This window comes from Halonatronomonas betaini, assembly GCF_015666175.1.
Classification (GTDB): Bacteria; Bacillota; Halanaerobiia; order Halanaerobiales; family Halarsenatibacteraceae; genus Halonatronomonas; species Halonatronomonas betaini.
Genome location: NZ_JADPIE010000003.1, coordinates 57,672 through 115,342 on the forward strand (window position 1 = coordinate 57,672; position 57,671 = coordinate 115,342).

Sequence of the window (57,671 nt, forward strand, 5' to 3'; positions counted from 1 at the left end):
TTCATACTCTGAAATTAATCGCTCAATCTTATCTCTTTCATCGCCTTCACCGATTATAAATAATTTCCAGCTCTGATTTAATCTATTTAATTTCTTCATACCGGCCAGTAAAAGATCATGGCCTTTCTCAGGAAAAAGCCGGCCTACATTAACTAAAATCTTATCACTTTCATTGATATTATAATCTTCCCTTAATGAAAACCCTGGCTCAATATTTTCCGGTATCTCAACACCATTGTATATCAACTTAATTTTCTCTTTATTTAAAATACCTTTAAGATTTTTCATTACATTTTCTTTAGTGGATTTGGAATTGGCTATAATATCAGTAAGCACAGTGCCATAAAGCCAGTTCGAGTAAAACCGCTTTTTTAAAGGCCGGTCAACACCCCGGCGATAAATTATCCTCTCTACATCTGCCAGCGCCCCGGTAATAGCTCCAAATTTTCTATCTCTCGATAAATTTAAAAAGAGCACTTCAATATTATTTTCTTCAAGAAAACTTTTAAAACTAAAGATTTTAACTGGATTTAAACAGCTCAAAGTATTATGTAAATTAACTATCTCTGTTCTAAGCCCCTTAGCTTTAGCTCTTTTGATAATTTCACTATCCTGGCGCCCGGCAACCCAGACATTATGCCCTCTATCTGCAAGACCCTTAGCAGTCAGCAAAGTCCAGTTCTCGCCACCACCCCAGCTAAAATGTGTATTCAAAAAAACTATATTTCTGCTCATAGTATAGGATTTCTCCTCCATTATGTATTTAAAACTAAAATTTGAAAATCAAATATTTGAATTAAACTTATTAAAACTATTAAATATTAACAAGTTCAGAATTCTTTTGAATTATCTTATTATGATTCCAGTAATCCAATTTTTCTTTAGCTAATTTTAATATATCCTGAAACTTTTTTTTCTTAAGAGTCTTATTCACCAGCACCCTTTTCTCACTTAAAGAAAGTTCGACCTCATGGACATAAGCCAGGGCCAGTAGTTTGGCTAAATTTTTATCAATTATGCTCTGGGACATAGCTGGAAACTTTTTAATACTATCCATATCAATAAATTTAATCTCACCGACCTCATCCACAAAAAAATTAGAAAAGTTCGGATCACCACTTAACAATTTATTGCTATAGAGTGTATTAAGCAACCTGGACAGATTCTCAATAGCTTTCTCCCTTAGTTTTACATCATCACTATCATCCAGGAAATCAATTAGTTCCTGCCCTGATATCTCCTCAGTAATAAATAGACTTTCTCTATTAATAAAAGAGCCGTATTTAATAGCCCAGCCCTTTTTAATAGTCGGAACACCAATTTCCTGCAGTTTATTTAATAGCTTTAGATACCTTTCGCCCTCTGCAGGCCTGAATAGATTTTTAACCTTCTTTTTAAATTTTAAATTCTCATACTTTTTTATGTAATATGTATTCCCATCCAACTTATACTTAAAGACATCATGGGCTTTATCATCTTTAAATAAAGCAGCCTGATATTCAGCTTTATCATCAATAATAATAAATTTATCTATAATATCTTCTAAAAGCTCAAGCCTGCTCTCAGCCCTATAGCTAGCCAGAACCTCGTATTCTCGGCCCCTATAATTTAATCTCATAAATAACTCCTCCATAGTCTTAGCATCATTTATTATAATACCATACCACCGGTTAATTACCAAGCATATAAACATACCTCAATCACTGGTGTTTTATTAAACCTGTTATTAATTACTCAGTGAAATGAAATTTGGCTTATGGTATAATTAAATCACCCTGTAATAGAGGTTAATTTTTACCTCAAAAATATTTGAAAGCAGGTGCTTTATATGGCTGAAGAAAAAATCTTAAATCTTATCCTCGATAGAATTGATGAAAGGACTGGAGCTATTTTCGAGCAGACTACCGAACTTTCTGAATTCAGAACTGAAGTCAACCTAAAACTAAATAGTTATAAGAAAGACTTTAAGTTTATCGAGGATAAATTGTTAGAACATGAAAAGGAAATTTATAAACTTAAGCATCCAGATGATAATGAAAAAGAGATAAACTGGGGCTAGAATTTTTATAATAATTCCTGTAAATTGTCTTAATTAGAGATACCAGAAGGTCGCAAAGCTTTCTGGTCTTTTTTACCTCATCTTTGAAAGAGAAAATTTTAATTTAAAGAGGGAGGGGATATTTTGGCTGAGATTAATACTCATAAAGTCTGGACCAGGCAGGACGATTCTGTTCTTGAAACTTTAGAAGAGGATGGGGTTTATAGAGTTAAAGAAAAGTATATCAGGGCTAAGATGGGCAATCTCGCTGATATATATATCAATGTCTATAAATGGCTCAGAAATCAAGCTTCAAAACGGATGGATATTCCTGAAGCAGCAAGATATCCGATCTGGCTGACAACCCATGAAGAATTAAAGTTACCAGAAGCAGAAGGTTGTATTAACTTTGAGCTTGAGATCCCGGATAGCAATATTCTAATCTTTGATATGGAAAAGTGGGATTACATTGTTAATTATATGTATCTACCTGAGGACGATCAGGACCGGCAAAGGTTTAAAGATAAACTCGATAAATATAATATCAATGTTGAATCTGATATCTACCTGGAAAACTTTTATCCCCTGCTTAAACAGGAGATGGTCTCCAGCTGGGAGCGGCTATTTGATGATAATATCAGACTTTCAAATCATGATGTCGCCATCTGCTGGGAATTAAAAAAGGAGTGGGTGATTGATTATGAGAGATACCTATGAGTTATGGACTCACCAGAAACCAGAGCTTAAAGACCTTATTTTAAACCAGGGTAGAATTACAGTCAAAAGAAAATATATAAAGGATAAGTATGGAGAACAGGCCGATATATTTCTGACAGCCTATAACTTTTTTGTTCAAAAGTTTAGAGAGTACGTAAGCTGCCCTGGAGGTGCCGAATACCCATTCTGGGCAGCCACTGATAGAGAGGCAGCCTCAACTGGAACAGAGGGCGTATTCCTGCGATTAGAGGTCCCTGCAGACCAGACAGTATTCTTTTCAGCAATCCAGTGGAATCAAATCTTAAATCTTGAATATCTGGCTGACTCCCCTGAAGATAAAAAACACTTCAACAAAAAATTAGATAGCATGGGGCTAAATCCTGAAGCGAAATCAGAGATCCTTATAACACCCCATTATCCCCTATTAAAAGCTGAAATTAAAAAGAGCTGGCATGATAATTTCAAATTGGCCAGAAATCCTGAAAGAATAGAAGACAACAATGTAAAAGCCGCCCTCTGGGAGCTAAAAAGTAATTGGCTGATTTGATATTTCAATAATATCTTATCTAAATTAAATTTCTTCTGATTTACCCTTGACAATTATACAATTTTTTTATATTATATATACAGTGTTAATAACAATTACTGATAAGAGCATTAACGATTAATTAAATTAAATCAGGAGGAGATATTTAATGGAGAATTATGACAACTTACAGACTTATTTATCAAACTTTGCAGTATTAAATGCCAAGCTACACAACTTACACTGGAATGTTGAGGCCAAACAATTTGTTCAGCTTCATGAGTTTACTGAAGAATTATATGATGAGTTCTTTGTGATGTTTGATGACATTGCTGAGCTTATGAAGATGAAAGGTGAAATGCCACTTGTAAAAATGAATGATTATGTTGAGCATGCCACAATTGAAGAACTTCCAGCAAAAACATTTAGCTATGATGAAGTTATAAATGCTGTAGAAGCTGATTTAAAAGAAATGAAATCACTTGCTGTAAAAATCAGAGAAGAAGCCGATGAAGTCGATGATTTTGAAGTCGTTGGCGAAATGGAAGAGCATGTCGCATTCTATAGCAAGAATCTCTGGTTTATCAGAAGCATGAATGTTTAACAAATCTCTTAACTAAATAAAATTTTAGTTTTATATTTAAAGGGGCTGGAAATAATCCAGCCCCTTTAAACTTTTATATTAGATTAAAAAGCCATTCTGTAAACTCCCCAGCCATCCTCATCAGTCTCTATATATTCAATCTGCTCAAAGCCTTTTGTTTCTAAATAATCGACACCTGACGGGTCAGAATGGAAGATTATATCTCCCTCAATATCAACTGGTTTAATTCTCCAGTTATTTTCTCGTTCAGGAGATACAACATCATTTTCAGCAAAGTATTCAACCAGTACATCCTGGTTTTTGACATCACCAGGTGCAGCCTCTAATAGACTCTGAGAACCATCCAATACATCTGTGGCAGTTCCTGAAGCCCGGTGATTATTTGTAGCCATTAAGAATTCCATATCATCTTCTACAGGCTCACCATCATAGGTTAAATCAACTATTCTCTCACCTAATTCCTGAGTCACATCAATTTCATATTCAACACCCATGATTGATTCATAATAGAAGCCCTCAAAATATTCATTAATTAACTGTTGGTCAGCTTCTTCATCTGGATCAATCTGGTTAAAGTTATCTGCGCTTTCTTCTAAAAACTCTCTCAGTTCTTCTCCAGTAACTTTAACCACCTGAAAGATGTTATCATAGATATATATATCGGTAGCATCAGTTATATTTAAACTTCCTGGCTCGATCGAAGTATAATCAGTTGGCCCCTGGCGTCCAAACCTGAGAGGAGCTGCTGTTGAGATGAGTGGCATATCCTGATACTCTTCTTGCTCAGTTAATTCTAATCTTTCTTCAACATACCATTTCTGAGCTTCCTGGACTAGCTTAATTGTTGCTGTATCCTGAACTCTTGAGAAATAGGTTGTTAATTCAGTATCTGTTTCACCGATAGGAGTGTTGACATATTCAATAGTTGCTTCATGTTTTTCTTCAACCATATCCACTATCTCAGGATCTGACTCAACATTTTCATCAACTTCCTTTAATCTAGAAGAACTCTCAACTACGTTCCATTCGCCATCTTCCTGGCTAAGAGTCATATCAATTACTCCAAGATGGCTTCCCCAGGCACCAGGCAATACAGCCGGGACATCATTAACCAGTCCTGCTTCATTATCTATTCCTTCAACATCGTCATATTCACTGCCTCCAGGAAATTCATTGTGTTGATGGCCTAAGACCATAGCATCAATACCATCAATTTTACTCAGATAATAACCTGCATTAACATCAGTATCATCAGGGTCAATTCCAGTATGGGCAGAGACTATTACTATATCAGCTCCGACATCTCTAATTCTTGGAATAAAGCTTTCAGCTTCCTCAATTATATCTTTTCCAACAACTTCACCTTCTAAATGTGCACTTCCCCATTGCACAACTTCAGGAGATACAAAACTTACCACACCAATACTGATTGGTTCTCCATCAATTTCTCTTTCTAAAATAGCATATGGTTCAAAATAATTGATATCAGTAAATTCAGCGTCATATAGGTTAGCATTCAACCATGGGAAATTAGAGCCAACCTCTGCCTGCCTGAAATAATCAATTCCATAATCCTGTAATTCGTGATTACCAATGGCAGCAGCATCATAACCCATATGGTTCATAGCGTCAATAATTACCGGATATTCTCCTTCCTGGAGCGGAGGAACTGGCTGCTCAAGATCACCTGGCAACTGTCCAGCTTCAAGACTGCCTAGTAAACTTCCCTGGATAACATCTCCTGCATCTAGCAGCAGAATATTATCATAATTCTCTCTCTTATCATTAATAAGTGTTGAAACTTTACTTACTCCAATATTTTCATCAACTTCATCGGCCATATAATTATATGGCATCACATATTGATGAAAATCAGTTGTCCCTAAAATTGTCAGTTCATGCAAATCTTCTTCAGCAGTAATCGTTCCAGTTAAAATACCTGTAAAAATCAGCATGAAGGTTAGAGCAAGACTAATTACTGTTAGCTTCTTAAATTTCTTCATTTTAACCCTCCTTAGATTGATTTGTCAATTTAATAAAATTTGCACATTAATTATATCAGTTTTATTAAATAAGTTTCAAGGAAATAACATGGGCATTAAGTTTAATACTTTATTTGATAAAACTAATAACTTGCAAGTTTTTATTTTATAAACTATAATTTTAATTAAGAACATATTTTTCTGTCGAAACAACACTAAATAATGCCAGAGGTGATATTAAAATGATAACCCATATTACAAACAGGGCAGCCTGGGAGCAGGCTAAAGAAAGCGGGGTTTATAAAGCCAGTTCACTTGAAACTGAAGGCTTTATCCACTGCTCAACTATAAAACAGGTTCTCGGAGTAGCTAATAATCTTTATAAAGGGCAAAAAGACCTGGTTCTCCTCATAATTGATGAAAATAAGGTAAATTCAGAAATAAAATACGAAGATTTACATAAATCAGGGCAGGCCTATCCCCATATTTATGGCCATCTCAATACTGATGCCGTTGTTAATGTCTGTGACTTTACATATCATGCCAATTGCAGTTTTAAATTGCCAGATGAACTTAAGCTCTAACATAAAATTTTTACAGCCAAATAAATATGGAGGTGGCCAGAATGATAACTGAATTCAGGATTAAAAAAATTGTATTTGATATTGGTCAGGTTTTATTAACCTTTAACCCTGAGCAGTACTTAAAGGACCAGTTTAACCTCTCGACAGGACAGATAAAAGAGATAGCAAAAGCAACCTTTAGAAGTTCTGTCTGGCTCGATTTAGACAGAGGAAAGATCAGTAAAAATGAAGCTGCTGAAATTTTTTCAAAAAAGCTACCTGAATACAGCCAGGTTTTAGTGGAAGGTGTCTTAAACTGGGAGGAAATCTTAAATCCAATTGAGCCCAATATTGAGCTCTTAAAAGAATTTAGAGCTCATGATGCCTATCAAGTTTATGCTCTATCTAATTTTAATGATGAGAGTTATCAGGTTGCAAAATCTGAATTCCCTTTCTTAAATCTATTCAAAGGTGAGATTATCTCTGGCCAGGTTGGATATATTAAACCTGAACCTGAAATCTATCAGTTATTGCTGGACAGATTTGAGCTAAAGCCTGCAGAAACCTTATTTATTGATGATAGCAAGGAAAATATTGAAGCAGCTAAGGAATTTGGCTTAAGAACGATCCATTACAGGAATCCAGAGCAGCTACAAAAGGAGATAAAGCATTTAAATCTACTGATTTGATAATTGCTTAATATTTTCTAATGATATCTGCCCTGAGATAGATTATAGGAGGAGATTTTATGGCTGTTAAAGAGGTTTTAATGTTAGGTAACCCGGCTTTAAGAGAGAAATCGAAACCAGTTAAAGAATTTACCCAGGAAATATTTGATATTGCAAACGAACTTAAGGCTACTTTAAAAGATCTCCAGAAAGAAAAGGGTCTTGGCAGAGCTTTAGCTGCTCCCCAGATAGGCTATCAGAAAAAGATAATTTATGCCAACCTCTCTGATGAAGAGATTGTAATGATCAACCCGACAATTATAGATAAAAGCGACGAGATGATTGAGCTCTGGGATAGTTGTTTTAGCTTTAATGTTGATTTCTTTGTGAAGGTTAAGCGCCATCGCTGGATAACTGTTAAGTATTTAGATGGTAATAGAAATCAGAATATAAGAAAGTTTAGTGATGATCTCTCTGAGCTTTTTCAGCATGAAATTGACCATTTCTACGGAGTTCTGGCCACTGATAAGATGGTTGATAAAAAATCTATTATTATGCGCTCTGAATGGGAGAAACTCGATAATGATGGCCTTGGTATGTAATTAAAGCACACCATACCATTAAACTAAATAAATAATCATATCTAAAGCCTTAAATTTCGATACTTTAGTCACATATAACTTTAAATCATCAAGAAAATAATATATAATATTATATGAAGTAAAGTTTTACAATAATCATTACTAACAGTTAAGATTATTATTAACTTTACTAATTTTAATGAATTCAGCCGAAATTAAATAATATTTCGGCTTTTTTAATCCAATAATATATTTTATAAGCCTGGAAAGAGGTCTTTTTAATACTGGAGGTTATCTAATGAAAGTATATGTAAATGATACAGAGGTTACAATTTTTGATGGTGCAAAGGTTGAAGATGTTATCAGAAAATACTCTGTGGATAAATATAAAGAGATTAAAGAGGGTAAAATGAATATCTATGATAAATTTGACAATAAAGTTATGTTAGGAGGTGAATTAAGAGCAGGAGCTAAGCTTTATACTAAAGCTGATTAAATCTATTTTTACTTAAATCAAATAAATATTAAATAATATTTCACAAGGGGGAATTTATTAATGCATAAGTCAACAGTTAAAAAGTTAAGTGTAGTTTTTGTCATGGCTGCCATGGTTATGGCTATGTCAGCATTCGGTCTATTTCCAGGAGAATCAGGGGAGTTAATAGTCGAGGCAGATAGTCATTCAGATTATAAGACTGTCGCTATCCTGCATACTAATGATGAACATGGAGTAATTGAGAATTTTGGTAAGATTGCCTGGCAGAGAGAGCAACTTGAGGAAGAGTATGATGATGTTTTCCTTGTCAGTGGTGGCGACGCCTTTAGTGGTAATCCAATAGTCGATGAATATGTAATCGATGATGAAAATCTTCGTGGTAAGCCAATGATTGAAACTATGGGTGCTGCCGGATATGATGCTATGGTTATCGGTAATCATGAATTTGATTATGGCCAGGAGCGTCTCCAGGATAGCATAGATTCCGCCTATTTCCCAATGATTCTTGCAAACATGGAAGTAGATCCAGATGAAGCCGACATGGCCCAACCACAGCCATATGCAATGCTTGAAACAAGTTTTGGAGCAGATTTAACATTCTTAGGCCTGGTTCAGGTTAGTGGAGATTATCCTTCAACCCTGCCAGCAAATCTTTATGGGTTAAATTTCCTTGATCCAATTGAAACAGCTCTAGAATTCACCCACTTAGAAGATACTTCAGATGCCTTTATCGGTTTAACCCATATGGGTCATAGTTGGGAACAGGAATTAGCTGAAGAAATGTCTGAGCTTGATCTAATTATTGGTGGTCACTCCCATACAGTTGTTGAAGAACCTGTATTTGTTAATGATACTCTTGTAACCCAGGCTGGTTCTGATACAGAATATCTCGGTAAAGTGATGGTTACCTTTAATGAAGATAATGAAATAGTCGAAAAGGATTCAAAGCTGATTGCTACAGAAGATATTGAAGGTACCAATGAAGATGTTGAAGATATGATAGCTGGTTTTGAAGCTGAAGTTGAGGAAATCTTCGCCAGAGAGCTCAGTTATCTTGAAGAGCCTATAACCGGTGCTGAAGATTTAGGAGCATTTATGACTGATGCAGTTCTTGAATCTGATCAGATTGCCGATCTTGGTTATGATGTCGATTTTGCATTCCAGAATAGCGGCGGTATCAGGGTCAGTGAATTAGAAGCTGGAGCTCTAACTGTTGGCGATATCTTTGAACTAGAACCATTTGGTAATGATATTATTATCCATCAGATGACAGCCGATGATTTAAGATCACTTATCGGTACAGATTCTGAAAGCAGAGGAGAAGCCGATCTAAGAGTAGCCGGCTTAAATTATGAGGTTATAACTGATGCAGATGGCAATCTTGAAACAGTTAATCTCTATTATCCTGATGGAACAGAGCTAGATGAGGATACTGAATATACTGTAGCATTAAATAGCTATATTGCAAGTGCTTATGAATTTACAGCTCAGGATGATGGCGAGAATACCTATCTCCGTCACAATGATACTATCATCAATTTTGTTGAGAATATCATCTCAGAAGAAGACTTAAATGAAAAATATCATGGCTTAAGTAGAACACATTTTGAGTAAATCTCAGCAAAATTTAACTAAAAACTATATATCAAATATAGTAAAATAGTTAAAGATAAGGTTTAATATAAGAACCCTGATTCTGGTGATTAACCTCCTGGAATCAGGGTTTTATTATTTGAGACTATTTATTTTATCATAATTTTAGAGTTATTAGTATTTTATTCAGCTAATAATTGAGCCATTAATAGATTAGCCATCGGATAAATCCAACCCTGCTCTACATGATAGGGCTCATGATCCTGTAGTTTATACCTTGCAATCATTGGAATTTCAATAGCATTTCCTGTTGGAGGTATCTCGGCAAACTCTCCAATATGGGTTCCCATTACTGTCCATTCTAGAACTGCCTCGCCATTACTGATTATAATATTTCTAATTTCAACTTCTGACTCAAAAGCCACATTATAGAACCAGTAGAGATAATCTTCCAGCTCTTCTCGACTTGTGGCCATTGTGACACCTCCCATTGACATATCATAAAAGGTTACATCCTCGGTAACATAACTCATATCATGGATTTCAGCAGGATCTTCAGGATTAAGATAGGCCATGACAATTTCTTCAGTCCGCTCAATTCCAGGCCCCTCATGTCCATCTGCCATCAGAACACCAGGAAATGTCAATATCAAAGCAACCATAATTGATGAAACGATAACCCCGGTCAAAACTTTTCTGCTCAACATAATAAATCCCCCCTTATTTAATTTGCCCATATATAATAATTATATCACCAGTCTGATATAGATCAGTCATATCCAGGTCATAAACTAGTTAGATCTGGGTCATATCTAATTATTAGTATTTTCAATAATATTAAATAGGTTGCAAAGGATGATTTACAATGTTAGAATTTATTCAGTTCTAATAATTTTAATGGAGGTTTTGTAAATGTCTAAAACAATCAAAGAATATATAATCATATTTTTAGGTACCACAATAGTTGCAGCCGGACTTGCTATATTTCTAATTCCTTCTAATCTAGCTGTAGGTGGTATCTCCGGGCTGGCCATCGTAATAAATAGCCACTTTCCGCAAATCCCAGTCGGCCTAACAATGACTGTTATGAATGTTATTCTACTTTTAATCGCATTTATATTAATTGGCCGCCAATTTGGAGCCAGAACTATCTTTGCCAGTTTCACTCTCTCAGGTACAATCTGGTTGATGGAGCTTATTTTACCGATAGCAGGACCTCCAGTTGAAAATATTTTTCTTAACTTATTTTATGGTATTTTAATGGGAGCCATCGGTATGGCCATTGTTTTTTATTATAATGCATCTACCGGCGGAACAGATATTATTGCCAAAATAATTAATAACTTTTATCAAGTCGATATCGGCAAATCTTTGCTGGCAGCTGACTTTTTAGTTATAATCCTGGCAGCTTTTACCTTTGGAATAGAGCTAGGACTTTTTGCTTTACTGGGAATAATGATAAACTCTTTTACCATTGATTATATTATTGCCGGCTTTAATCTAAAGATACAACTTACAATTATTACATCAAAGCCTGAAAAAATAAAAAGTTATATTAATGAAAATATCGAACGAGGAGCCACAATTTATAAAGCAGAAGGAGCTTTCACCGGCCAGGCTAAAGATGTAATCATAACAGCCATGGATAAAAGGGAGTTCTTTGCCCTTAAATCCTATATAGCCGAGGTAGATGAAAATGCCTTTGTGATGGTTTCCCATGTAAAAGAGGTTCTAGGCGAAGGCTTTAGTTATTAATTTATATTTGAATATTAAATTAAAATCAAATCAAAAAGAAACAACTTACAACATAATACGTTATTATACTACAAATAGCAACTAATTATTACAAAATATTATTTTTAACAAAAAAAGGAGTTTTTTAATCGCCCGTGAATAATATAAATAGGGGTTTTATATAAATTCTATTATATATAGGGCGGTGAACTTAATTGAAAAAGTTTATTAAATTATTTTTTGTTTTCACTTTATCTCTTATTCTTTTAGCTGGTTGCAGTGATTTTGTTAATTTTAATACCAGTAATATTAAAGTTGGTGGCAGGGTAGTTACTGAAAACTCCAATTCTGCAGTTGCTGATGTTGTTGTTACTGATACAAAATCAGGAGAGACAGTTGACACTTGTTCTGAAGGTAAATGGGAGTTAACTATTACTGGCAGACCTGAAGAAGCTGAAATTTATGCAGCAAAGGATGGCTGGAGATTTAATCCGGAAAAACAAGTTGTTAGTTCTGATAATATGGGCATAATATTTGAAGGTACTTATGTTGAAACTGAAGATCAAGATCCTTCTGAACCATCAGACCCATCAGATCCTTCTGATCCATCTGATGATCCTGTTACATTTTCAATCTCTGGTGATATTGTTAATCAAGATGATGAACCTGTTAATGCAGTTAAATTAACATTAACTGATGAAGATGGAGAAGTTGCTTATGATTATTCAGATAGGAATGGAGAATTTGATTTTTCAGATCTTAAAGGTGAAATAACAATTATACCAGAAAAAGATGGTTATATCTTTGAACCTGAATATAGGAAGGCTGAAAAGGATAGAGAAAATATAGATTTTGTAGCTATAAAACAGTTTTATGATATTGAAGGTATAGTTACTGATAAAGAGGGCACTCCAATAAGTAATGTAAAAATTAAATTTAACGATGATCAATATGATTCAGTCATTACAAATATAAATGGAGAATTTACTAAGCGTAATTTAACTGGCCAGGTTGAATTAGAGCCAATAAAAAATGATTATGAATTTTCTCCTGCTACAATAAATTTAAGAGAAGCAAATGATAACATTGAAATTCTTGCAATGAGAGGTAGTTATGATATTGAAGGTTTAGTTTTAGATGAATACGATGAGCCTATAAATGGGGTAGATATTACATTTAAGGATTCAAATGATCAGATTATTGATACAACAGTAACTGGTTTTGAAGGACAATATAGCTATTCTGGATTAAAGGGAGAATTAAGAGTAATACCTGAAAAAGATGGCTATACATTTGATCCTGTTGAAAGAAAAATTTTTGGTGATAGTGATGAGGTAAACTTTAGAGCAGAGGACCAAAGTTATGATATATCAGGAATAATAGTAAATGAAAACAATGAACCAATAAGCGGTGTAAAGATAGAAATTAATAATGGAGAATATGATTCTGTATTTACTAACAATGACGGCGAGTTTAAAGCAAGAAATTTAGTTGGTGATATTAATATAGAACCATCAAAAGAAGACTATATTTTTAAACCAGCTGAAATTAATCTAGATAGTGCTAAAGATGATATAGAGATTATTGCTTACGAAGATGTATATGAGATATTTGGTAGATTAACTGATGAAAATTCTGAAGAGCCTATAACTGATGCAAGGATTAATTTTTCAGGTGATGATATTAGTTCAGTTTACACCGATAGTGAAGGATACTTTAATAAGACTGGTTTGATTGGTAATATAGATGTAACTCCAGAAAAACCTGGTTATGAATTTTCTCCTAAAACTAGGCAAGTTTCAGAGTATAATGATAATGTTAATTTTAAAGGTCATAAGCAAGAGGGTCCATTTGATAAATATTCTGTATCAGGTATTGTTTATAGCAATGGAAAACCAGTTCCTAATATCCAGATCAACTTTGAGGATTTAGAAGGAAATAATATAGGTTCTGCTATAACTGGCTCTAATGGAGAATGGGTTAAAGATAATTTATGGGGTACAGTTGTTATTAAACCTCAAGGAACCCCTGATTCTTTCAGTGAAAATTTCTCTCCTAACGAAATTACAGTAACTGAAGCTGAAGATAATATAGATTTTATTATATATGAAGAGGATTATAATGTTCATGGTAGATTAGTTGATGGAAATAATGTAGGTATTGCAGATGCAAAAATATCTTTTTCATCGATTGCTTCATTTAATAATAGCCATATTAGTTCAGTATACACTGATAACGATGGTTATTTTTCAAAAGTAGGATTAAATGGAATAGTAGAGGTCATTCCAGAAAAAGATGGTTATGAATTCATACCAGAAACAAGAGAGGTTTCTGGTTATAGTGATAGTGTAAACTTTGAAGGTAATTTAATTGATTAATTATTAGAATTTAATAATTAATTATGGGCCAGCGATTAAGTTTGCTGGCCTATCTCTATGCTTATTTGATTTGTATTAACCCACAATAAATAGTATAATAAACCTTGAAGTTTTTTATAGTAAGGTGGGTTAAAATGAATTTACTTAAACGTCTTTATAGCTATGTCGGACCATATAAAAAGAGGTTTATCTTTGCAATTATGAGTATGGTGATCCATGCTGCCCTGACAGTATTTTTTGTCAGAGTTTTTCAGGAGTTACTGGAGACAATTATTGCAGATATATCCGCTGATGAGGGCGGTATTTTTATCCTTTCAATGATTGCCCTGGGCATGATTGCTCTTTATTTTGTTAAGGGCCTGGTTTATTATGCTCAAAAATACTTAAGTAAGTATGTATCCCATAAAGTTATGCGGGATATACGAAATGATCTTTACAGCCATCTCCAGAAACTGCCTTTAAGCTTTTATAATAAGAGTAAAACTGGAGAAATCCTGTCCAGGCTGACAAATGATGTTAAGGTCCTTGAAGGTGCAATAGTTGATAGTTCAGTGAATTTAGTCTATAATTCACTGACTGTTATCGGTGGCTTCATCTACTTATTTTACTTAAATTTTAGGTTAACCCTTTTTCTAATTGTTGTTTTACCCTTGATTGCATTTATTGTTGTAAAGTTTAATAAAAAAATCAGAAATAAAAGTAAAGAAGTTCAGGTAAAAATTGCAGATGTCTCTGATGTTATTCAGGAAACTCTCTCTGCCATCAGGGTTGTTAAATCCTTTGGCCGTGAAGATTATGAGTATGAGAGGTTTCAGGAAGAAAATCAGGCTAATTTCAGGGCTGTCGTTAAAAAATCTCAGTATAAAGCAGCTTTAAGTCCAATGGTTGAATTTTCTGCTGCCCTGGGTTTTACAGCAGTATTATGGTTTGGTGGTCTTGAAGTTATGAACGGAACTATGGGAGCAGCAGAATTAATAGCTTTCTTTACAATGATTATTACAATTGGAAGCCCGCTCCAGTCAGTTACCAAAGTAAATGCAACTATCCAGTCAGCAATGGCCGCAGCTGAAAGAATCTTTGAAACCCTTGATTACGAAGTTGAAATAAAAACTAAAGATAATAATACTGTCCTTGATAAAATAGATGGTGAAGTCGAATTTAAAAATCTATATTTTGCATATGATGAAGAGACTGTCTTAAATAATATCAATTTAAAAGTGGAGCCAGGAAAGTCAGTTGCCCTGGTTGGCCCAAGTGGAGCCGGTAAATCAACTCTGGTTGATATGATTCCTAGATTTTATGATCCGATACAGGGTGAGGTTTCAATCGATGGCCATGATATACGTGATTTAGACGTAGATTTTTTAAGGAGTAAAATTGGCGTTGTTCCCCAGGAGACAATCCTCTTTTCTGGAACAATCAGAGATAATATCAGGTATGGAGATCTTGACGCCTCTGAGGATGAAATAATAGCAGCAGCAAAGGCCAGCAATTCCCATGATTTTATAATCGATTTCACTGATGGCTATGATACCTATCTTGGAGAAAGAGGAATCGGTCTTTCAGGAGGCCAGAAGCAGAGAATTGCAATCGCCAGAGCATTATTAAAAGACCCTGCTATCTTAATTTTTGATGAGGCAACTTCCTCACTTGATACTGAATCTGAAAAACTTGTTCAGGATGCTTTGAATCGCTTAAAAGAAAATCGAACAACCTTTATCATTGCTCACCGCTTGAGCACTGTTATCAATTCTGATAAAATAGTTGTTTTAGAAGACGGAAATATTATTGAACAGGGAGATCACAGTCAGCTGATTGATAGAGAAGGCCTCTATCACAAATTATATCAACACCAGCTGGCTCAATAAAGGTAGTGAATTATGAATACTGATAAAATAATTGATAAATTAATAAGGATTATTTTTGCTCTAGGAGATCTACTTGTAAATATTTTGCCTGAAGCTATTGTTTCCAGGTTAGGCAAAGCTTTAGGATATATTGCATATTATTTAGCCGGCCATGAGAGGCGCCTGGCCTGGAGAAATATAAATAATGTCGATATTGGCCAGTACAATAAAAAAGAAAAAAAAGAGATAATCATTTCAGCATGCAAACATTTCGGCCAGATGATAATGGAGCTTTTTTTAATCAAAAATATTGATCAGAACAATCTTTCCCGGCATTTCGATTATGAAAATCTAAATATTCTAGAAGAAGCTAAAGCTCAAAATAGAGGAATTATTATCTATACTGCCCACTTTGGCAACTGGGAATGGCTGGGCCCTGCTCTGTCCAGAAAAGGTTATCCTACGACAGCAATTGTCGAAAAACAGGATTATGGAGATAAAGCTTTAAATGATATTCGCCGTTCAGGCGGAACAGAGGTTATCTATACCGGTGCAGGAATCCGCAAGGCCTATAAGGCTTTAAAAGACAATAAAATTCTATTCCTTTTAGGAGATCAACATGCCGGTGATGCCGGCCTTGAGGTCGACTTTTTAGGAAGAACCACAAGTACATATAGAGGAATAATTAAACTGGCTGCCAGAACTAATTCAATAATTATACCTGCATATCCTATCCGACAGGGATTTGCCAATTTCAACATACGATTCTTTCCAGCAATTGAGATCAATAAAAATTTAAACGAAAAAGAAGAAAAAGCCCTGCTTAAAAAATTAATCCAGACAACAGAAGAAGTAGTCAGAGAAAACCCTGACCAGTGGAACTGGTTTTATAAACGCTGGAAACAGGCGAAAATTAACGAAAATAAATCTTGATATAAATATTGATTAACAATAGTTCTTATAAATGCATAAAATTATTTGTATAAAAATGTCGAAAATAGATTGTCTCTAAAATTTCTTTGGTATTTTAAGAAAAACTAATTGATTTATCATTTATAAAATGGTATTATTTTAAAAAGACCAATGCTAAAAGGAGATGATCTAACATATGAATGAAAATAACAATATTGAAGAGATGGAAATTGATTTAAAAGAATTATTTATGGTTATCTGGAAGAAAAAGTTTATTCTGATTGCAGTTGTTGCAGTCTCGATGGTTGCAACTTTTTTATTTGCAAACACTTTAGAACCTGAATTTCAGGCTTCCACACAGGTATTAGTCTCTGAAGATGAAGAGCAATTAAGAGAATATATTTCTGAGGGAAGAACTTTAACTTCCTCAAGGAATACAGATTTATACATAGAAATCATGAAAAGCAGCAATTTCTTAGAGAATATGAGAGCTAAATTGGATATTAATCCAGAGCTTAATGAGGAATTAACTCCTAGAAGATTAAGAAATATTATCAATATAAGTAGTGCTTCAATTAATAATCTCCTTGTAATCGAAGTAACTCATAATGACCCAGAATTGGCAACTGATATAGCAAATAAAACTGCAGTCACCCTTGAGGAAACTACATATGACCGTCAGGTTAGTGATTTTGATAGAGCTTTAAATTTTATTTCAGAACAGTTAGAAGAAAATCAGAGAGTGATTTTAGAGCTTGAAGATAAAATAGCAGAAGCTAATGGTGAGAGTACAACATTATTGTCTAATGACATTTCAATTGAAGAAAATGATTATTTAGCCAGCTTTGATACTGGTATTAGTGATATTAATGGTGAGATCTCACTTGCTTTTTTAGAATCTGAAAAAGATATAGCACAAAATACTTATGATATGTTAAGAGAAAGGCAGGAAGAGATCCGCCTGCAAAAGAATATTCAACCAACTGAAATTGAAGTTATTGAAGCAGCAACTATTCCAGAAAATCCTGTAAGTCCAAGAGTTAACTTGATGACATTAATATCGGGTGTTTTAGCTGGAATGCTCGGACTTTTTGTTATCTTTATGTTTGAATTCTTTGATACCAGAATTAAAACTGAAGAACAGTTAGAAAAAGTTAGTGATTTATCTGTTCTTGGGATAATACCTGAGATTGATGTTGATAAACATTCTAAGGAAAACCAGGAAGGTGATAATTAAATGAGGAATTTAATCGGTAAGAAAAATGTAAATAAACAGGAACTAATATATAACCTCAACCCTCATTCGCCTATAGTTGAAGCTTATAGAAATTTAAGAACCAATCTGAATTACCTTAGTCCGGATAAAGAACTTAAAAAAATTTCTTTTACCAGTTCTGAACCAGGAGATGGTAAAAGTTTAACTATTACTAATCTAGCTATTTCTATGGCTAATAATGGACAAAAAGTTATCTTAATTGATGGAGATTTAAGGCGTCCTAAAGTTCATACTCAGCTTAATGTTACCAGTTTTGATGGGGTCAGTGATATTTTATCTGGGAAAATATCCTTTGATGAAGCATTAAGGGATAATGAAGTTGATAACCTCTATGTAATTCCTTCAGGGGCTATACCACCTAATCCATCAGAGTTAATTTCATCTCAGAAAATGAGTGAATTACTTGATAAAGCTGCAGAAAAAGCTGATATTGTTTTAGTTGATGCCCCACCTGTAGGTATTTCTGACTCTGCCATAATAGGTAATAAAGTTGATGGTACAATTATTGTTGTTCATTCCCATAAAACAAAAGAAGAACAGATTAAAGATGCTAAAATGAGATTAAAAAAATCCAATTCTAATATTTTAGGCACTGTTTTGAATATGCATCCTATTGAAGAAAATAATAAATATTATGGTGGTTATTATACTCAATAAATCCTATTGTTTAATGATTATTGTAATGATATAATGTATAATGTCGAAATATATCGTACAATAAAATTATGTACTGGAGTGTCTAAATAAATGATTGATTTACATGCCCATGTTCTGCCTGGTATAGATGATGGACCAGAGCGAGAACAGGATACGATTGAAATTTTAAAAGAATCATCTGAAAAAGGTGTTAAAAGTATTGTCGCAACGCCACATTTTAATAATAATTCAACTTACAATAAAGATTATCTAATTAAAGAAATCAATAGATTTAATAAAATTGCAAGAAATGAAGAAATAGAAATAACTTTATTTCCTGGAGCCGAATATCAAATGAATCGTAATCTTTCAAAGGAGATAAATGATAATGGGGCAATAACCCTTGCCAATTCAAGTTATTTATTAGTTGAATTTCCATTTGACAGTATGCCAGTTGATTCTTTTAATATTTTTCATGATTTAAAACTTCTTGGCTATAAGCCTGTAATAGCCCATCCAGAGAGATGTGCCGATCTAATTAAAAATCCTGAAAAGCTTTATGATTTTGTAGATAGCGGTATTTATGCTCAACTTAACTCAGGGAGTATCTTAGGTAGATATGGTTCAAGAGTGAAAAAGACAGCAGAAATATTTATTAAAAACAATCTGGTACAATTAATTGGTTCTGATCTCCATTCAACTGGTAAAAGAAATCAACTAATGCCAATTGCTATAAAAGAGATTGAAAACATATCGAAAGAAATTACTATTAACTTTTCTGAAAATGCAGTAAGAGTTATCAGTAATAAAAAACTTAAATTATTGAACTATAGAGAACCTTCTAGTAGTGTATTTTCTTTACCAAAATTTATTGCTGATATATTATAATAAATTAATTTCAGAATACTCCGGATAATTTTCAAGCCCTTGCCAAAACCACATTCCTTATGTTAGAATGACTAAAGGCTGAAATAAATAAGCAAAAATCAAAGCTGCCTCCTCGCATTTTGCCGAGAAGGGGCTTTTCTTTATGGATAGATAAATGTAACAATATTTAAAGGAGTGTGGTTTAAATGAAAAATTTAAGAAACAATTTGAAAGATTACTTAATTATTTATCTTGGTGTATTGACTGTGGCAATTGGTACCAGTGTCTTTTTAATCCCTTCAAATTTAGCTGTAGGCGGCATTACAGGGCTGGCTATAGTAGTTAATCATATGGTGCCTCAAATCCCAATAGGACTATTTCTAATCGGAATGAATATAATATTATTAGCTTTAGGCTTCTGGTTAATCGGCAGTAAGTTTGGCTTAAAAACTATTTTTGCGAGCCTTACACTATCCAGTACTATCTGGATTATTGAATCTGCTTTTCCCTTACAACAGCCACTTGTAGATAATATATTCCTAAATCTATTTCATGGCATTTTAACTATTGGTATTGGATTAGCCATTATTTTCTATCATAATGCCTCCACTGGCGGTACTGACATTCTTGCTAAAATCATTAATAAGTATCAGCAAATAGAAATTGGTAAGTCGTTATTGGTGGCTGATTTTCTAGTTACTATTTCGGCTGGAATTACTTTTGGTGTTGAATTAGGTTTATATGCATTACTTGGAGTTATTATGAATTCCTTTATAATAGATTATATTATTGCTGGTTTTAATTTAAAAATTAAGTTGACTATTATCACCTCTAACCCGGAAAAAATCAGGAACTATATCAATAATAATATTCAGAGAGGCGCTACAATTTATAGAGCAGAAGGCGCCTTTACTGGAGAAGATAAAGATGTCTTAATAACAGCAATGAATAGACGTGAGTTTTTAGCTCTTAAATCTTATATTGCTAAAGTGGATGAGGATGCCTTTGTTATGGTTTCAAAGGTTAAAGAGGTATTTGGTGAAGGCTTTAGCTATTAAATTATCATTTAAAAATATTCTGACTTTAATTTTTTAGATTATAATAGTATAATAATATTAGATTTCAATAAGCCGGCATTAGATTGTCGGCTTTTTATTATATTTAAGAGAGAAGGATGAAAAACAATGGAAGTAAAAGAGATTTATCAACATAAATCTAAAGATATAGACAGTAAAATATTTAAACTGGATAATGGCCGTTTAATTATCAAGCATTCCAGTTCACAGACTGAAAAGTTAAATATTAAACAATGGGAAGAGATTAATTATATACCAGATGATTATTATTTAGTTGATAGGGAATTAAATAAGAGTGAGAAACGGGCTATCAAAAGATTTATTTCTAAAATTCCTGATTTAGATAAGGAGAGAAGTCTGCCAGAAAAGTTGATTGATAGGGTTAAAGGTTTATTTAATTTATAGAGGAGGGGATAGTAATGAAAAAGTTAAGATGGGGTATTTTAAGCACAGCCAGTATTGCAAAAAAGCATGTATTGCCAGCTATTAATAATGCTAAAAATGCTGAGCTAAGAGCTATTGCCAGTAGAAATAAAGAAAGGGCAGATGAAATAGCATCTGATTATGAAGATGTTATAACTTATGATAGTTATGAAGAGTTGATAGCTTCTGATATTATAGATGCAGTTTATATTCCTCTGCCAAATAAATTTCATTTTGAATGGACTAAAAAGGTTCTTAAATCAGGCAAAGATGTTCTATGTGAAAAACCATTGACATTATCTAAAAAAGATACAGTAAAGCTTTTTGAGATTGCAGTAGAAACAGGTAATAGATTAGTTGAGGGTTTTATGTATCGCTATCGTGAAATAACTAAAGAGTTGATAAAAGTTGCTAAAAATGAACTTGGACAGATTCATAGAGTTAAAGTGGATTTTTCATATAGAAGTTCCAGACCTAAATCTGATATTAGATTTCAACAGGATCTTGGTGGTGGAGCATTACATGATGTTGGTTGTTATGGGGTAGACTTTATTTTAAAGATTTTGGGCAAACCAGATGCTCTATTTAATAAATTTAGAAAAGTCAGTAATGATGGGGTAGATCTTGATGGTGCAGCTGTCTTTTCATATCCAGAAACCCAAGCTATATTATCTTATAGTATTGCTTCAAATGGGAATAAAGGTGTTGAAATTTCAGCTGAACACGGGAGAATTATTGCCCCGGGTTTTTTCTCATGGGAAAAGACCGGTGAAGAGAGCTTTTATTTATATGGTGGCAAATCTTATCCTGAAGGTAATATAAAAGAGTATACATGTAAAGCTACTGATTTGTATCAGGAGGAAATAGAAGCTGTTTCAAGGGCATTTTTGAATAATATATTGGCACAACCTTATCCTGAAGAATCTATTTTAAATCAGGAAATTATTGATTTAATGTTTGAGTCGAATCGAAAAGGGTTAGAGATGTTTTTTTGATTGATAAGTTTATAAAGCTGGTTGAATAAAAATTATGTTAGTTTTTCTTTTATAAACTCGACTATTCTGCCAGCGGCTTTACCATCGCCATAAGGGTTATTTTTTGCTGCCATTTCATTATATAAGTCTTTATTTGAAATTAAATCTCTGGCAACGTCATAAATAACTCTGTAATCAGTTCCAACCTTCATGACAGTTCCAGCATCTACTGCTTCAGGCCTTTCGGTTTTATCCCTTAATACTAGCACAGGTTTACCCAGAGAAGGAGCTTCCTCCTGAATTCCCCCTGAGTCTGTCATTATCATATATGATTTATTCATTAGATTAGCAAAAGGCTCATAATCCACTGGTTCAATCAGATGAACTCTATCAATATCCTCAAGTAGTTTCTCTGCAACATCCTTAACCTTTGGGTTAAGGTGAACAGGGTAGACAACCTCAATATTATCATCCCCGAGCACTAAATCTCTAACTGCTTTAAATATTTCTTCCAGAGGCTTGCCTAGATTTTCCCGTCTGTGGGCTGTCAGCAATATAATCTTTTTATTATCAAAATCAAGCCCACTTAAAAGCTGGTTTTCAAATTGATAATTATCCTTTACTGTATCTAAAAGGGCATCAATCACTGTATTGCCAGTCACAGTAATTTTATCTGCAGATATATTTTCTTTAAGCAGATTTTTTCTGGCTGTTTCAGTTGGTGCAAAATGAAGATCAGAGAGAACCCCTGTCAGATGGCGATTCATCTCTTCAGGATAAGGCGAATATTTATCACCAGTCCTCAAACCGGCTTCAACATGGCCTATACGAATCTGTTGGTAATAAGCTGCAAGTGAAGCAACAAAGGTTGTTGAAGTATCACCATGGACCAGTATTAAATCTGGCCTTTCTTTAATAAAAACAGCTTCTAACTTCTTTAAGACCCTGGATGTAATTTCACTCAAAGTCTGATTATCTTTCATTATATCCAGGTCATAATCAGGCTTAATATTAAATAAATCAAGCACCTGATCTAACATTTCTCTATGCTGGGCTGTAACAGTAACCACAGTATTTATATTTTGATTATTTTTTAAAGCCCTCACAACTGGAGCCATTTTAATAGCTTCTGGCCGTGTGCCAAAGATCGGCATTACTTTTAATTTATCCATTTTTATTCACCTGCTTAATTATTAAAATATCATCGTTAATCCAAATAATATTAAGATTATTCCACCGATATAATCTGAGTATTTTTCAACTACTTTAAAATTTCTTATATAAAATACTGTTTTAAAAGCTATAAAAGTTAAAGTAGCTGTTATAATTCCAATTATTAATGAATTTAAAAAAAGAGAATTTATTTGCTGATTGTAAAGAGTAGAAAACCCAACCCCTAAAGCATCTATACTCACTCCAACGCCCAGGGCGACATATTTAGCTAAATTTAGATTATAATAAATACATTCTTCTTCTAATTTGCGTCCTTCATTAATTAAATAGAGGCCCAGTATAATTATTATGAGGCCACTAAAAGTTGCTGATATACTAATAATATTTGCGTCAATAAAACTTCCAATTAAAGCTCCTATCATTGCAAATAGAAACTGAAAAAAACCAAATGATATTATAATAGAACTTTCTTCTTTTATATTGAGCTTTGTTCCACACCCGAGTCCGAGAGCAACTCCGAATGCATCCAGTGAAAGTGCAAATCCTAATATAATTATACTAAATCCAAACATTAAATTCTCCTTTTAAAAATTTTATCTTACTATACCATAATATATTAGATAACTTAAAAATTCAATTTTGTCAAATAAATTCGAGCTTTTTCTGGACTAAAGTATATAATATGTTATAATATAATACGATGTTGCTAAGGATTATTGCAAATGGAGGTTGAAAGTATGGAATGGCAGATAAAATCCTTTACTGAATTAGGTAAAGAAGAATTATATGAAATCTTAAAATTAAGGGTAGATGTTTTTGTTGTAGAGCAGGAATGTCCCTATCCGGAGTTAGATGGAAAAGATGATATAGCTTACCATTTGATTGGAAGAAATAATGATGAGATTATCGCATATTCCCGACTTTTTCTGCCAGGGGATTACTTTAAAGAGGCAGCAATTGGCCGGGTAATAGTAAAAGAGGAGTATAGAGAAAAGAAAATTGGAACTGAAATGCTTGAGGTTTCAGTAGATTTTTTAATAGATGAAAAAGGTGCCAGAGATATTAAGCTTTCAGCTCAGAACCATTTAAGAGAGTTTTATGGTAAACATGGTTTTGAACCAGTTTCAGAAGTTTATCTTGAAGATGGAATACCTCATATAGACATTCTTAGAAAATATAGTTAGGAGATTATTTTAATGCAATCAAGAAGAAAAAAAGTAAAGTCCAGAAGAGATATCTCATATTTAAGTTTATTTTTATTTTTCCTGCCTTTAGCTGTTACTCCAACAATAATTGGCCTGAGCCATTCTATTGTTGATGCCGCTCTGGCAAGAATGCCCTCTCCAGAATTAAGTATCGCTATTTTTGCCATCGTTAAAGGCTTTTCAAATATAGTTAAATCACCAATATATACAAGTCGCCAGGTTGTTTCATCAATGGTGGACAGCAAAGAAAGTTATTATTTAGCAATCAAATTTTTAGGAGCTCTCTGTGGCTTCTTTTTATTTATCTTAATATCTATCGGATATACCCCATTAGGTAATTTTGTATTTAGAAATATATATGGTTTAAGAGAAGTTGAACAACTTGAGTTTGCCAGAGCTGCTCTGCGAATAACAGCATTTATGCCTTTAGTAGAATATTTAAGAAACACCCATCAGGGTATAGTGATTTCTCTTAAAAAAACACACTTATTTTTACCTGGAATTATACTTAGATTAATATTTATCTCCAGCTTTTTATACTGGACTGTCCAGACACAGGCAGTTTTAGGTGTTGTTGCAGGTAGTATTACCTGGTTCTTCGGGATAGGCTTAGAGGCTGTATTTATTATTGCAAGTTTATTTTTCTTTTATAAATCTCCAGCTCAGGCAGCAGAATTAATGCCAGTTACAAATAAAAAGGAACTGGAAGTTAAAAGCTTATTTAAATTTTTCTTGCCCCTGGGTCTGATGATGTCTTTCGCCTCATTTGTACAGCCAATAATCCAGGCCGGTCTCGGCAGAACCGAATCACCAACCGAGGCCCTGGCAGTTTTTGGGGTTTCCATGGGTTTAATGTTCGTCTTATCAGGATCGTTAAGTATGCTGCATAATGTCTCCCTTGTACATGCAGAAGATCATAACGATGAAAACTGGCCAAAAATTTTTAAATTCTGTTTATCGGCCGGGCTTATTGTAAGTTCAATCATCTTTATTATATCTGTTACCCCAATTGGTTTCTGGATCTTTAATTCAGTTATCTCAGTTTCAGTTGGAATTACTGAAATAGCAATGAGGGTTATGCTAGTTCTTTCAGTCGTACCTTTATTTAGAGCTATAAGAGAAGCATACTGGGGCCTCTTGATGACAGAAAAGAATACCAGGGCTATTGGTATTTCAAAGCTGATGAATATCATAATGGTTATTATAACCTTAATAATTAGTATTTTATTTATTAATATCCACCCGGCAATAATTGGCGGGCTTGCATATACTCTAGGCGAGGGTGCAGAGACCTTTGCTATCTGGTTCCAGGCAATTACAGATTGGAAAGAAGATAAAAGAGAGTTTGCGTATGAAAATTAGCCCTCTTTTGGAAACCAGGGGATAAATATATTGGTTTTTTCAGCGTATTTCTGATAATTTTCATGATCTTTATACCGTTTTTCTAAGAGAGGTACTCCTGATACAAATCTAACCAGGAAAGTAATTAAAATAGGGCTTAATATTATCAAGAAGCCTCCAACTGTATCCAGGGCAATTAAAAAGATTCCCCACCAGAGTAAGGCTTCCCCAAAGTAATTAGGATGTCTACTGTATTTCCAGAGCCCTGAATCCATGATTTCTTCTTTACTTTCTCTATTTTTAATGAAATTTTTAAGCTGCCAGTCTGAGATAACTTCAAATCCAAACCCGATTAGCCATACCAGAACTCCAATATAACCTAATAGATTCATTGTTTCAACATTATTAGAAATTATTTTTACTGATGGGTAGGCTATGATATATAATAGAAAACCCTGAAGCATAAAGATTCTAAAGAATGATTGAATATAGAAATTATTCCAGTTTTCCCGCATCTGTTGATAACGGAAGTCTTCAGGTTTTCCTATTTTTCTGCTTAAAATATGAATTCCTAGTCTACCGCCCCAGACTGTCACCATTAAGGCAACTAAAATATCAACAGTGGCAGCCTCAGTTCTAATTAAAGTAAATAAAACTGCAACTACATAGCCAAAACCCCAGGCTATATCGACATAGGAATTATCATTTTTAAGCATGCAGAAAAGATAGAAACCTGTAAAATAAATAAATAGAAGAAGTGCAACTTGAATAAAAATATTCATTAATTATCACTCCCAATCCTAGAAATAGATTTAATAAATTTACTTAGAAATTAAGCTTAAAGCCACAGAACCAGGACCTGCATTTAAGGCAGTAACTGAGGAGATGTTCATAATATATTCAGGACCAAATCCTAATAGTTCAGTTATTTCTTCTTTCCATTCAGCAGCGAGTTCATCCGCCTTAGAGTGGATTATACAGTATTTTTCAATAGGTTCCTCATTGTTTATATTGACAACTATATCCTCAATTTTTTTGCTAACACCTTTACGGGTTAATGATTTTCCTTTTATAGTTCCTTTACCAGTCTCATCAAGGGAAACTATTGGTTTAAAGTTTAAGAGATTGGCAACAAAACCCTTCATCGGACTAACTCTGCCGCCTTTTACCATATAATCAAAGGTATTAACATTTACATAAATTTTTGCTTTACCTCTATATTCTTTAATGATTTTCTCTATCTCATCAAGAGATTTACCCTTTTCAATTTCCTCGGCAGCCTTTAAAACTAAAAGCCCCTGAGCTCCTGAATTCAATCTAGAGTCGATATAACTTACAGGCAGGTCTACTTCAGACTGTAACTTTGTTATTGCCTGTTTAAAGGCTTTTCCAGTCCCACTTAACTCTTCAGCAACAGAAATAACCAGCATTGAATTATACCGGTCTTTAATCTTCATCATGTAATTATAGATAAAATCAGCAGTTGGTAGAGAAGAAGAGGGGAATTCATCTGCTTTTTCTAGGTATTCAAAGAAATAATCTAAATTAATAGTCTGCCTGTCCAGAAAGCTAACCCCATCAATTATCATATTTAATGGAATCATATGAATTTCATATTTATCAATTAACTCCTGGGGTATATCTGCTATCGAATCAGTAATTAGAGCAATATCTCTCTTGGGCCCATTATTGATATTGACCTGAAACTTCATATCATCAACTTTTTGCTCAACAATTTTTCCTTTATCATGAAGAATGTATGCTACTTTCGCTGGATCATTAGTGTGGATATGAACTCTGGTATTATTCTTGCTGCTGGCAACAATTAATGAATCTCCTTCAGCTTTTAATTCAGATTTTATAACACTATTTTTCAAATCTGTCTGCAATAAAATTTCAGTACAATATCTATAGTTAAGATCTTCTTCATTCATATTATCAAGATTATTATCTATGCTGGCAATATCATCTTCATTTAGTTCATCTTCAGTTATTGCTCCATCATCTGTTACATCAGGATTTTTCCAGTAATAGATTATTCCCTCAAGGAAATAAATAAAACCCTGAGCCCCTGCATCAACAGAATTATTCTTTTTATGGACCTCTAATATATGCTTGGTTTCCTCAAGAGATTCTTTTGCAACATCAAGAGACTTCTCAAAGAGAAGAACAAAATCATCAATATTTTCTGCCAGATCAGGTAACTTTTCGCCCCAGTCCTTAATTACAGTAATCATTGTCCCTTCATGGGGATCATCAACATTATCATATAAATAAGGAATAGTCTTTTTAACATTTCTGGCAAACTCCCTGGTATTTAATGTTGCCTTATTAACCATCTTTTTATATAAACCACTAAAAAATTGGGCCAATATCAGACCAGAATTACCTCTTGCAGATTGAATAGAATAATCTGAGATAGCTTCAATAGTATTATATATTGAATTATCCGGTTCTACCTTGATTGCAACTGAAGTTAAAGTAATCGACATATTATTGCCGGTATCACTATCTGGAACAGGAAAGAAGTTAATATCATTCAAATGCTTTTTATTTTTCTCAACCAATTTCGCTCCATGCTCAAAAGCTTTAAAAAAAGCTTTACCATCTAATTCTTTAATTTTCATAATAATCTCCTCCAGATATTTAAGATATGATTAAAAAAGTAATCAGGGAAGTTAGACCACAGAGGAATCCTCCCCAGGTAATATCATAAAATGATAAACTTAAAGGCCAGTCTTTTAAAGTTGCTAAATTAGTTAAATTATAGGTGGCATAGGTTACCACACCAAAAAAGAATCCAGCTAATAGAGCATAATTCCAGCTATTTGACCTTTCGATTACAAAGAATACTAATCCAGCAATATAAATCAGATAAAAGACAAATGCAGCTTTCATATCAAACTTGTCTTTTAATATAAAACCAAGCTTTTCTCTATACAGCTTTTTAGCAATAAATCCTAACCAGAAAAAATCGATTATTAGAAATACAATTAATGCTATTACATAAATCTGAATATATTCTATCACTTTGCACCACCCTTAATTCAATAGTCATTAACTATAATTAGTAACTATTCTCTTCTTTATGTATCTAATTATATCATAAAATCTACATAAAATTAATTAGATTACAAAAAAATGCAAAGAAAAATATAAAAATAGCCGGATTAATTAAATTAATCCGGCAAAAATGTTAATCTTATTTAGCATAATATTCTACAACTAGCTGAACATCAATAACAATGGGGATTTCTTTTATTTCAGGTTCACCATTGATTATAGCAGAAAAGTTATCTATATCTCTAGTTATATAACTTAATTTCTCTAGTGTTCTGTCCTGATAATTCTCTCTGAAATGATCATTCTTTCTCTGATCAGATCTCAAAGATATTTCCATTCCAGGCTCAATTTTATAGGATGGCCAATCGACTTTCTCGCCATCAACCCTTATTAATCCATGACTAACCATCTGACGGGCCTGCCTGATAGATCTGGCAAAACCTATTCTGTAAACTAAATTATCCAATCTCATTTCTAGATTTCTGATTAGATTATTACCTGTAATTCCAGGTTCCTTCATTGCATTTTCTACATATTTACTAAATTGCTTTTCAAGTAAACCGTAATATGCTCTAAGTCTCTGTTTTTCTATTAACTGTTCACCATAGTTTGACAGATTCCTGTTTTTTCTATTAAAAGTCCCATCAGCTCTTTCCATTGCTTTAGGGTGTCCATGAACATTAAGTCCTAAACGTCTTGCCTCTTTGAATCTCGGATTTCTTCTAGTGGCCAATTTTTAATCCTCCTGTATAATATATTAGCCGCGGTTATTCAATTTCACAGATGTATTTTATCATTCTTCTCATTATAATAATAGTTACTGCTTTACAAAATAATAAATAATCAACGTTTACATTTCCACCAATACCATTGACATCTCTCTCTGAATATGATTTATAATTTAAGAGGATGATAAAGCATGAGAATTAATTAGCTTTCAATTAATTAGTTTTTGAAGCATATACTTCTATAAATAAAGTTATTTAAACTTAAGGAGGTATTTCATATGTTAAGAGATGGTATTGAAAATGAAATTATTGCCTGGATGCAAAGAAAAGTTGAAGAGAGAGGTGCAGACGGAGCCGTTGTTGGTTTAAGTGGAGGAATAGATTCATCAACGACTGCTGTTCTAACAAAAAAGGCTTTTGGAGATAATTGTTTAGGGGTTATGCTACCGGCCAGTGGAACTGTAGGCAAAGATATGAAATATTCAAAGGTTATAGCAGAAAAATTTGATATTGAAACATTGACAATTAATTTAGAGGATATTAATGACCAAATAGAAGAAACCTTTCATAGTGCCAATATAGAAAAGGTTGATAGAGATTATTATCCTCAGACCTGCATTAATACACCGGACTGTGCTGAACAGAACATCCAGACTCGAATGAGAATGATGGCCCTCTATTATGTTGCAGAATGCAAAAATTATGTAGTTATGGGTACCAATAATAAGAGCGAGATCATTTCAGGCTACTTTACCCTCTATGGCGATGGTGGCACTGATATGAGGCCTTTAGGTGACTTAACAAAGACTGAAGTCTGGGAATTGGCAGGTAGAATTGGTGTTCCAGAAGAAATAATTGAAAGACCGCCAACAGGAGGCCTCCAGGGAGGCGAAGAAGGAGCAACAGATGAAGAAGAATTTGGGATAGATTATCGGACATTTGATAAGATTTATGAAGTCTTAGAGAATGGTGGAGATCTAACCCAATTCGATATAGAAAAAGTAAATCGTGTAAATGAAATTCTGGCCAAAGCTAAAAATAAAGCTAAAGTACCAACATTTAAAAAATAAACTTCAATATAAAATCAGGAATTCTGGAGAGGGCTGAAACTCTCTCCTTTATCTTTTTATAATAATATAATATGATAATATAAAAGGTGAGGTGTGATAATAATGACATTAAAATTAGAGGGTTTAAATAATGAGTTAGAAAATAAAATAATTAATTATCGGAGAGATTTTCATAAGTATGCTGAATCTGGCTGGACTGAATTTAGAACTGCATCAAAAGTTGCTGAAACTCTTGATGATTTAGGCTTCGACTTGCAACTAGGACAGGAAGTTGTTGATCAAGAGGCAAGAATGGGAGTTCCTGATCAGGAAGAATTAGCAAAACATTATCAGAGAGCAAAAGAGCAGGGAGCCAGCCAGAAATATCTAAAAGAATTTAAAGGTGGTTTTACTGGAGTTGTAGCCACCCTGAAAAATGGTGAAGGTCCAACTATTGGATTTCGTTTTGATATGGACGCTGTTGAAATGAATGAAAGTAGCTCTAAAGAACACAGGCCGGTAAAAGAAGGCTTTGCATCTATCAATGAAAATGCTGCCCATGCCTGCGGCCATGATGGCCATACAGCAATAGGCCTTGGACTTGCAGAAATATTAATGAAAAACAAAAGTAAAATCAACGGTAAAATTAAATTGATCTTTCAGCCTGCTGAAGAAGGGGTCAGAGGTGCTAAATCTATAGTCGCCAGTGGAGTCCTTAATGATATTGATTATTTATACGGTCTCCATTTAGGCCTTGGAGTTGAAAGTGGAAAAGCCCATCCAGGAGCTACTGGCTTTCTTGCAACCTCAAAGTTTGATGCAATCTTTACTGGCCAGCCAGCCCATGCAGGAGGAAATCCAGAGAAAGGAAAAAATTCTTTATTAGCAGCAGCAACTGCAGTCAATAACCTTTATGGAATAGCAAGACATAGCCAGGGTCCAACCAGAATAAATGTTGGCCAACTCAATGCTGGTACTGGTAGGAATGTAATTCCAGATAGGGCCAGACTTGTTATAGAGACAAGGGGGGCTACCTCTGAGCTTAATCAGTATATGTATGACCAGGCAATTAATATTTTAGAGGGCACAGCCCATAGTTTCCAGCAGGATCTAAATATAATAGCTATGGGGGGAGCAAAAAGTGGAGAAAGCGATAAGGAACTGATGGATAAAGTATTTCAGGAAGCTTCAAAGATAACTGAATTAGAGCATATCTATGAAAAGCCTGTTAATATGGGGGGGAGTGAAGACTTTACTTACATGCTAGATAAAGTTCAAAAAAATGGCGGTAAAGGAACCTTTGCCATATTAGGCTCAGATATAGCATCCGGCCATCATACAGCTGAATTTGATTTTAATGAAAAAGATTTAATCAATGGAGTAAATCTCCTCGCCAGACTGGCATTAACAAGTTAAATAAAACCTGTAATGCAAGTTAATAGATAACCTAAAATTATTTTATAAAATATTGCATTTAATTTAATCATTTATAAAATATTTCACTTGAAATAAAAATAAAAATTTTGTATTATTATATTGTAACAGAAATATCAAATTCGGAGGTGGGTAAATTTTGTTAAAAAGCAGAAACAAATTTTTTAAAACATTGCTAGCGATCTTAGTAATAGGTCTAATCTCATTTTCAACTCTTGGATCAGTTGAAGCAGCTGAGGAATTTGACCTGACAATTCTTGGAACAACCGACATGCACCAATATGTCATGCCCTATGATTATATGGATGACGAGGTCAATGAAGATGTTGGTTTTTCCAAGGTCTATACCCTAATTGAGGAGCAGAGAGAGCTAAAGGAAAATACAATGTTACTCTCTGCAGGCGATGTAATTCAGGGTAGTTTAGTTGGAGAACTTGAGTCCAGAGTTGAGCCACTGGAAGAAGGAGAGACCCAGGCTATAGTCGAAGCATTTAATTATGCCGGTTATGATGCTGTGGCAGTCGGTAATCATGAATTACAGGACTTTGGTATTGAATTCTTTGAAAAAGCACTTGCTGGAGCAGAATTTGACTGGCTATCAGCTAATTTAAAGAGATATGAAGATGGAGAACTCTATGTTAAGCCATATGAGGTCTATGAAAAAGATCTTGGCGGAAGAACTATTGAAGTTGGAGTTATCAGTTTCCTTCCTCCACAGACCCAGGATTGGGGCAGCAGTTTCATGGAAGGCAGGCTTTATATTGAACAGATTGTAGATCAGGCAGAGAAATACTTACCAGAACTTGATGAAAAGTCCGATATAATTGTTGTAGCAGCTCATACTGGAATAGATGCCGGTTATAGAGATGCAACAGAAAATGCCGGTTATCATCTGGCAGAATTTGATGAAGTTGATGCAATGGTCTTAGGTCATGACCATGAAGTTTTTCCTGGCGGTTATGAAGATTTAGATAATGTAGATAGCGAATTAGGTACAGTCAATGGTGTACCAACAGTTATGGCCGGTGCCTGGGGAAGCCATCTTGGTGTTATCGATTTAAATCTCACATATGCCGATGGTGAATGGGATGTCAGTGACTTTTATGTTGAACTCCTTGAAGTTAATGAAGATGTAGAATCTCACCCGGCTATTGAAGAAATTGTAGCCGATGTCCATGAAGCTACAATTGAATATGTTAGAACCCCTGTAGTTGAGAGTGATGTAGCCTTTACCAGTTACTTTGCCAGAGTAAAGGATGCAGCAATTACCCAGATTATCAATGAAGCCCAGTTAGATTACGGTTATGGCTTCATTGAAGAAAACCCGGAATATGAAGATCATGGAGTCCTGGCAGCAGCAGCTCCATTCCGTTTCGGTAGAGAAGGACCAAGGGATTATACCGATGTAGATGGACATATCCAGGTCAGTGACGTCAATGATATTTATATGTATCCTAATGAAATAAGAATAGTTGAACTTGACGGCTCTCAGGTTCTTGATTGGTTAGAGCATTCAGCTCAAAACTTCAATCAGATAGATCCTGATTCCTCAGAAACTCAGAATCTAATCAACTGGGACTTTGCAGGCTTCTACTGGGATGTAATTGACGGTATGGAATATGAGATTGATATAACCCAGCCTGAAGGCGAAAGAATCGTTAACCCAACATTCCAGGGCGAACCTCTAGATGAAGACCAGAAATTCCTTGTTGTTACAAATAACCACAGAGCTTCTGGTGGCGGAGACTTCCCACACTTAGATGGTTCAACAGTTATCTATGATACACCTACAACCCATCAGGAAATGATTATCGGTTTCCTTGATGAATATGGTGTAGTTGAAGCCAATAATAACTGGAGAATCATGCCATTTGATCATGAGGGAGACTTAGTCGTTCGCTCCCATCCAGATGGTGGTCAGTATATTGAAGATAGAGATTTGAATTTCCTCGAATATCTTGAAACCGATGAAGATGGCTGGGGAATCTATAGATTTAGCTTTTAATAAAAAGCTAAATAATTAGTTTGATGCTTAGCCAGGCGGATTTATCCGTCTGGCTAAATTTCTTCAGGAGGTAATAAAATGAAAACAATTGGCTTAATCGGAGGTATGAGCTGGGAATCATCACTTGAATATTATAGATTATTAAATCAAATAATCAAAAGAAAATTAGGAGAGCCCCATTCAGCTGAACTGATCATGTACTCTGTTGATTTCGCCAGGTTTGAAAAGATGCAGCATAAAGGCCAGTGGGACAGGATGGAAACAGAGATGCTAGAGATTGCTAGAAAACTTAAAGCTGCTGGAGCAGAACTGCTCCTAATCTGCACCAATACAATGCATAAACTAGCGCCGGCTATTGAAAACCAGGTAGAGATTGAATTAATTCATATTGCTGATGCAACAGGAATAGAGATAATAAACCAGAATATAGATACTGTTGGTTTGCTTGGTACTAACTTTACAATGACAGAGGATTTCTATAAAGAACGTTTAAAAAACAAGCATAATATTGATGTTATCATCCCTGAAAAATCTCAAAGAGAAATTATTCATAATATAATTTATAAGGAATTAATCTCCGGTATAATCAAAGAAAAATCTCTAAATAAATTTCAAAAGATAATAAAAGACCTTCAGCAAAAAGGGGCTGAAGGCGTAATTTTAGGCTGCACAGAAATTCCTTTATTAGTAAAAGAAGAAGATAGCAGCCTGCCTATCTTTAATACAATGGAGATCCATGCCAGAATGGCAATTAAGCTGGCTTTATTAAATTAATCATACTAAAGGTATATAACCTTTATCCCTATTATCATTTATATTTTCAAATATCTCTTTAAGCCTGGAAATTCCAGTCTTTATTTCTGAATCAGATACAGCAGCAAAACTTAATCTGAAATAGCTGCTTTCACCTGAATTTTCAGGCTTATTATCTAATTTAAAGATATCACCAGGCAAAAGGGCAACTTTGTATTCCCTTGCTGCCAGATAAAATTCCTCAGCAGAGATACCATCAGGTAATTTTAGCCAGAAATAAATACCGCCATTAGGTTCATAAACCAGCTCGACTGGAGGAATCAATTTCTTCCTTATCTCATTTAACATTAACTGATATCTCTCCTGAAATAACTTCTTGATCTTTTTGAGATGTTTATCCCAGAGGCCTTCTCTAAAATAATAATCCATAGCTCGCTGGGTTAAGCCGGCAGTTGAAATATCTGTAGCATGTTTTGCAGCCAGTAATTTAGACCGATACTTATCCGGTAAGGTTAAAAATGCTAGTCTTAGCCCTGGCATAAAAATCTTGGAAAAACTCTTAATATAGATAACCTGACCTGAATTATCATAGGCCTTGAGAGGCAAGTATGATTTGCCATTATAGGATAATTCACTTAAGCAATCATCTTCTATAATTATCAAATTATATTGCTCCGCAAGTTCAATTAACCGTTTTTTCTTGGCCTCTGACCAGCAAATACCGGTTGGATTCTGAAAGCTTGTCATTGTAAATAGTAATCTATAATTCTTTTTCGCTAATTTTTCTTCTAACAGATCTAAATCAACACCGTCTTCCATGGTAGGGAGGGTATCTATCTCGGCTGCCCGGGATTTAAAAGCAGAAATAGCTCCTGGATAAGTTGGCTCCTCTATAAGCACAGCATCTCCATAATCCAAAAATATCTTAACTAAAAGATCAATTGCCTGCTGGGCACCTGATACAATTTGAATTTCATTAACAGGAATTGACATGCCATTTTTATTAAAATATTCCTGAATAGACTCCCTTAATGGATAATAGCCCTGACTTTTCTGATAGGTAAAGGCCTCACCTTTATCCCTATCAAGCACCTTATTGATAGCCTCTTTAAAATCTTCAACAGGAAAGAGAGAAGAAGACGGGGTGGCACTGGCAAAATTAATATCCTCATCAATTTCAATCTGGCCGTAACCTAGCATTTCCAGAGAATCTTCTTCTTTATCTGATCTATAATAAAAATTATCTTCCTGGATAGGGGCAACAAAGCTGCCACTCCCGACCTTTTTATAAATATATTCCTCTTCCTCCAGGGATTCATAGGCTTTTACCACTGTTGCCGGATTGATATCTAAAGCACCGGCCATCTTTCTAATAGCTGGTAACTGGCTATTTGCCGACAACCGTCTATCCAGAATCAGTAATTTTATCTGATTATAAACCTGCTGATAGATTGGCTTGGAACTATTTCTTTCAACACTAATGCTTTCCCAGATCTCTTTCATCTCAATCCCTCCTGAATAAATTATAAAAATAACTTAAAATTGCATTGTATTGCTATTGACAATACAATCTCATTGTGTAATACTATATATGTCATATAGATAATTTAAATTAATTTTGTATCACTACTATTATACTTAATATTATCGTATCACTACATTAATTAAATTACAAATCAATAACAGGGAGGAAGTTTCAATGCAAGGAAAGAATATGATATCAACATTCAATGAATATGATTATAGCTCAAATCCTGCAAGATTAATAGCAATGCAGGCCTTAATGGTTGCATTTGTTTCAGCAGCCACTTTTATTGCAGTACCAGGACCTAGTTCGTCATACTTTAATTTAGGTGAGATTGCTATTTATATATTAGCTTTAACCTTTGGCGGTAAAGCAGGTGGAGTTGCCGGAGCTTTTGGCTCAGCAATCACAGATATATTACTGGGTTATTCAATCTGGGCACCATTCACCTTTGTTATAAAAGGATTAGAAGGTTATGTAGTTGGCCGGATAGCTGGAGGAGAGACCGATCTTAAAAAAGTAATTATAGCAATTTTAATCGGTGGTCATATCATGATAGTTGGTTATGGAATTACTAAGGGTTTCTTAATCAGCTGGGCGGCAGTCCTGCCAGAAATTATTATAGATTATGGTCAGATGTCTATTGGAGCAGTCGTGGCCATTCCAATATCCAGGCAGTTAATAAAACATTTTAAATCAAAATAAATTTTATCTTTATGGGAGTCAATTTTAAATAATTGGCTTCCATTTTTCCCTATCAACTTAATGAATACTCTATATCTGGTTTAGTATCCCCTCGGTATCTCCTCGGTACCACCCCGGTATCAACCCAGTACCGACCCAGTATCAACCCAGTACCAACCCAGTTCTAATACACTCCTGACTCACTTCTGATTTCATCTAATTTCAATAGTATCTAATCAAAATCTTTACAGTGTTTAAGTAAGTTTGATTATTATTGTTTGTTAAAGTATAATTAATATCATAATATATTAGTTATAGTTGGAGGCTGAAATAGTGAAACTACCACTAAAAGAGATTGAAGAAGTTAAGAGTATTGCCAGACCAAGATATTATAATGGTTCAACTAAAAAAAGAGCTATCCTTATTCTCCATGGTTTTACAGGTCATCCAGGTGATATGGATTATTTAGGCAACCAACTTAATGAAAACCTTGATATCACAGTTTCTATTCCCAGGCTATCTGGCCATGGAACAAATGCTACTGACTTTAGAAGCACCGGTGCCATTGACTGGATGAGATCAGCAATTGACTCCTATCTTGATTTAAAAGCTAATTTCGATAAGATAATCGTTGCTGGATTATCAATGGGAGGTTTATTATCTTTACAGTTAGCAGGCGGTTTCCCATTAGAGAAAATGATTTTAATTGCACCTGCTCTATATTCGTCAGACCGTTTATTACCGATTGCCCATTTTTTAAAGTTATTTAATATAAAAATGAAACAGAATAGTTATGAAAATAGCCTGAAAAATTCTGAGACTGAAGAGGAGAGGCTTATTACAGAGGATTACTATAAATATCATTATTCAAAGCAGATTTCTGAGTTACATAAATTAATGTTAAGCACAAGGAAGATAATCCCAGATATAAAAACGCCATCATTAATTATTGCCTCTCTAGAGGATAAAGTAGTTCCATTAAAAGCTGCTGAAGAGATTTCAAACCGATTAAGTGGTCCGTCAACATTAGAGATTTTTAAGGATTCGCCCCATGTTATTAATGATGGGCCAGAAAGAGAACTCTGTGCAGAAAAGATAATTGAATTCATTAGAAAATAAAGAACCTGCAATTATTATAATTGCAGGCTTTTTCTATTATTTATCTCTATATAATTTTAATTTATCAGAAAGCTCAAATTGATTTAAAATATCGGTAGCTAGATGATAAACCTGACCTCTTTTTAAATCAATGCCATCGCCAATATTTCGCTTAATCTGCCAGTTTTCTAAAAGATTCAAGAAATCTTCACTATCAAGTTCTAAAGCATAATCTCCAATTAAACCAGCAATCTCCTGAACTTTATCATACTGGATTGGTTTTTCAGTTGAACTAATTGCAGCCAGATGACTTGATAAATCAGGATATTCAACTCTGGCATCACGATTTTTTAAGCCATTTAAGATTAAATAGACAAAAGTTCTTTCAGCAAGAGTTTCTTCCAGCCTGAAATTATTATCATATCCTCCAACAATTAGCCCCCAGGAGAGCAGTTCAGAAACAGGTTCAATATAATCCTGATCAACAATCTCTCTCTGAAGATTTCTAATACTCCTGGAATCAATCTGGTCAGCCAGGCCGGTCCTGGACTGGATATCTGCCATTAAATCAGAGGATTCAGCAACCTCATGAGGAGTAATATTATTTGCTATTGCCATGGCTATAGCAATTCCTCCACCTTCAGCTGCAACCATTCCATTAGGCACAATCCTGCCAGAGGAATGGGCAATCGATGACTGACCACTGCTTCTACCGACAATCAACAAATTATCAAAATCAACAGGGATTAAACTTCTTAAAGGTTTTCCATAGACTCCAGGATTAAAATAGACAAACCCTCCAGCTCCAGGGGCATAGCTCTGATAATCCAGTGGATACGAGGCAAGGGCAACTGTATCTTCAGGAATATTAGCAGTTAGTTGATCTCTAACCCCTAACTGCCTTTCAGTTACAAAATGTCTCGATTCCCGAACGTAAAATTCATCAGCAATTCCAATGTATTCAACATCTCCCATGCCCTCTAATTCATCCCTTAAAAAATCAACAACTAGCCTGGCCTCAACTTCAGTTATTTCATGGAGTTCATCTAATAGCTCTCTATCAGTACCATCTATTCCATAAAAATGAAGAGCATTGATATAACCATAAGTTATATCCTCTCCGTCTAACTCTCTATCCTCTAAGACTAAATTTAAACCCCTTAATCCAGCTTCAGGATGGTCAGGGTTATATCTTGCACCTAAAGCAGAAAAGCCGTAAGCATTATCCCTATTAACTGTTGTCTGGCCATGCCTGCCACTTCTGGCATCCCTTATCAGCCCGCCTCTGTCAATATTCCTTATCTTTATTACAGGGGTCACAGGCATAAACCTCTCAGGTTGATTGATATCTCCACCGCCAAAGAAGTAGGGATTACCGGCAAGGTAAGTCAGATCTCCGTCCTGACTGGCATCAATAAAATACTTCCCGGCTAACTCAAAACTTAATTTTTCAGGGTCGGTAATTTCAATGCTCTCAATTATCCGGCCATTCTTATTAATATTTTCCAGATTATGATTTCTATATAAGGTTAAGTTCTCTTCAGATTCAAGCAGATCATTAAAAGCTTCAATTCCTTCAGTTATATTAAAAGAAACTCCACCACCAACTTTATCATGCCATTCTCCAAAAATTCCATGGTTTATATTATTGCCACTCCGGTCATAATTTAAATCTAAAAAATTCAAACCGCCATAGGTGAAAAGACCGCCAGGATCCTGCCTTTCCATAACTAAAGCAGTCTTTAAATTGTTGCGGGCAGCTGCCACAGCAGCTGCCACACCTTCAGGTTCAGCATTATATACAATTAAATCATAGGCTAAAATATTTCCTGAAATTATAAAAGTCATAAGCAGAGTTATTCCAATTATAAGAAACGACTTTTTCAATAGTTTCACATCTTTCTATTTAAGTTTAATATTCAGCTGACTTTGGAGTTCTTGGGAAAGGAATGACGTCTCTAATATTGCTCATACCAGAGAGATACATTAATAATCTCTCAAAGCCAAGACCAAAACCAGAATGGGGCACTGTTCCATACTTTCTGATATCAAGATACCAGCTATATTTCTCCAGGTCCATACCCTCATTTTCCATCTTTTCTTTTAAAACCTCATATCTTTCTTCCCGCTGGCTGCCACCGATAATCTCTCCAACCTGAGGTACCAGGCAGTCTACAGCTTTAACAGTTTTGCCATCTTCATTTAAGCGCATGTAAAAGGCTTTAATCTCAGCAGGATAATCAGTTACAAAGATCGGCTTATTGAAATGTTTCTCAGTAAGATATCTTTCATGCTCAGACTGGAGATCGACTCCCCATTCAACCGGGAATTCAAAGTCCTCATCAGCAGCTTCCAAGATCTCAATAGCCTCAGTATAGGTAATCTGGCCAAAATCGGCTTCAACAATTTCCTGAATAATCTCTTTTCTGCCTTCATCGATCCATTTATTAAAGAAATTCATCTCTTCTTCAGCTTCCTCAAGGGCATAGCGAAAAAGATACTTAATAAAATCCTCCATTAAAACCAGCATATCATCTAACTCGCAAAAGGCCATCTCAGGTTCAATCATCCAGAATTCAGAGGCATGGCGAGAAGTATTGGAATTCTCAGCTCTAAAGGTCGGCCCAAAGGTATAGATATCGCCGATAGCTGTTGCCAGCAGCTCGCCCTGGAGCTGTCCACTAACAGTCAGGCCGGTCTCCTGGCCAAAGAAATCCTGGCTGAAATCAACTTCGCCCTGATCATTCATTGGCGGATCTTCAAGATCTAAGGTTGAAACTCTAAACATCTCGCCGGCACCTTCAGCATCTCCAGTTGTAATAATTGGAGTATGTATATAATAAAAATCTCTCTCATTATAGAACTTATGAATAGCATAGGCCATTTTACTCCTGAATCTATTCATAACGCTAAAAGTATTGGTTCTCGGTCTTAGATGGGCAATCTCTCTTAAAAACTCAAAGGAATGCCGTTTTTTCTGGAGCTTATAATCCTCAGGAGCTTCCCCTAAAACCTCAATTTTTTCAGCCTTCATTTCGATAGATTGCTCTCTACCTTCAACCTTATCCAGATATCCCTCAACCCTTAAACTTGCACCATTTGCAATATCATCAAGGGGAAATTCTTCTGGACTTAAGACTACAATCTGTAAATTCTCTAAGGAACTACCGTCATTTAACTCAATAAAAGCTATATTCTTTGAACTTCTGAAAGTCTTTACCCAGCCCATCACCAGTACATCTTCATATTCTTCAATATTATCATTTAAAATATCTTTGACTTTAAATCTTTTGAAATAATCCATTATTTACCCTCCTATTTTGTTTGCTCAGATATAATTTTATCAAAAAGGCAGGAAAATCACAATATAAAGAGAAATAAAATATATGGAGGAAAGAAATTATTTAACTGGAGGTAATTAATTATGTCAAAAGAAAAGATCCGTGAACAGTGTAAAAATTATCAGGACGATATTATTGATTCATTAAGGGATATTTTACAATATAATAGTATACAGGAAGATCCAGAACCAGGTCAGCCCTTTGGGGAGGAAGTAGATAAATGTTTAAATAGAACTCTTGAAATTGCTGACGATTTAGGTTTTAAAACTGGCAATATTGATGGTTATGCCGGGTATGCAGAAATTGGTGAAGGAGAAGAGATGTTAGGAATTTTATGTCATCTCGATATAGTTCCAGCAGGCGATGACTGGTCTTACCCACCCTTTGCCGGTAAGATTGTCGATGGGAAAATGTATGGCCGGGGTACTTTAGATAATAAAGGTCCGGCAATCGCCTCCCTATATGCCATGAAGGTTATCCAGGATTTAGATATAAAATTAAATAAAAGAGTAAGATTAATCCTGGGTTGCAATGAAGAAAGTGGCTGGGAAGGAATTAATTATTATAAAGAACATGCTGAAATGCCAGAAATAGCATTCAGTCCAGATGCTAAATTCCCGGTAATTCATGCAGAAAAAGGGATATTAATCTTTAATTTAAATAAAGAATTAGCAAAACAGGATAATACTGAAACAGGAAGATTTACTCTAAAATCAATTACCGGTGGCAATGCTCCCAATATGGTACCAGATAGGGCTAAAGCTATATTAGAAGGAGAGTTTGATTATTTAAGCAATGAATTAGATAAATACAATAATAGCTGGAATGGAGAGTTAAATTTAACTAAACTTGATCAGGGCCTTGAGCTTGTAGCTAAAGGTATTTCAGCCCATGGTAGTATGCCCCAGGATGGCTTAAATGCAATATCCCATTTAATTAATTTCCTTGTAAACTTAGATATAACAGAAGATTCTAAAGCTGAATTTTTAAATCAATATGCAGAATTGATCGGTCTTAACTATTTTGGAGAAAACATTGGCTGTCAAATGTCTGACGAAGTCTCTGGCCCGTTAATCTTTAATGTTGGTCAGGTTGAATTAGATGATGAAAAAGCAAAAGTAGTTGTAAACATCCGCTATCCAGTTCAATCATCAGCAGAAGAAGTTTTCACAGGCATGGAAGCTAAATTAAAATCAACAGGCTGGAAACTTGAAAAGGGCGAGCATAAAGAACCATTATATGTTGAAAAGGATAGTGAGCTGGTAAAGAGTTTAATGAAAGTATATCAGGAGGAGACAGGTGACCATGACGCCACTCCGATAGCAATTGGAGGAGGCACCTATGCCAGAGCTGTTGAGAAAGCAGTGGCTTTTGGACCATTATTCCCAGGTCAGCCTGAACTTGCCCACCAGAAAGATGAATATATCGGTGTAGATGATTTAATCAGGAATACAGTTATTTATGCAAATGCAATAGCTGCTTTAGCCAGTAATTAAATAATAATTGTAAAAAATTTAACTGACAGGCTTATATATTAAGATATAATTAAAGGAGAGAAATAAATTAATGCAGCCATTGAATATCTCATATCAGACAATAATTAAAAGGATTATTGTATTTACAATTGTTGTCTTCTTATTCCATACCATTATTTTTCAATTAACACCATTTTTCCTTGCATTCTTAATGGTATTAATTATGGAGAAGCCTGTCAGTTTTCTCTCCAGATATATGCCCAGGCTGCCATCAGTTATAATAGTTTTAACAATCATCCTGATTATTTTAACTTTGCTGGCCTTTATAGTTGGTAGCAATATTATTACAGAATTAATTGAATTAGGTAGGTTTTTGCCTCGCTACAGGGAACAAATAACAGAATCGATAGACAGCCTGCTCCAGAGACAGGAAGATTTCTTTGAAGTAATTCCTGATGAGATTTCAACTCTGCTCCGTCAAAATATAAATGTAATCTATCAAAGAGGAGATCAGATCCTATCCCAGGCAGTTAATCGGGTAGTTAATTTCACCTTTAATATTCCAGGCATATTTATATTTATAATTTTTACTGTCTTTTCATCATTCTATTTAAGCAGGGATAAAGATAAGATATTTAAATATGTATCCAGTAAATTTAATCTCTCAGATGAAGACAAATTGAAACTGGTCAATGATTTTTCAACATATGTCCGAATTCAGCTTTTAATAATAACAAATACAACTATCTGGGTCGGAGTAACTTTATCCTTATTAGAGTTTCCTTATGCAATCTTACTTGCCATAACAGCAGGTATATTAGATTTAATTCCTTTAATAGGCCCAGGCGGTATTCTCTGGCCATTAATAGCCTATCATTTTTTTGTAAATCCGTTGTATTCAATTATACTCTTCATAGTCTATATTATAGTATTAGGCTTTAGACCCTTTCTTGAAGCTAATATTCTTGGAACCAATATCGGTGTTCACCCTGTAATCTTACTCTTAGGGCTTTACGCTGGTTTAAATATCATGGGTTTTCAGGGAGTAATATTGGCTCCTCTCTCAATTATAACTTTCAAAGTTTTATTAGTTGCTGATATCGGTTTATAAAAAAATCTAAAAAATTTTAAAATTTAAGCAGGAATTCTGAATTTTATGATGAATATATATATTAGAGAATGAAATGGATTTCATTTCATCATTTTAATTTGCTAAAATAAACTGAAAATTGGTTATCTTGATTCAAACTATTAATCATTACTTGCTTCTTGTTTCATTATTCTGGGTGTAATTACAATTCACCATAAAAATCTTAATAGGGGGTAGAAAAAATTGAAAAAAGCTTTAGTATTCATCTTATCACTATCACTGGTCATGTTCTTTACAGTCTCAGTTGCAGCTGAGGAGGTTACAATCACAGTAGCCGGTGGAGCAGTTGGTCAGGAATTGGAAATGACAGAAAAAGCGGCGGAAATGTATATGGAAGAAAATCCTGATGTTGTAATCGAGGTTCTTGACACACCAGATTTAGCCCAGGATAGACTTGGCCTCTATCTTCAGTTCTTTGAAGCACAGAGTTCTGAAGTTGACGTTTTTCAGATTGACGTTATCTGGCCTGGCGACCTATCAGAACATTTCGTAGATCTCTATGACTATGGTGCAGATGAAGTTGTAGATATGCATTTTGATGAGATCGTCGAGAACAATACAGTTGATGGTGAATTAATTGCCATTCCATGGTTTACAGATGCAGGTCTACTTTATTATCGGACAGACCTTCTAGAAAAATATGACCTTGATGTTCCTGAAACCTGGACAGAGCTAGAAGAAGCTGCCCAGACTATTCAGGATGGTGAAAGAGAAGAGGGTAATGAAGACTTTGTCGGTTTTGTTTGGCAGGGAGATGCCTATGAAGGTCTAACCACTAATGCCCTTGAATGGTTTGCCTCTTCAAATGCAGGAACAATTATTTCTGATGATGGCTACATCACAGTTAATAATGAAAGAGCAGTTGAAGTATTAGAAATGGCTGCAGGCTGGGTTGGCACAATTTCACCTAGTGGCGTAACTGGTATGGCTGAAGAAGATGCCAGAGCAGTCTTCCAGGGAGGCAATGCTGCCTTTATGAGAAACTGGCCATATGCCTATGCCCTTGCCCAGGATGAAGAAGAGAGCGCAATAGCAGGTAACTTTGATGTTAGCACTCTTCCAGCAGCTGAAGACGGAGAGCCTGCCCATACTCTTGGTGGCTGGAACTTAGCTGTAAGTCAATATAGTGAAAATCCAGAGATCGCTGCAGATGTTGCCTTATATCTAGCCGGTTATGAATCTCAGAAAATGAGAGCAGTAGAAGCTTCAATGAATCCAACAATTGAAGAATTATACGAAGATGAAGAAGTTCTAGAAGCAGTTCCATTCTTCGGCGAACTTTATGATGTCTTTGTAAATGCAGTAGCCCGTCCATCAACAGTTTCAGCACCTAATTACAATCAGGTATCTGAATATTACTATCAGGCTGTCCATTCAGTCTTAACTGGTCAGGACGACGCATTAACTGCTCTTGAATATCTAGAATTAGATCTGCAGGATTTAACTGGTTTTGAAATAGGTGAACCTCAGCACTAAAATTAATTCAGTCATGATAAAGTCACGAGGGGAGGGTAAGTTTTGCCCTCCCCATTAATATTACAGGAGGAGATATTATGGCCAATAACTCATCGAATGATCTGGCCCGTCAGGAAGCGAGGCTAGCCTATAAACTCCTTGCTCCAGCAGCTATTATACTTTTATTAGTAGCACTTTACCCATTAGGTCAGGTCTTTTATACCAGTATGACAGATAGAGTCTTTGCCAGTGGCCAGGAAGTTAACTTTATTGGTTTTGATAATTACCGGCAGTTATTAAGTATGCGAGTAACTGAATTACCGCCTCAATATGATGATGATGGCAATGTTATGAGAGATGACGATGGTGATATTGTCTATGAAAGGCCAATCCAGGTACTTCCTAGAGAGCCACGGCGGTTTAGAGAAGTCAGACAGTTTTCTATCTTCGGGACTAGATATGTAATCGGTGCCAGCAACCCAACATTTATTGGAGCAATTACCAATACAGTTCTTTTTACTGTAATTTCAGTATTTCTAGAGACAGTACTCGGTTTATTGATAGCCCTGGTCGTTAACAGTAACTTTAAAGGTAGAGGAGCCATGCGGGCTATAATGTTAGTACCCTGGGCAATTATAACTGTTGTATCGGCCAGAATGTGGGAATGGATGTTAGCATCAAGTCGTGTTGGTATCTTTAATACATTATTAAGAAGGTTTGATTTGATAGATGAAAGCATAGCATTTTTGCAGTCATCAACCTGGCAACTCCCTTCAATGATTGCTGTTGATGTCTGGAAAACAACACCTTTTATGGCTCTATTAATTCTTGCTGGTTTACAGTTGATACCAAATGAACTTTATGAAGCAGCCAGAGTTGATGGTGCCAGTAAGGTCAGACAGTTTTTCGCCATAACTTTACCATTAATCAAGCCATCACTGGCAGTAGCTTTAATCTTTAGAACACTGGATGCTTTAAGAGTCTTTGATGTATTCCAGGTTTTATTAGCACAGTCAAGATATTCAATGGCAAGCTATAATTATTTTCAGTTAATAAATAACCGGGCAATGGGCTTATCATCTGCAATCGGTGTTGTTATCTTTGTTATAATCTTTGCCTTTGCCATGATGTATATTAAAGCATTAGGAGTTGATGCAGAATGATTGATTTTAAAGATAATCCATTAAAATCTATATTATTTATTCTGGTTATAGCATTAATTGCTGTTTATCTGCTCTTTCCATTTTACTGGGCAGTTAATTCTTCTTTAAAGAATGAAGCACAGTTACAGATGACACCAGCAACTATGGTTCCAAGAAATCCAGTAACTTTTGAAGTGCAACCAACATTTAGAAATTATCAGGCTATCTTTTTAAGTGGCCAATTTGTTAGAGGTTTAAGAAATAGTGTAATCGTTGCAGTTGCTGTTGTTACATTATCTCTGGTAGTAGGTTCGTTTGCAGCTTTTGCCTTAGGAAAATTGAGGTTTAAAGGTAAAAATCCGTCTTTATATATAATCCTGGCTATGACTATGTTTCCACAGGTAACGGTCCTGGCAGGATTATATGCGGTAATTACCAGACTGGGATTGAGGGCAATACCGAGTATGATTTTATCATATATGATCTTTACATTACCCTTTACAACCTGGGTTTTAACCTCTTTCTTTAAAGACCTGCCAATAGAGATAATGCAATCAGCTCAGGTAGATGGGGCTTCGCCATTTCAGACATTCTATATGATTCTTTTACCATTAACAGCTCCAGCTCTTGTAACAACAGGCTTGCTGGCATTTATCCAATCCTGGAATGAATATATCTTTGCTTTAACATTTACATCAATTGAACCTGGTGCTAGAACGGTACCTGTTGCAATTGCATTATTTTCAGGTCAGGTAGCAAGGCAGGAACCTTTTGGAGAGATTATGGCAGCTGCAGTTGTCGTTACAATTCCAATCGTTATATTAGTTATCATATTCCAGAAAAAAATTGTTGCTGGCTTAACTGCCGGTGCAGTTAAAGGTTAAAATTAATAATCATTAAAGTAGGTGAATTGAATGCATGAATTGACCAATAGATATAGTACAAAGACAGGACAGGAGATAATCGAAGTTGATTTTACTGAAGATCTAATAATTCCAAGTGGCAGTAATCTCTTAATTGGAAACGGATATTTAGGCTATAGAGGAATTGAAGCAAACTGGGAAGCCACAGAATTTAGTGGCTGTATAGTTTCAGATACCTATGATAAGGCAGATGGAAAGTGGAGAGAGCTGGTCAATGCTCCCAATGGTCTTTATTTTAACATCATTGTTGATGGCCAGCCTCTTGCAAAATTTCCTGATGTAACCTCTGAAAATGAATCTCTTAGACGATCCCTTGATTTAAGATCTGGCCTTTATAATTCTATAAGAAAATTTAATTTAAACGATACAAATTTTATCCTTGAAACAAATAGATTTGCCAGTCTGGAGCAATTAGAACTAATCCTGGCAAACTATAAAATAATTGCAGATACTGATGTAAGAATTAAGATTCAGGCCGGTATCGATAAGAAATGCTGGGATTTAAATGGCAAGCATCTCGAAGATTTTAAAGAATTTAATCAGGATAAACTCTTATCAATTTTAGCCACTACTGTTGAGAGTAATATTAATCTTTCAGTATCCTCTTTATTAAATATTGCTAATAACTCTAAAGAAAAGATAGAACTTATTAATGAGGATAATAAATATCTGCTGGAGTTTGATTTAAGTTTAGAGGCCAATCAACCAGTAGAATTAGAACAGTATATGGCAGTGACCCACTCCAATCAGCGGAATAATCCATTGCAGGATTCAAAGGAAATAGTAAAAGAAGCTAAAGAATCCGGCTTTAAGCTTTTATTTGAAAATCAGTTAGAAAACTGGAATAAAATCTGGAATAAATGGGGAGTTAAAATAGGTGGTTCAGTTAAAGACCAGGCCTTAATTAACTTCAATCTCTATCATAATCGAATAGCTACTCCTGCCTATTCAGAAAGGCTTCCAATTGGCGCCAGAGGCCTTTCCTGTCAGGCATATCAGGGAGCTGCTTTCTGGGATCAGGAAATCTTTAACCTGCCAGTATACCTTTATACTGAGCCAGAAATAGCAAAAAATATTCTTAAATATCGTTACCATACCCTTCCTGGGGCCAGAAAGAAGGCAGAGGATTTAGGTTATAAAGGTGCTTTTTATGCCTGGATTTCCGGTAAAACCGGTGAAGAGCTCTGCCCTGATTTCTTTTTTGAAGATGTACTTACAGGTAGAAAGATAAGAAATCACTTTAATGACTGGCAGATCCATGTTTCACCGGATATAGCCTATACAGTCTGGCATTATTACCAGGCTACCGGTGATATTGACTTTATTATTGATTATGGTAGTGAGATAATATTTGAAATAGCAAGGTTTTTATATTCCAGAGCCCATTTTAATAAAAACAAAAAAGAATTTGAATTGATCCGTTTACTTGGCCCGGATGAATATCATGAAAATGTTGATAATAACGTCTTTACACTCTATCAGAGTAAGTATGCTTTAGATAAAGCCTTAAAGATTTATAAAATTATGGAGCGAGATTATCCTGATAGACTGGCAGTATTAAAAGAGAAAATCGAGTTAAAGGATGAAGAAGTGGCGAACTGGAAAGAGATGGCTGCATTAATTAAAAAGCCAGAGCCAGATCCAGAAACCGGTCTAATTGAACAGCATGACGGTTATTTTCAGCTAGAGGATACAACCCCTGAAGTATTAGAGGAGAGGCTTCAGGATCCTGGTGAATACTGGGGCTGGCCAAATGGAGTAGCCCATCATACCCAGGTAATTAAACAGGCCGATCTGATCCAGTTATTCTGGCTCCAGCCTGAACTCTTTAGCGATAGAGTTAAAGAAAAAAACCTTGACTATTATCTTCCTAGAACTGAGCATGGCTCATCATTAAGTCCTTCAGCCTATGCGATCGAAGAAGCCAGACAGGGCAGAACAGAAAAAGCCAGGGAGAGATTGATCCATTCAGCTTCAATAGATTTAGAAAACACCAATAAAGCTGTCAGTGGGGGTACTTTTATCGGCGGAATTCATACAGCTGCCTGTGGGGCAACCTGGCAGGTATTAACATTTGGTTTTGCCGGTCTCCACTTTATTGAAGATGAAAAAAACGGTATTTATCCAGAGATTAAAGCTGCTTTTAAACCTGAAATACCAGCAGCCTGGGATTATTATCAATTTAATCTAAAATTGTCGAATCAAGACTTAACTATTAGAGTTGAAACTGATACAATTATAATGACAGCCTCAGAAAATAATAATGAGGAAATTAATTTAAAGGTTAGCGAAGAATTTGTAAATATAGCACCTGGTATCACTAGAAAAATTCGCCGCTAGTCTGGAGGAGGCGATTATGTTGGCTGTTACTATAAAAGATGTTGCAAATCTTGCAGGTGTTTCACCTGCTACAGTTTCCCGGGTAATCAATAATAGCTCTTTAGTTAAAGAAGAGACTGCTGAAAAAGTTAATGAAGCTATAGATAAATTAAATTATCAGATCAATGAATCTGCCAGGGTTTTAAGAACAAACTGCAGCAGTTTAATAGGTGTGATTGGAGCAGGGATGGATAACCCATTTTTAATGAAATTATTGAAAGGGGTTGAGGCTTCAGCAAAAGCTCATGGTTTTAACCTTATCTTCGGAGATTCAGAAGGAGAGTTAGAACAGGAACTTAAGTATTTAAATATCCTGAATCAGAGAAGAGTCGATGGGTTAATTATTATAACTGCAAGTATATATAATAATCTGCTTGATGAGATAAAATCCAAAGGTATTCCAGCCGTCTTTGCCTCTGGTTATGTTAATGATAATGAAATCCCCTGTATTAGTGTCAATAATACAAGAGCAGCTGAAGATGTTATCGATTACTTATACGATTTAGGTCACCGTAAATTTGGAATAATTAGAGGTACTTATTCAGATTTAGTGACAAGTGGTGAGAGAATCAAAGGAGTTAAATCCTCCTTTCAAAAACATCAGATAGATTTTAATTCAGTCCCAATTTATGAAGGAGATTTCTCCTTTGAAAGCGGTTCTGTAGCCGCTAAAAAAATATTATCAGATAACCCAGAAACAACGGCAATTTTCTGTTTTGATGATAAAATGGCAATAGGTGCTATCAGAGGTGCTGAAGAGCTTGGCTATAATATTCCTGAAGATTTATCTATTGTAGGGTTTGATGATATAGAATTATCAAGTTATGTTAAACCAGCTTTAACAACTATTCATCAGTCCGGTTATGATATGGGGTATCAGGCCATGGAATTCTTAAATAAAATTATTGATGGAGAAGATCCTGGCAAATTAAAGGAATTCCTCCCCCATGAATTAAAGATTAGAGAAAGTAGCGGAACTCCACCGACATAAAAGTCGGTGGTTTTTTATATTAGACTTTTAAGATATGATAATATAGGTTATAATAGGTTGCAGGAGGAGATATACTTATGTATAATTTCGATAAAAAGGTTGAAAGAAAAGGAACTTCATCAGTGAAATGGGATAAAGTTGATGAAATTTTTAATAGAGAAGATATAATTCCTCTCTGGGTTGCAGATTCTGACTGGGAAACTGCCCCGGAGATAATTGAATCTATAAAAGATAGAGTAGAGCATGGTGTTTTTGGATATACTTATCCAGCAGAAGAATATAAAAATGTGATTGTCGACTGGTATAAAAAAAGATATAACTGGGATATAGAATCTGACTGGATTACATTACTTTCAGGAGTTGTACCTGGAATTAATATTGCCTTAAGGGCTTTTACAAGACCAGGTGATTCTGTAATCGTTCAGCCTCCAGTATATTATCCATTTTTCTCAGCTGTTAAAAACAGCGGCAATATTTTATTGGAAAATCAGCTTGTCTTAAGAGAAGAAAATGGCAGCAGGAGATATAGGATAGACTGGATTGACCTGGAGAAAAAGATTAACGAAAATCCAGGCACATCTGCCTTAATCTTCTGTTATCCCCATAATCCAGTTGGCAGAGTCTGGAAGCCAGATGAACTTAATAAACTACTTTCTATAGCAGATAAATATAACCTATTAATAATTTCAGACGAAATTCATGCTGATTTTGTTTATAATGGAGGGCATCAGCCACTGGCAGCAATCAGGCCTGATATGCGAGAGCAAATAATTACTATCTCAGCCCCGAGTAAATCCTTTAATATTGCAGGCCTGGCTACAGCCTATGCGATTATACCTGATACCAACTATAAAAAGAGATTTGAAAAAGCTGCAGAGGGTATTCAACCAGCTTTAAATCCACTGGGATTAACAGCTTTAAAATCAGCCTATGAAGATGGCGAAGACTGGCTTGAAAGTCAAAATAAATATATAAAAGATAACTATAAACTTGTAAGTGATAGTATTGCAAAGATTCCAGGTATTGAACTAATAAAATCAGAGGGTACATATTTAGTCTGGTTAGATTTTAGAAAGACTGGCCTGACTGATCAGGAATTAGAAGACTTATTATTTCATGAAGCTAAATTAGGACTTGAGCCTGGTCACTGGTTTGGCAAAGGTGGCAGAGGATTTTTCAGAATGAATTTAGCAACCCAGAGATATAATATTGAAGAAGCCCTGATAAGGCTAAAAGACCTTATGTCTAATAGATTTGCAAATCTGGAGGTAGATATAGATGGCCAATAAGAATATAATTGTTATTGGTGGTGGGCCTGCTGGTATGATGGCAGCTTTAACAGCTAAAACTTCAGACACCAGAGTTAGAATTTTAGAAAAAAATAATAACTTTGGCAAAAAACTTCTTTTAACCGGTGATGGTCGCTGTAATCTAACTTCTACCTATGAACCTGGAGAAATTATCGATAGTCAGGTCTTTATGGCAAATAATTTCTTATATAGTGCCTTATATAGCTTTTCCCCTGCTGATACCTGGCGATTTTTTAATGAGCTTGGTGTTGAACTAAAAGAAGAAAGAGGCAGGAGGGTTTACCCGGTATCAGATAGATCCTCACAGGTAAGAGATGCTTTAGTTGAGGAGATGAAACGTTCTGGAATTGAAATCAATACAGGCTATAATGTTAAATCTCTCTGGCTGGATAAAGGTGATTTAAAGGGAGTAATTTTAGATAATGATAAAAAGATTAATGGCGATAAAGTTATAGTGGCAACAGGAGGAATAACCTATCCTGAGACTGGTTCTGATGGTACCGGTTATAAGCTGGCAGCTATGGCCGGTCATGAGATAGTCGGGCCGAGTTTAGCCCTGGTACCAATAAAAGTTAGAAATAACTGGACTGAAAAGGTGGCTGGCCTTAAATTAAAGAATATCGAATTAAAATTATTTTCCCGTGATTCAGGAAAACCATTATATCATCAGCGAGGAGAATTAATCATTGAAAAGAAGAGGCTGACAGGGGCTCTGGCTTTAGAAGCCAGTTGTTTTATGGAAGAGCCATATAATAATTATAGAGTAAAATTAGATTTAAAACCTGCCCTTACAATGGCTGAGCTTGAAGCCAGACTTGAAAGAGAATTTAAAGAGATGGGCAATAAGTTCTTTAAAAATAGTTTAGATAACCTGCTTCCAGCCTGGTTAAGACCGGTTATTGTCAAGCTCTCTTCAATTGGCTCAACAAAAAATGCCAATCAGATAAATGCTGAAGAGAGAAAACATCTGGCAGGTTTATTAAAGGAGCTTACTTTATCAGTAACTGGAATTGGTAGTCAGGATGAGGCTATTATTACTGCAGGTGGGGTCTCAGTAGATTTAATTGATCCAGCTAATTTAGAATCAAAATTAATTTCAGGACTTCATTTTGCAGGAGAAGTATTAGAACCAACTGCCTTTACAGGAGGCCATAATCTTCAAATTGCATTTTCAACAGGTTATCTGGCCGGGCTTGAAAAATAAATTACTTAAAAAAAGAAAAAATCGCAGGCTTCTGCCTGCGACTTAAACTAAAATTATATTCAAAAAAAATTACTCAGTAATAATTGAGCCAGCTTCACTGTTTTCAATAGCTTCACTAATAGTCTGATTTACTGTTTCCATTACTTTAGAGAAATTTTGCTGAGCTTCAATAAAGTCACTGATTTTAGGATTGGACTGCATCTTAGCCTGAAGATTCTGGATTTCTTTCTGCTGATCTTGGCCAAGAGACTGGCCATTCATTTGAGCCATCTGGACTCTCTGCTGGGCAGACTGAAATTCTTCCATAAGTTCCTTAGCTTCATCATCTTCAGTGATATTTTTTTCAGCTCTCTTCATTTCTTTAAATTCACTGGATTCAACAATTTCGTCAGCTAATGCTTCTGCTTTTTCGATTAATGCCATTAATACTCACCTCACTTGCTTAATACTGAAACAATAATAACATTAATAATATTTAGTGTCAAATTGATAAATTTATAGATAGATTGTATAATGAAATAGTATCAACAAAGACTTTACTCATTTAAATGGATGGTGAAATCATGGCAAATCATAGAGAGGCTTATGTAGAACAACTGTTTGCTCACTTTAAACAGAATGAGACCGACCAACAGGATTATAGATTAGGAATTGAATTCGAACATTTTTTAGTCCATAATGATAATTTAAGAGCAGTTCATTATTATGGTGATAAAGGGATTGCAAGTTTATTAAGCAGGCTGGCTGGTTCAACCTGGCAGGTCTGTAATTTAGGCGATGATAAAAAGCATATTATCTGTTTAAATAAGAATAATGATGAAATAAATTTAGAACCAGGTGGCCAGATAGAATTTAGCTTCAGCCCTAAAAATTCTATCAGGGAAATTGAAAAAACCTATAATACTATGATTAATGATCTGGAACCTATTCTTAAAGATAATAATTATAATTTAATTACCCTGGGCTACCAACCTGTTACGAAAATTAACGAATTAAAGATTCTTCCTAAAAAGAGATATAAAATGATGTTTGACCACTTCAAAAAAAGAGGGGACCTGGCTCATAATATGATGCTAGGAACAGCATCAACCCAGATTAGTCTGGATTATAGCAGCGAAGAAGATTTTTCTAAAAAGTTTGCAGTTGCCAGCTGGTTAAGTCCAATAATATATGCTACCCTGGATAATACCCCGATTTTTGAGGGTAAAAGAACCAGTGAATATGCTGTTAGAGCAAAGATCTGGAATGATTGTGATGCAGATCGTTGCGGAATTTTAGAAAAATCAATCGAAGGAAACTTTACATATAAAGATTATGCTGAATATATAGTTGATCTACCGGCAATTGTTGATCCAGCAGGAGAAAAACCAGAACCGACTGAACTTACATTTGGAGAGGTATTCAATAAGGAAGTATTAACAGCTGAAGATATTGAGCTAATGCTCTCTTTTTCCTTTACTGACGTTAGATTAAAGGAATATTTAGAGATCAGGATGGCAGATTCATTTCCTCTACCACTGGCACTTGGCTATCTGGCATTATTAAAAGGGATCTTTTATGATCAGCGTAATTTGGATTATTTCTTTAAACAGGTTCAAAAGACATCGACTGCACAAGTAAAGAAAGCTCTTAAAGCAATAACAGAAAAGGGCTGTCAGTTGCCTTATAATGACAGTATTATGATGATGGATTGGCTTGATATCTTAATAGAAAGGTCATTACAGGGTCTTTCAAAGAGTGATCAGAACTATCTTTTATACTTAAAAAATTATTTAAAGGATTATCTGCCTCCAAGAAAAGCAACTGGTAATACCGGTAATTTAAAAAATGATCTTGATTATTCTTTAGTTCTTCCTGGGAGTGATATTAAAGATGGATATAGAAAGTTTAAATAATGCATATCTTGACTTATTTATAAATAATAAAGAAGAATTTCTAGATGACTTTAAAAATAAATTATGGCCAGAATTAGAAGCCAGTTCAGTTCGTTATAAAGGAAGGCCAGTCCCATTTTTATATCATCCATTTATGCTCGACAGAACCGAGTGGAATAGGTTGAAAGAGCTGGTTTACCATTTCAATGAAATTTTATATAAGGTGATTGCCAGGTATATTAATAATAGTGAATTCCGTTCATATTTTCCTTTTTCCGAGGAGATGGAGGAATATATCTTACTTGAACCAGGTTATAGCAATCCCTATCCTGTGGCCAGATTTGATTTATTTTACTATCAGGACTCTATTAAATTTTGTGAGCTTAATACAGATGGAACTTCAGCAATGAATGAAGTCAGAGGTATTCAGGAGATAGTTGCTAATAGTGCTGCAGTTACTCAATTTAAAGAGGATAATAACCTTGAGTTAAAAGGGTTTGAGCTCTTTGATAGCCTGATAGATATTATGCTTGAAAAGTATAATGAGTTTTTAAGCAATAAAGCTCATCCAGAAGTAGATTTTAATAAAGATAAACCAGTCATTGGTATCGTTGATTTTAGCAAGGATGGTACAATCAGTGAATTTAAAGAATTCCAGCGCTGGTTTGATAAAAGAGGTATTTTATCTTATATTATAGACCCGAGAGATGTTGAAAATAAAGACGATGGGCTATATTATAATAACAAAAGGGTAGATTTTGTCTATAGACGGGCAACAACCAGTAGATTATTTGATCATTTTGATGAAATACAGGACTTTCTGTCAGCCTATAAAGAGGGTAAATTCTGCATGTTCGGAAGTTTTCGGTCTCAGATAATTCATAATAAAGCTATCTTCCAGATATTAAGTACTGGAGAATATGTTGATTTCCTTGATGAATCTGATCTCCAATTTATAGCTGACCATATTCCTGAAACCTGCCTTTTAACTGAAGCTACTATTGAAAAAAAGCAGATCAAGTCACAAAAGAATGATTATATTTTAAAGCCTGATGATGGATTTGCCTGTAAAGGTATAAAATTAGGCAAAGAATCTGATCAGAATGATTGGGAAGAGTTTGTAGATGACGCTGTCTGTAAACCATATCTCTGTCAGAGTTACTGTCAGCCACCAACTAGAAAGATGATCTCAATTGACAATGACAAAACAGGTATAGACCTCTATTATTATCAAATAGGATTATATGTATTTGATGGCCAGGTTCATGGTATTTATAACCGGGCCGGAAGAGAAAAAATTATCGGTTCCAGCTATGAATGCTTTACAGTTCCGACTTATATTGTCTCAAAATCAGAGTAAGATAATAATCTAAGGAGGTTAACAGATAATGAATGAAGCATTAATCTGTGTTGATCTTCAAAATGATTTCTATGAAGAAGGTGCATTACCAGTTGCAGGTGCAAGTCAGATCAATTTTACCATTAATAAGATGCTTAAAGAGGGAGATTTCAAGACAATTGTTGCTTCCCAGGACTGGCATCCTGAAAATCATGCCAGTTTTGCATCAAATCACGATAAAGAGCCCTTTTCTCCATATAAAGGCAACCTCGAAGGTTTAGGAGAGGTTTTATGGCCAGATCACTGTGTCCAGGGAACTCATGGGGCAGAATTTCACCAGGATATCGATACTGATAAGTTTGACCTTATTATCCGGAAGGGACAGGACCTGGAAGTAGATAGTTATTCGGCTTTTAGAGATAATGATGGCACTGATTTAGGACTGGCTGCATATCTTAAGGGGCTTAATATCAAAAAAATAGTTCTGGTTGGACTTGCTTTAGATGTCTGTGTATTTTATACTGCCCTGGATGGCATTAAGGCCGACTTTGATGTTGAACTTATTCTAGAAGCTTCTAAAGGAGTAAATGCAGAGGAAAATGATGTTGAAAATGCTATTGATAAAATGATTGCAAAAGGTGTAAAAGTTAAGGAGAGATATATTTGAATAAATTAAGAATTATGGTTTCAACTACTTTTGGTGTTGAAGCTATTGTGAAAAAGGAATTAAGAAAATTAAATTATAATGTTGAGCGGGTTAAGAATGGCCGGATTGAATTTGAAGGTACTGCTGAAGATTTAGCCAGGGTTAATCTTCATTTAAGGGCAGCTGAAAGGGTCTATTTAAAATTAGCAGAATTTACTGCCAGGGATTTTGATGAACTTTATGATCAGGTTAATGAATTAGAATGGCAGGATCTAATTCCTTATAAGGGTAAATTCCCGGTTACAGGTAAATCAAGTAAATCTCAGCTCCATAATGTCCCGGCCTGTCAATCAATTATTAAGAAATCTATTGTTGATAAATTACAGAGTAAATATGGTGAGGGGCGTCTACCAGAGACTGGAGAAACCTATCCAGTTAATTTTATGATTAATAAAGATAGGGTTATTATTGCCCTTGATGCCAGTGGGACAGG

Annotated in this window: 54 protein-coding genes (2 of these 54 cut by a window edge); 40 read left to right on the forward strand and 14 right to left on the reverse strand. The window is 34.9% G+C overall.

Translation table 11 applies throughout. The features are described 5' to 3' along the window. Together I0Q91_RS05725 and I0Q91_RS05730 are read right to left on the reverse strand one after the other, a co-directional pair. Positions 1–735, reverse strand: partial view of a glycosyltransferase family 4 protein gene (locus I0Q91_RS05725; RefSeq protein ID WP_270453461.1) — the 5' portion only. It extends 360 nt beyond the left edge of the window; only the first 735 of its 1,095 coding nucleotides appear in the window; its start codon is at positions 733–735; its stop codon lies beyond the left edge, outside the window. Positions 736–814: 79 nt separating this feature from the next. Next, a complete protein-coding gene (locus tag I0Q91_RS05730; protein WP_270453462.1) occupies positions 815–1,618 on the reverse strand; it encodes a lipopolysaccharide kinase InaA family protein in 804 nt (267 codons plus the stop codon). A 210-nt stretch (positions 1,619–1,828) separates the two neighbouring features. On the opposite strand from I0Q91_RS05730, the gene I0Q91_RS05735 reads away from it, so the two are divergent. The 4 genes from I0Q91_RS05735 to I0Q91_RS05750 all read left to right on the forward strand — a co-directional run bounded on the left by I0Q91_RS05735 (position 1,829) and on the right by I0Q91_RS05750 (position 3,885). Further along, entirely contained in the window at positions 1,829–2,059 is a 231-nt protein-coding gene (locus I0Q91_RS05735; protein WP_270453463.1) for a hypothetical protein, read from the forward strand. Positions 2,060–2,182: 123 nt separating this feature from the next. After that, on the forward strand, positions 2,183–2,755 hold the full coding sequence (locus I0Q91_RS05740; RefSeq protein WP_270453464.1) for a DUF3841 domain-containing protein: 573 nt from the start codon (positions 2,183–2,185) through the stop codon (positions 2,753–2,755). Further along, complete coding sequence (locus tag I0Q91_RS05745; RefSeq protein ID WP_270453465.1) at positions 2,739–3,302, forward strand: DUF3841 domain-containing protein; 564 nt, start codon at positions 2,739–2,741, stop codon at positions 3,300–3,302. Before I0Q91_RS05740 ends, I0Q91_RS05745 begins: the two co-directional genes overlap by 17 nt. A 148-nt stretch (positions 3,303–3,450) precedes the next feature. Continuing rightward, on the forward strand, positions 3,451–3,885 hold the full coding sequence (locus tag I0Q91_RS05750; protein WP_270453466.1) for a Dps family protein: 435 nt from the start codon (positions 3,451–3,453) through the stop codon (positions 3,883–3,885). An 83-nt stretch (positions 3,886–3,968) separates the two neighbouring features. Here I0Q91_RS05750 and I0Q91_RS05755 read toward each other — a convergent pair whose 3' ends face one another. Then, positions 3,969–5,888, reverse strand: a complete 1,920-nt coding sequence (locus I0Q91_RS05755) for a bifunctional 2',3'-cyclic-nucleotide 2'-phosphodiesterase/3'-nucleotidase (protein WP_270453467.1) — start codon at positions 5,886–5,888, stop codon at positions 3,969–3,971. Positions 5,889–6,109: 221 nt separating this feature from the next. Here I0Q91_RS05755 and I0Q91_RS05760 point away from each other — a divergent pair, with 221 nt between their 5' ends. The 5 genes from I0Q91_RS05760 (at position 6,110) to I0Q91_RS05780 (ending at position 9,789) form a co-directional block, all read left to right on the forward strand. Beyond that, positions 6,110–6,451 (forward strand): DUF952 domain-containing protein, encoded by a 342-nt coding sequence (locus tag I0Q91_RS05760; protein ID WP_270453468.1) that lies wholly within the window; start codon positions 6,110–6,112, stop codon positions 6,449–6,451. A 41-nt stretch (positions 6,452–6,492) separates the two neighbouring features. After that, positions 6,493–7,119: an HAD family hydrolase gene (locus I0Q91_RS05765; RefSeq protein WP_270453469.1), complete on the forward strand. Its 627-nt coding sequence runs from the start codon at positions 6,493–6,495 to the stop codon at positions 7,117–7,119. Positions 7,120–7,178: 59 nt separating this feature from the next. After that, a complete protein-coding gene (gene def, locus I0Q91_RS05770) occupies positions 7,179–7,700 on the forward strand; it encodes a peptide deformylase (protein ID WP_270453470.1) in 522 nt (173 codons plus the stop codon). Between the two features lie 277 nt (positions 7,701–7,977). Beyond that, entirely contained in the window at positions 7,978–8,175 is a 198-nt protein-coding gene (locus I0Q91_RS05775) for a hypothetical protein (RefSeq protein WP_270453471.1), read from the forward strand. A gap of 60 nt (positions 8,176–8,235) precedes the next feature. Then, the gene (locus I0Q91_RS05780; RefSeq protein WP_270453472.1) at positions 8,236–9,789 is read left to right on the forward strand and encodes a bifunctional metallophosphatase/5'-nucleotidase; all 1,554 of its coding nucleotides are present in this window, start codon (positions 8,236–8,238) and stop codon (positions 9,787–9,789) included. A 161-nt stretch (positions 9,790–9,950) separates the two neighbouring features. On the opposite strand, the gene I0Q91_RS05785 is transcribed toward I0Q91_RS05780, so the two are convergent. After that, positions 9,951–10,475 carry a nuclear transport factor 2 family protein gene (locus I0Q91_RS05785; protein ID WP_270453473.1) on the reverse strand — a complete coding sequence of 175 codons (525 nt, stop codon included), beginning with the start codon at positions 10,473–10,475 and terminating at the stop codon, positions 9,951–9,953. 205 nt (positions 10,476–10,680) lie between these two features. On the opposite strand from I0Q91_RS05785, the gene I0Q91_RS05790 reads away from it, so the two are divergent. The 10 genes from I0Q91_RS05790 (at position 10,681) to I0Q91_RS05835 (ending at position 21,912) form a co-directional block, all read left to right on the forward strand. After that, the gene (locus I0Q91_RS05790; protein WP_270453474.1) at positions 10,681–11,523 is read left to right on the forward strand and encodes a YitT family protein; all 843 of its coding nucleotides are present in this window, start codon (positions 10,681–10,683) and stop codon (positions 11,521–11,523) included. Between the two features lie 194 nt (positions 11,524–11,717). Then, positions 11,718–13,880, forward strand: coding sequence for a carboxypeptidase regulatory-like domain-containing protein (locus I0Q91_RS05795; protein ID WP_270453475.1), 2,163 nt, complete (start codon positions 11,718–11,720; stop codon positions 13,878–13,880). A gap of 134 nt (positions 13,881–14,014) precedes the next feature. Next, a complete protein-coding gene (locus I0Q91_RS05800; RefSeq protein ID WP_270453476.1) occupies positions 14,015–15,748 on the forward strand; it encodes an ABC transporter ATP-binding protein in 1,734 nt (577 codons plus the stop codon). Positions 15,749–15,760: 12 nt separating this feature from the next. Continuing rightward, positions 15,761–16,660 (forward strand): lysophospholipid acyltransferase family protein, encoded by a 900-nt coding sequence (locus I0Q91_RS05805; RefSeq protein ID WP_270453477.1) that lies wholly within the window; start codon positions 15,761–15,763, stop codon positions 16,658–16,660. Between the two features lie 175 nt (positions 16,661–16,835). Continuing rightward, on the forward strand, positions 16,836–17,876 hold the full coding sequence (locus I0Q91_RS05810) for a GumC family protein (protein WP_270453478.1): 1,041 nt from the start codon (positions 16,836–16,838) through the stop codon (positions 17,874–17,876). Then, positions 17,877–18,572 carry a CpsD/CapB family tyrosine-protein kinase gene (locus tag I0Q91_RS05815; RefSeq protein WP_270453479.1) on the forward strand — a complete coding sequence of 232 codons (696 nt, stop codon included), beginning with the start codon at positions 17,877–17,879 and terminating at the stop codon, positions 18,570–18,572. Positions 18,573–18,662: 90 nt separating this feature from the next. Further along, a complete protein-coding gene (locus I0Q91_RS05820; RefSeq protein ID WP_270453480.1) occupies positions 18,663–19,439 on the forward strand; it encodes a tyrosine-protein phosphatase in 777 nt (258 codons plus the stop codon). A 185-nt stretch (positions 19,440–19,624) separates the two neighbouring features. Next, on the forward strand, positions 19,625–20,476 hold the full coding sequence (locus I0Q91_RS05825) for a YitT family protein (protein WP_270453481.1): 852 nt from the start codon (positions 19,625–19,627) through the stop codon (positions 20,474–20,476). Between the two features lie 126 nt (positions 20,477–20,602). Further along, positions 20,603–20,899 (forward strand): hypothetical protein, encoded by a 297-nt coding sequence (locus tag I0Q91_RS05830; RefSeq protein ID WP_270453482.1) that lies wholly within the window; start codon positions 20,603–20,605, stop codon positions 20,897–20,899. 14 nt (positions 20,900–20,913) lie between these two features. Further along, the gene (locus I0Q91_RS05835; RefSeq protein ID WP_270453483.1) at positions 20,914–21,912 is read left to right on the forward strand and encodes a Gfo/Idh/MocA family protein; all 999 of its coding nucleotides are present in this window, start codon (positions 20,914–20,916) and stop codon (positions 21,910–21,912) included. A 32-nt stretch (positions 21,913–21,944) separates the two neighbouring features. Here I0Q91_RS05835 and wecB read toward each other — a convergent pair whose 3' ends face one another. Further along, complete coding sequence (gene wecB, locus I0Q91_RS05840) at positions 21,945–23,063, reverse strand: non-hydrolyzing UDP-N-acetylglucosamine 2-epimerase (protein WP_270453484.1); 1,119 nt, start codon at positions 23,061–23,063, stop codon at positions 21,945–21,947. Positions 23,064–23,084: 21 nt separating this feature from the next. Continuing rightward, positions 23,085–23,636 carry a manganese efflux pump MntP gene (locus tag I0Q91_RS05845; protein WP_270453485.1) on the reverse strand — a complete coding sequence of 184 codons (552 nt, stop codon included), beginning with the start codon at positions 23,634–23,636 and terminating at the stop codon, positions 23,085–23,087. Positions 23,637–23,801: 165 nt separating this feature from the next. Here I0Q91_RS05845 and I0Q91_RS05850 point away from each other — a divergent pair, with 165 nt between their 5' ends. Both I0Q91_RS05850 and I0Q91_RS05855 read left to right on the forward strand, forming a co-directional pair. Beyond that, positions 23,802–24,248, forward strand: a complete 447-nt coding sequence (locus I0Q91_RS05850; protein ID WP_270453486.1) for a GNAT family N-acetyltransferase — start codon at positions 23,802–23,804, stop codon at positions 24,246–24,248. 12 nt (positions 24,249–24,260) lie between these two features. Then, the gene (locus I0Q91_RS05855) at positions 24,261–25,631 is read left to right on the forward strand and encodes a hypothetical protein (protein ID WP_270453487.1); all 1,371 of its coding nucleotides are present in this window, start codon (positions 24,261–24,263) and stop codon (positions 25,629–25,631) included. On the opposite strand, the gene I0Q91_RS05860 is transcribed toward I0Q91_RS05855, so the two are convergent. The 4 genes from I0Q91_RS05860 to rpsD form a co-directional block, all read right to left on the reverse strand. Next, positions 25,628–26,392 (reverse strand): DUF1295 domain-containing protein, encoded by a 765-nt coding sequence (locus I0Q91_RS05860; RefSeq protein ID WP_270453488.1) that lies wholly within the window; start codon positions 26,390–26,392, stop codon positions 25,628–25,630. The two genes, I0Q91_RS05855 and I0Q91_RS05860, sit on opposite strands and share 4 nt — an antisense overlap. Before the next feature lie 39 nt (positions 26,393–26,431). After that, positions 26,432–28,237 carry a DegV family protein gene (locus tag I0Q91_RS05865; RefSeq protein WP_270453489.1) on the reverse strand — a complete coding sequence of 602 codons (1,806 nt, stop codon included), beginning with the start codon at positions 28,235–28,237 and terminating at the stop codon, positions 26,432–26,434. A 19-nt stretch (positions 28,238–28,256) separates the two neighbouring features. Next, positions 28,257–28,640 carry a DUF2177 family protein gene (locus tag I0Q91_RS05870; RefSeq protein WP_270453490.1) on the reverse strand — a complete coding sequence of 128 codons (384 nt, stop codon included), beginning with the start codon at positions 28,638–28,640 and terminating at the stop codon, positions 28,257–28,259. Positions 28,641–28,812: 172 nt separating this feature from the next. Next, positions 28,813–29,406: a 30S ribosomal protein S4 gene (gene rpsD / locus I0Q91_RS05875; RefSeq protein WP_270453491.1), complete on the reverse strand. Its 594-nt coding sequence runs from the start codon at positions 29,404–29,406 to the stop codon at positions 28,813–28,815. A 273-nt stretch (positions 29,407–29,679) separates the two neighbouring features. Between rpsD and nadE the strand changes: the two genes are divergently transcribed. From nadE to I0Q91_RS05895, 4 genes are all read left to right on the forward strand, one after another. Continuing rightward, positions 29,680–30,471 carry an NAD(+) synthase gene (nadE, locus tag I0Q91_RS05880; RefSeq protein WP_270453492.1) on the forward strand — a complete coding sequence of 264 codons (792 nt, stop codon included), beginning with the start codon at positions 29,680–29,682 and terminating at the stop codon, positions 30,469–30,471. 102 nt (positions 30,472–30,573) lie between these two features. Then, positions 30,574–31,866 carry an amidohydrolase gene (locus tag I0Q91_RS05885; RefSeq protein ID WP_270453493.1) on the forward strand — a complete coding sequence of 431 codons (1,293 nt, stop codon included), beginning with the start codon at positions 30,574–30,576 and terminating at the stop codon, positions 31,864–31,866. Between the two features lie 157 nt (positions 31,867–32,023). Further along, the gene (locus I0Q91_RS05890; RefSeq protein WP_270453494.1) at positions 32,024–33,889 is read left to right on the forward strand and encodes a bifunctional 2',3'-cyclic-nucleotide 2'-phosphodiesterase/3'-nucleotidase; all 1,866 of its coding nucleotides are present in this window, start codon (positions 32,024–32,026) and stop codon (positions 33,887–33,889) included. 78 nt (positions 33,890–33,967) lie between these two features. After that, positions 33,968–34,663 (forward strand): aspartate/glutamate racemase family protein, encoded by a 696-nt coding sequence (locus I0Q91_RS05895; protein WP_270453495.1) that lies wholly within the window; start codon positions 33,968–33,970, stop codon positions 34,661–34,663. On the opposite strand, the gene pdxR is transcribed toward I0Q91_RS05895, so the two are convergent. After that, on the reverse strand, positions 34,664–36,145 hold the full coding sequence (gene pdxR / locus I0Q91_RS05900; protein ID WP_270453496.1) for a MocR-like pyridoxine biosynthesis transcription factor PdxR: 1,482 nt from the start codon (positions 36,143–36,145) through the stop codon (positions 34,664–34,666). Between the two features lie 196 nt (positions 36,146–36,341). Between pdxR and I0Q91_RS05905 the strand changes: the two genes are divergently transcribed. Both I0Q91_RS05905 and I0Q91_RS05910 read left to right on the forward strand, forming a co-directional pair. Further along, positions 36,342–36,872 carry an ECF transporter S component gene (locus I0Q91_RS05905; protein ID WP_270453497.1) on the forward strand — a complete coding sequence of 177 codons (531 nt, stop codon included), beginning with the start codon at positions 36,342–36,344 and terminating at the stop codon, positions 36,870–36,872. A gap of 312 nt (positions 36,873–37,184) precedes the next feature. Then, the gene (locus I0Q91_RS05910) at positions 37,185–37,970 is read left to right on the forward strand and encodes an alpha/beta fold hydrolase (RefSeq protein ID WP_270453498.1); all 786 of its coding nucleotides are present in this window, start codon (positions 37,185–37,187) and stop codon (positions 37,968–37,970) included. A gap of 36 nt (positions 37,971–38,006) precedes the next feature. Here I0Q91_RS05910 and I0Q91_RS05915 read toward each other — a convergent pair whose 3' ends face one another. Next, positions 38,007–39,836, reverse strand: a complete 1,830-nt coding sequence (locus I0Q91_RS05915; protein WP_270453499.1) for an FAD-dependent oxidoreductase — start codon at positions 39,834–39,836, stop codon at positions 38,007–38,009. A gap of 25 nt (positions 39,837–39,861) precedes the next feature. Beyond that, positions 39,862–41,253: an asparagine--tRNA ligase gene (gene asnS, locus I0Q91_RS05920; RefSeq protein WP_270453500.1), complete on the reverse strand. Its 1,392-nt coding sequence runs from the start codon at positions 41,251–41,253 to the stop codon at positions 39,862–39,864. 120 nt (positions 41,254–41,373) lie between these two features. Here asnS and pepV point away from each other — a divergent pair, with 120 nt between their 5' ends. From pepV to I0Q91_RS05965, 9 genes are all read left to right on the forward strand, one after another. After that, positions 41,374–42,786, forward strand: coding sequence for a dipeptidase PepV (gene pepV, locus I0Q91_RS05925; RefSeq protein WP_270453501.1), 1,413 nt, complete (start codon positions 41,374–41,376; stop codon positions 42,784–42,786). Positions 42,787–42,856: 70 nt separating this feature from the next. Beyond that, positions 42,857–43,876: an AI-2E family transporter gene (locus I0Q91_RS05930; RefSeq protein WP_270453502.1), complete on the forward strand. Its 1,020-nt coding sequence runs from the start codon at positions 42,857–42,859 to the stop codon at positions 43,874–43,876. 222 nt (positions 43,877–44,098) lie between these two features. Beyond that, complete coding sequence (locus I0Q91_RS05935; protein WP_270453503.1) at positions 44,099–45,391, forward strand: ABC transporter substrate-binding protein; 1,293 nt, start codon at positions 44,099–44,101, stop codon at positions 45,389–45,391. 77 nt (positions 45,392–45,468) lie between these two features. Continuing rightward, the gene (locus tag I0Q91_RS05940) at positions 45,469–46,533 is read left to right on the forward strand and encodes a carbohydrate ABC transporter permease (RefSeq protein WP_270453504.1); all 1,065 of its coding nucleotides are present in this window, start codon (positions 45,469–45,471) and stop codon (positions 46,531–46,533) included. Next, entirely contained in the window at positions 46,530–47,396 is an 867-nt protein-coding gene (locus I0Q91_RS05945; protein ID WP_270453505.1) for a carbohydrate ABC transporter permease, read from the forward strand. Before I0Q91_RS05940 ends, I0Q91_RS05945 begins: the two co-directional genes overlap by 4 nt. A 30-nt stretch (positions 47,397–47,426) precedes the next feature. Continuing rightward, a complete protein-coding gene (locus tag I0Q91_RS05950) occupies positions 47,427–49,775 on the forward strand; it encodes a glycosyl hydrolase family 65 domain-containing protein (RefSeq protein WP_270453506.1) in 2,349 nt (782 codons plus the stop codon). A 16-nt stretch (positions 49,776–49,791) separates the two neighbouring features. Next, complete coding sequence (locus I0Q91_RS05955; protein WP_270453507.1) at positions 49,792–50,805, forward strand: LacI family DNA-binding transcriptional regulator; 1,014 nt, start codon at positions 49,792–49,794, stop codon at positions 50,803–50,805. A 77-nt stretch (positions 50,806–50,882) separates the two neighbouring features. After that, entirely contained in the window at positions 50,883–52,094 is a 1,212-nt protein-coding gene (locus I0Q91_RS05960; protein WP_270453508.1) for a MalY/PatB family protein, read from the forward strand. Then, positions 52,084–53,319: a BaiN/RdsA family NAD(P)/FAD-dependent oxidoreductase gene (locus I0Q91_RS05965; protein WP_270453509.1), complete on the forward strand. Its 1,236-nt coding sequence runs from the start codon at positions 52,084–52,086 to the stop codon at positions 53,317–53,319. The genes I0Q91_RS05960 and I0Q91_RS05965 overlap by 11 nt, the downstream gene beginning before the upstream one ends. Before the next feature lie 69 nt (positions 53,320–53,388). Here I0Q91_RS05965 and I0Q91_RS05970 read toward each other — a convergent pair whose 3' ends face one another. Continuing rightward, the gene (locus tag I0Q91_RS05970) at positions 53,389–53,742 is read right to left on the reverse strand and encodes a YlbF/YmcA family competence regulator (protein WP_270453511.1); all 354 of its coding nucleotides are present in this window, start codon (positions 53,740–53,742) and stop codon (positions 53,389–53,391) included. A 140-nt stretch (positions 53,743–53,882) separates the two neighbouring features. Between I0Q91_RS05970 and I0Q91_RS05975 the strand changes: the two genes are divergently transcribed. The 4 genes in view from I0Q91_RS05975 to I0Q91_RS05990 are tightly spaced (at most 28 nt apart) and all read left to right on the forward strand, a layout consistent with a single transcriptional unit that may run on beyond the window. Continuing rightward, positions 53,883–55,214: a glutamate-cysteine ligase family protein gene (locus I0Q91_RS05975; RefSeq protein WP_270453512.1), complete on the forward strand. Its 1,332-nt coding sequence runs from the start codon at positions 53,883–53,885 to the stop codon at positions 55,212–55,214. Further along, positions 55,192–56,553 carry a glutathionylspermidine synthase family protein gene (locus tag I0Q91_RS05980; RefSeq protein ID WP_270453513.1) on the forward strand — a complete coding sequence of 454 codons (1,362 nt, stop codon included), beginning with the start codon at positions 55,192–55,194 and terminating at the stop codon, positions 56,551–56,553. The genes I0Q91_RS05975 and I0Q91_RS05980 overlap by 23 nt, the downstream gene beginning before the upstream one ends. Positions 56,554–56,581: 28 nt before the next feature. Continuing rightward, positions 56,582–57,199 carry a bifunctional nicotinamidase/pyrazinamidase gene (pncA, locus tag I0Q91_RS05985; RefSeq protein ID WP_270453514.1) on the forward strand — a complete coding sequence of 206 codons (618 nt, stop codon included), beginning with the start codon at positions 56,582–56,584 and terminating at the stop codon, positions 57,197–57,199. Further along, positions 57,196–57,671, forward strand: the beginning of a protein-coding gene (locus I0Q91_RS05990; RefSeq protein WP_270453515.1) for a THUMP domain-containing class I SAM-dependent RNA methyltransferase. 673 nt of this gene lie beyond the right edge of the window; the window shows 476 of its 1,149 coding nt (coding positions 1–476); the start codon lies at positions 57,196–57,198; its stop codon lies beyond the right edge, outside the window. Before pncA ends, I0Q91_RS05990 begins: the two co-directional genes overlap by 4 nt.

Coding starts and splice junctions, on each gene's coding strand:
- I0Q91_RS05730 (WP_270453462.1), bottom strand. CDS start 1,618: ATGAGATTAAATTATAGGGGCCGAGAATACGAGGTTCTGGCTAGCTAT.
- I0Q91_RS05735 (WP_270453463.1), top strand. CDS start 1,829: ATGGCTGAAGAAAAAATCTTAAATCTTATCCTCGATAGAATTGATGAA.
- I0Q91_RS05745 (WP_270453465.1), top strand. CDS start 2,739: ATGAGAGATACCTATGAGTTATGGACTCACCAGAAACCAGAGCTTAAA.
- I0Q91_RS05750 (WP_270453466.1), top strand. CDS start 3,451: ATGGAGAATTATGACAACTTACAGACTTATTTATCAAACTTTGCAGTA.
- I0Q91_RS05755 (WP_270453467.1), bottom strand. CDS start 5,888: ATGAAGAAATTTAAGAAGCTAACAGTAATTAGTCTTGCTCTAACCTTC.
- I0Q91_RS05760 (WP_270453468.1), top strand. CDS start 6,110: ATGATAACCCATATTACAAACAGGGCAGCCTGGGAGCAGGCTAAAGAA.
- I0Q91_RS05765 (WP_270453469.1), top strand. CDS start 6,493: ATGATAACTGAATTCAGGATTAAAAAAATTGTATTTGATATTGGTCAG.
- def (WP_270453470.1), top strand. CDS start 7,179: ATGGCTGTTAAAGAGGTTTTAATGTTAGGTAACCCGGCTTTAAGAGAG.
- I0Q91_RS05775 (WP_270453471.1), top strand. CDS start 7,978: ATGAAAGTATATGTAAATGATACAGAGGTTACAATTTTTGATGGTGCA.
- I0Q91_RS05780 (WP_270453472.1), top strand. CDS start 8,236: ATGCATAAGTCAACAGTTAAAAAGTTAAGTGTAGTTTTTGTCATGGCT.
- I0Q91_RS05785 (WP_270453473.1), bottom strand. CDS start 10,475: ATGTTGAGCAGAAAAGTTTTGACCGGGGTTATCGTTTCATCAATTATG.
- I0Q91_RS05790 (WP_270453474.1), top strand. CDS start 10,681: ATGTCTAAAACAATCAAAGAATATATAATCATATTTTTAGGTACCACA.
- I0Q91_RS05800 (WP_270453476.1), top strand. CDS start 14,015: ATGAATTTACTTAAACGTCTTTATAGCTATGTCGGACCATATAAAAAG.
- I0Q91_RS05805 (WP_270453477.1), top strand. CDS start 15,761: ATGAATACTGATAAAATAATTGATAAATTAATAAGGATTATTTTTGCT.
- I0Q91_RS05810 (WP_270453478.1), top strand. CDS start 16,836: ATGAATGAAAATAACAATATTGAAGAGATGGAAATTGATTTAAAAGAA.
- I0Q91_RS05815 (WP_270453479.1), top strand. CDS start 17,877: ATGAGGAATTTAATCGGTAAGAAAAATGTAAATAAACAGGAACTAATA.
- I0Q91_RS05820 (WP_270453480.1), top strand. CDS start 18,663: ATGATTGATTTACATGCCCATGTTCTGCCTGGTATAGATGATGGACCA.
- I0Q91_RS05825 (WP_270453481.1), top strand. CDS start 19,625: ATGAAAAATTTAAGAAACAATTTGAAAGATTACTTAATTATTTATCTT.
- I0Q91_RS05830 (WP_270453482.1), top strand. CDS start 20,603: ATGGAAGTAAAAGAGATTTATCAACATAAATCTAAAGATATAGACAGT.
- I0Q91_RS05835 (WP_270453483.1), top strand. CDS start 20,914: ATGAAAAAGTTAAGATGGGGTATTTTAAGCACAGCCAGTATTGCAAAA.
- wecB (WP_270453484.1), bottom strand. CDS start 23,063: ATGGATAAATTAAAAGTAATGCCGATCTTTGGCACACGGCCAGAAGCT.
- I0Q91_RS05845 (WP_270453485.1), bottom strand. CDS start 23,636: ATGTTTGGATTTAGTATAATTATATTAGGATTTGCACTTTCACTGGAT.
- I0Q91_RS05850 (WP_270453486.1), top strand. CDS start 23,802: ATGGAATGGCAGATAAAATCCTTTACTGAATTAGGTAAAGAAGAATTA.
- I0Q91_RS05855 (WP_270453487.1), top strand. CDS start 24,261: ATGCAATCAAGAAGAAAAAAAGTAAAGTCCAGAAGAGATATCTCATAT.
- I0Q91_RS05860 (WP_270453488.1), bottom strand. CDS start 26,392: ATGAATATTTTTATTCAAGTTGCACTTCTTCTATTTATTTATTTTACA.
- I0Q91_RS05865 (WP_270453489.1), bottom strand. CDS start 28,237: ATGAAAATTAAAGAATTAGATGGTAAAGCTTTTTTTAAAGCTTTTGAG.
- nadE (WP_270453492.1), top strand. CDS start 29,680: ATGTTAAGAGATGGTATTGAAAATGAAATTATTGCCTGGATGCAAAGA.
- I0Q91_RS05885 (WP_270453493.1), top strand. CDS start 30,574: ATGACATTAAAATTAGAGGGTTTAAATAATGAGTTAGAAAATAAAATA.
- I0Q91_RS05895 (WP_270453495.1), top strand. CDS start 33,968: ATGAAAACAATTGGCTTAATCGGAGGTATGAGCTGGGAATCATCACTT.
- pdxR (WP_270453496.1), bottom strand. CDS start 36,145: ATGAAAGAGATCTGGGAAAGCATTAGTGTTGAAAGAAATAGTTCCAAG.
- I0Q91_RS05905 (WP_270453497.1), top strand. CDS start 36,342: ATGCAAGGAAAGAATATGATATCAACATTCAATGAATATGATTATAGC.
- asnS (WP_270453500.1), bottom strand. CDS start 41,253: ATGGATTATTTCAAAAGATTTAAAGTCAAAGATATTTTAAATGATAAT.
- pepV (WP_270453501.1), top strand. CDS start 41,374: ATGTCAAAAGAAAAGATCCGTGAACAGTGTAAAAATTATCAGGACGAT.
- I0Q91_RS05930 (WP_270453502.1), top strand. CDS start 42,857: ATGCAGCCATTGAATATCTCATATCAGACAATAATTAAAAGGATTATT.
- I0Q91_RS05940 (WP_270453504.1), top strand. CDS start 45,469: ATGGCCAATAACTCATCGAATGATCTGGCCCGTCAGGAAGCGAGGCTA.
- I0Q91_RS05945 (WP_270453505.1), top strand. CDS start 46,530: ATGATTGATTTTAAAGATAATCCATTAAAATCTATATTATTTATTCTG.
- I0Q91_RS05950 (WP_270453506.1), top strand. CDS start 47,427: ATGCATGAATTGACCAATAGATATAGTACAAAGACAGGACAGGAGATA.
- I0Q91_RS05955 (WP_270453507.1), top strand. CDS start 49,792: ATGTTGGCTGTTACTATAAAAGATGTTGCAAATCTTGCAGGTGTTTCA.
- I0Q91_RS05960 (WP_270453508.1), top strand. CDS start 50,883: ATGTATAATTTCGATAAAAAGGTTGAAAGAAAAGGAACTTCATCAGTG.
- I0Q91_RS05965 (WP_270453509.1), top strand. CDS start 52,084: ATGGCCAATAAGAATATAATTGTTATTGGTGGTGGGCCTGCTGGTATG.
- I0Q91_RS05970 (WP_270453511.1), bottom strand. CDS start 53,742: ATGGCATTAATCGAAAAAGCAGAAGCATTAGCTGACGAAATTGTTGAA.
- I0Q91_RS05975 (WP_270453512.1), top strand. CDS start 53,883: ATGGCAAATCATAGAGAGGCTTATGTAGAACAACTGTTTGCTCACTTT.
- I0Q91_RS05980 (WP_270453513.1), top strand. CDS start 55,192: ATGGATATAGAAAGTTTAAATAATGCATATCTTGACTTATTTATAAAT.
- pncA (WP_270453514.1), top strand. CDS start 56,582: ATGAATGAAGCATTAATCTGTGTTGATCTTCAAAATGATTTCTATGAA.